The 57,671-nt window shown below is 66.7% G+C and carries 47 protein-coding genes, 2 tRNA genes, 1 other RNA gene, 1 pseudogene and 1 riboswitch (2 of these 52 only partly in view); of the genes and pseudogenes, 23 read left to right on the forward strand and 28 right to left on the reverse strand.

Translation table 11 applies throughout. The annotated features are described in order from the left end of the window. Window positions 1–685 carry the 3' portion of an HD domain-containing phosphohydrolase gene (locus tag P7F68_RS00890; protein WP_002942966.1) on the forward strand. It extends 395 nt beyond the left edge of the window, so the window shows 685 of its 1,080 coding nt (coding positions 396–1,080); the start codon falls outside the window, past its left edge; the stop codon is at window positions 683–685. 31 nt (window positions 686–716) lie between these two features. Here the strand turns inward: P7F68_RS00890 and gloA are convergent, their stop codons facing one another. From gloA to ffh, 5 genes are read right to left on the reverse strand one after another with little or no spacing between them, the layout of a single operon-like run. Then, a complete protein-coding gene (gene gloA / locus P7F68_RS00895) occupies window positions 717–1,103 on the reverse strand; it encodes a lactoylglutathione lyase (RefSeq protein WP_002924655.1) in 387 nt (128 codons plus the stop codon). Window positions 1,104–1,132: 29 nt separating this feature from the next. Then, the gene (locus tag P7F68_RS00900; RefSeq protein WP_002942968.1) at window positions 1,133–1,912 is read right to left on the reverse strand and encodes a M48 family metallopeptidase; all 780 of its coding nucleotides are present in this window, start codon (window positions 1,910–1,912) and stop codon (window positions 1,133–1,135) included. Between the two features lie 8 nt (window positions 1,913–1,920). Continuing rightward, on the reverse strand, window positions 1,921–2,670 hold the full coding sequence (locus tag P7F68_RS00905; RefSeq protein ID WP_002924659.1) for a competence/damage-inducible protein A: 750 nt from the start codon (window positions 2,668–2,670) through the stop codon (window positions 1,921–1,923). Further along, entirely contained in the window at window positions 2,667–3,452 is a 786-nt protein-coding gene (locus P7F68_RS00910) for an EI24 domain-containing protein (RefSeq protein ID WP_277829901.1), read from the reverse strand. Before P7F68_RS00910 ends, P7F68_RS00905 begins: the two co-directional genes overlap by 4 nt. 11 nt (window positions 3,453–3,463) lie before the next feature. Beyond that, window positions 3,464–4,834 carry a signal recognition particle protein gene (ffh, locus tag P7F68_RS00915; RefSeq protein ID WP_277829903.1) on the reverse strand — a complete coding sequence of 457 codons (1,371 nt, stop codon included), beginning with the start codon at window positions 4,832–4,834 and terminating at the stop codon, window positions 3,464–3,466. Between the two features lie 48 nt (window positions 4,835–4,882). Between ffh and P7F68_RS00920 the strand changes: the two genes are divergently transcribed. From P7F68_RS00920 to P7F68_RS00970, 11 genes are all read left to right on the forward strand, one after another. Next, a complete protein-coding gene (locus P7F68_RS00920) occupies window positions 4,883–5,716 on the forward strand; it encodes a cytochrome C assembly family protein (protein ID WP_002924665.1) in 834 nt (277 codons plus the stop codon). Window positions 5,717–5,793: 77 nt separating this feature from the next. Beyond that, window positions 5,794–7,086, forward strand: coding sequence for an HlyC/CorC family transporter (locus P7F68_RS00925; RefSeq protein WP_277829906.1), 1,293 nt, complete (start codon window positions 5,794–5,796; stop codon window positions 7,084–7,086). 76 nt (window positions 7,087–7,162) lie between these two features. Continuing rightward, complete coding sequence (gene pilB / locus P7F68_RS00930; protein ID WP_277829908.1) at window positions 7,163–8,881, forward strand: type IV-A pilus assembly ATPase PilB; 1,719 nt, start codon at window positions 7,163–7,165, stop codon at window positions 8,879–8,881. Between the two features lie 19 nt (window positions 8,882–8,900). Continuing rightward, on the forward strand, window positions 8,901–10,133 hold the full coding sequence (locus P7F68_RS00935) for a type II secretion system F family protein (RefSeq protein ID WP_002942986.1): 1,233 nt from the start codon (window positions 8,901–8,903) through the stop codon (window positions 10,131–10,133). Further along, window positions 10,134–10,985, forward strand: coding sequence for a prepilin peptidase (locus P7F68_RS00940; protein WP_002942988.1), 852 nt, complete (start codon window positions 10,134–10,136; stop codon window positions 10,983–10,985). Between the two features lie 129 nt (window positions 10,986–11,114). Continuing rightward, window positions 11,115–11,378 (forward strand): FmdB family zinc ribbon protein, encoded by a 264-nt coding sequence (locus P7F68_RS00945; protein ID WP_002942990.1) that lies wholly within the window; start codon window positions 11,115–11,117, stop codon window positions 11,376–11,378. Between the two features lie 40 nt (window positions 11,379–11,418). Then, on the forward strand, window positions 11,419–12,045 hold the full coding sequence (locus tag P7F68_RS00950) for a DUF502 domain-containing protein (RefSeq protein ID WP_002924678.1): 627 nt from the start codon (window positions 11,419–11,421) through the stop codon (window positions 12,043–12,045). A gap of 94 nt (window positions 12,046–12,139) precedes the next feature. Continuing rightward, on the forward strand, window positions 12,140–13,939 hold the full coding sequence (aspS, locus tag P7F68_RS00955; RefSeq protein ID WP_002942993.1) for an aspartate--tRNA ligase: 1,800 nt from the start codon (window positions 12,140–12,142) through the stop codon (window positions 13,937–13,939). A gap of 150 nt (window positions 13,940–14,089) precedes the next feature. Next, window positions 14,090–15,736, forward strand: coding sequence for a tetratricopeptide repeat-containing response regulator (locus tag P7F68_RS00960; RefSeq protein ID WP_277829914.1), 1,647 nt, complete (start codon window positions 14,090–14,092; stop codon window positions 15,734–15,736). A gap of 43 nt (window positions 15,737–15,779) precedes the next feature. Beyond that, window positions 15,780–16,142 (forward strand): guanyl-specific ribonuclease, encoded by a 363-nt coding sequence (locus P7F68_RS00965; RefSeq protein WP_002924683.1) that lies wholly within the window; start codon window positions 15,780–15,782, stop codon window positions 16,140–16,142. Next, window positions 16,139–16,525, forward strand: a complete 387-nt coding sequence (locus tag P7F68_RS00970; RefSeq protein WP_277829917.1) for a barstar family protein — start codon at window positions 16,139–16,141, stop codon at window positions 16,523–16,525. The genes P7F68_RS00965 and P7F68_RS00970 overlap by 4 nt, the downstream gene beginning before the upstream one ends. On the opposite strand, the gene P7F68_RS00975 is transcribed toward P7F68_RS00970, so the two are convergent. After that, window positions 16,464–16,817 carry a cysteine-rich CWC family protein gene (locus P7F68_RS00975; RefSeq protein ID WP_332306969.1) on the reverse strand — a complete coding sequence of 118 codons (354 nt, stop codon included), beginning with the start codon at window positions 16,815–16,817 and terminating at the stop codon, window positions 16,464–16,466. The two genes, P7F68_RS00970 and P7F68_RS00975, sit on opposite strands and share 62 nt — an antisense overlap. 20 nt (window positions 16,818–16,837) lie before the next feature. Here P7F68_RS00975 and P7F68_RS00980 point away from each other — a divergent pair, with 20 nt between their 5' ends. Then, the gene (locus P7F68_RS00980) at window positions 16,838–17,275 is read left to right on the forward strand and encodes an Hsp20/alpha crystallin family protein (RefSeq protein WP_277829920.1); all 438 of its coding nucleotides are present in this window, start codon (window positions 16,838–16,840) and stop codon (window positions 17,273–17,275) included. 72 nt (window positions 17,276–17,347) lie between these two features. On the opposite strand, the gene argB is transcribed toward P7F68_RS00980, so the two are convergent. Beyond that, complete coding sequence (argB, locus tag P7F68_RS00985) at window positions 17,348–18,250, reverse strand: acetylglutamate kinase (RefSeq protein ID WP_002924686.1); 903 nt, start codon at window positions 18,248–18,250, stop codon at window positions 17,348–17,350. A 212-nt stretch (window positions 18,251–18,462) separates the two neighbouring features. On the opposite strand from argB, the gene P7F68_RS00990 reads away from it, so the two are divergent. After that, the gene (locus P7F68_RS00990) at window positions 18,463–19,365 is read left to right on the forward strand and encodes a ZIP family metal transporter (protein WP_277829924.1); all 903 of its coding nucleotides are present in this window, start codon (window positions 18,463–18,465) and stop codon (window positions 19,363–19,365) included. A gap of 60 nt (window positions 19,366–19,425) precedes the next feature. Here P7F68_RS00990 and ffs read toward each other — a convergent pair. Both ffs and P7F68_RS01000 read right to left on the reverse strand, forming a co-directional pair. Continuing rightward, an RNA gene (ffs, locus tag P7F68_RS00995) (signal recognition particle sRNA small type) lies at window positions 19,426–19,524 on the reverse strand. A gap of 207 nt (window positions 19,525–19,731) precedes the next feature. Beyond that, window positions 19,732–21,423 (reverse strand): AMP-binding protein, encoded by a 1,692-nt coding sequence (locus P7F68_RS01000; RefSeq protein WP_002943002.1) that lies wholly within the window; start codon window positions 21,421–21,423, stop codon window positions 19,732–19,734. 280 nt (window positions 21,424–21,703) lie between these two features. On the opposite strand from P7F68_RS01000, the gene P7F68_RS01005 reads away from it, so the two are divergent. From P7F68_RS01005 to cls, 5 genes are all read left to right on the forward strand, one after another. After that, window positions 21,704–22,546 (forward strand): nitroreductase family protein, encoded by an 843-nt coding sequence (locus P7F68_RS01005; protein ID WP_277829928.1) that lies wholly within the window; start codon window positions 21,704–21,706, stop codon window positions 22,544–22,546. A 29-nt stretch (window positions 22,547–22,575) separates the two neighbouring features. Continuing rightward, entirely contained in the window at window positions 22,576–23,991 is a 1,416-nt protein-coding gene (locus tag P7F68_RS01010) for a TonB-dependent receptor (protein WP_277829930.1), read from the forward strand. Between the two features lie 123 nt (window positions 23,992–24,114). Then, window positions 24,115–26,823 carry a cation-translocating P-type ATPase gene (locus P7F68_RS01015; RefSeq protein ID WP_277829931.1) on the forward strand — a complete coding sequence of 903 codons (2,709 nt, stop codon included), beginning with the start codon at window positions 24,115–24,117 and terminating at the stop codon, window positions 26,821–26,823. Window positions 26,824–26,874: 51 nt separating this feature from the next. Beyond that, the gene (locus tag P7F68_RS01020; RefSeq protein WP_277829932.1) at window positions 26,875–28,770 is read left to right on the forward strand and encodes an SLC13 family permease; all 1,896 of its coding nucleotides are present in this window, start codon (window positions 26,875–26,877) and stop codon (window positions 28,768–28,770) included. Between the two features lie 214 nt (window positions 28,771–28,984). Continuing rightward, on the forward strand, window positions 28,985–30,418 hold the full coding sequence (cls, locus tag P7F68_RS01025) for a cardiolipin synthase (protein WP_277829933.1): 1,434 nt from the start codon (window positions 28,985–28,987) through the stop codon (window positions 30,416–30,418). Here cls and P7F68_RS01030 read toward each other — a convergent pair. The 15 genes and pseudogenes from P7F68_RS01030 to bluB all read right to left on the reverse strand — a co-directional run bounded on the left by P7F68_RS01030 (window position 30,399) and on the right by bluB (window position 47,876). Next, window positions 30,399–33,110 carry a nitrate reductase gene (locus P7F68_RS01030; protein WP_277829934.1) on the reverse strand — a complete coding sequence of 904 codons (2,712 nt, stop codon included), beginning with the start codon at window positions 33,108–33,110 and terminating at the stop codon, window positions 30,399–30,401. The two genes, cls and P7F68_RS01030, sit on opposite strands and share 20 nt — an antisense overlap. Before the next feature lie 70 nt (window positions 33,111–33,180). After that, window positions 33,181–34,929: a bifunctional protein-serine/threonine kinase/phosphatase gene (locus tag P7F68_RS01035; protein ID WP_277829935.1), complete on the reverse strand. Its 1,749-nt coding sequence runs from the start codon at window positions 34,927–34,929 to the stop codon at window positions 33,181–33,183. 36 nt (window positions 34,930–34,965) lie between these two features. Then, a complete protein-coding gene (locus P7F68_RS01040; protein WP_277829937.1) occupies window positions 34,966–36,180 on the reverse strand; it encodes a nitrate/nitrite transporter in 1,215 nt (404 codons plus the stop codon). A 276-nt stretch (window positions 36,181–36,456) separates the two neighbouring features. Further along, window positions 36,457–37,686, reverse strand: a pseudogene (locus tag P7F68_RS01045) (NAD(P)/FAD-dependent oxidoreductase); the annotation flags it as partial. Window positions 37,687–37,699: 13 nt separating this feature from the next. Then, entirely contained in the window at window positions 37,700–38,560 is an 861-nt protein-coding gene (locus P7F68_RS01050) for an ABC transporter ATP-binding protein (RefSeq protein ID WP_002943013.1), read from the reverse strand. Between the two features lie 7 nt (window positions 38,561–38,567). Beyond that, window positions 38,568–39,428 carry a nitrate ABC transporter permease gene (ntrB, locus tag P7F68_RS01055; RefSeq protein WP_277829940.1) on the reverse strand — a complete coding sequence of 287 codons (861 nt, stop codon included), beginning with the start codon at window positions 39,426–39,428 and terminating at the stop codon, window positions 38,568–38,570. Between the two features lie 51 nt (window positions 39,429–39,479). Then, the gene (locus P7F68_RS01060) at window positions 39,480–40,787 is read right to left on the reverse strand and encodes a CmpA/NrtA family ABC transporter substrate-binding protein (protein ID WP_277829943.1); all 1,308 of its coding nucleotides are present in this window, start codon (window positions 40,785–40,787) and stop codon (window positions 39,480–39,482) included. A 349-nt stretch (window positions 40,788–41,136) separates the two neighbouring features. Continuing rightward, a complete protein-coding gene (locus tag P7F68_RS01065) occupies window positions 41,137–42,408 on the reverse strand; it encodes a nitrate regulatory protein (protein WP_277829945.1) in 1,272 nt (423 codons plus the stop codon). 116 nt (window positions 42,409–42,524) lie between these two features. Further along, window positions 42,525–43,475 (reverse strand): dihydroorotate dehydrogenase, encoded by a 951-nt coding sequence (locus P7F68_RS01070; protein WP_277829947.1) that lies wholly within the window; start codon window positions 43,473–43,475, stop codon window positions 42,525–42,527. Window positions 43,476–43,486: 11 nt separating this feature from the next. Next, window positions 43,487–44,716, reverse strand: a complete 1,230-nt coding sequence (gene serC, locus P7F68_RS01075) for a 3-phosphoserine/phosphohydroxythreonine transaminase (protein WP_277829949.1) — start codon at window positions 44,714–44,716, stop codon at window positions 43,487–43,489. Beyond that, the gene (locus tag P7F68_RS01080) at window positions 44,694–45,203 is read right to left on the reverse strand and encodes a hypothetical protein (protein ID WP_277829951.1); all 510 of its coding nucleotides are present in this window, start codon (window positions 45,201–45,203) and stop codon (window positions 44,694–44,696) included. Before P7F68_RS01080 ends, serC begins: the two co-directional genes overlap by 23 nt. 101 nt (window positions 45,204–45,304) lie before the next feature. Further along, the gene (gene pqqE, locus P7F68_RS01085; RefSeq protein ID WP_277829953.1) at window positions 45,305–46,522 is read right to left on the reverse strand and encodes a pyrroloquinoline quinone biosynthesis protein PqqE; all 1,218 of its coding nucleotides are present in this window, start codon (window positions 46,520–46,522) and stop codon (window positions 45,305–45,307) included. Further along, complete coding sequence (gene pqqD, locus P7F68_RS01090; protein ID WP_277829956.1) at window positions 46,491–46,790, reverse strand: pyrroloquinoline quinone biosynthesis peptide chaperone PqqD; 300 nt, start codon at window positions 46,788–46,790, stop codon at window positions 46,491–46,493. The genes pqqE and pqqD overlap by 32 nt, the downstream gene beginning before the upstream one ends. A gap of 63 nt (window positions 46,791–46,853) precedes the next feature. Beyond that, complete coding sequence (pqqA, locus tag P7F68_RS19925) at window positions 46,854–46,991, reverse strand: pyrroloquinoline quinone precursor peptide PqqA (RefSeq protein WP_198291826.1); 138 nt, start codon at window positions 46,989–46,991, stop codon at window positions 46,854–46,856. Window positions 46,992–47,108: 117 nt separating this feature from the next. Further along, window positions 47,109–47,876, reverse strand: a complete 768-nt coding sequence (gene bluB, locus P7F68_RS01095; RefSeq protein WP_002943020.1) for a 5,6-dimethylbenzimidazole synthase — start codon at window positions 47,874–47,876, stop codon at window positions 47,109–47,111. A 49-nt stretch (window positions 47,877–47,925) separates the two neighbouring features. Next, window positions 47,926–48,118, reverse strand: a riboswitch (cobalamin riboswitch). Between the two features lie 436 nt (window positions 48,119–48,554). On the opposite strand from bluB, the gene nirB reads away from it, so the two are divergent. Both nirB and nirD read left to right on the forward strand, forming a co-directional pair. Beyond that, window positions 48,555–51,086 (forward strand): nitrite reductase large subunit NirB, encoded by a 2,532-nt coding sequence (nirB, locus tag P7F68_RS01100; protein WP_277829962.1) that lies wholly within the window; start codon window positions 48,555–48,557, stop codon window positions 51,084–51,086. Window positions 51,087–51,106: 20 nt separating this feature from the next. Beyond that, entirely contained in the window at window positions 51,107–51,445 is a 339-nt protein-coding gene (gene nirD, locus P7F68_RS01105; protein ID WP_002943022.1) for a nitrite reductase small subunit NirD, read from the forward strand. Window positions 51,446–51,452: 7 nt separating this feature from the next. On the opposite strand, the gene rlmB is transcribed toward nirD, so the two are convergent. Next, a complete protein-coding gene (gene rlmB / locus P7F68_RS01110; protein WP_277829964.1) occupies window positions 51,453–52,205 on the reverse strand; it encodes a 23S rRNA (guanosine(2251)-2'-O)-methyltransferase RlmB in 753 nt (250 codons plus the stop codon). Further along, complete coding sequence (gene rnr / locus P7F68_RS01115) at window positions 52,198–55,203, reverse strand: ribonuclease R (RefSeq protein WP_277829966.1); 3,006 nt, start codon at window positions 55,201–55,203, stop codon at window positions 52,198–52,200. Before rnr ends, rlmB begins: the two co-directional genes overlap by 8 nt. Window positions 55,204–55,305: 102 nt before the next feature. Here rnr and P7F68_RS01120 point away from each other — a divergent pair. Together P7F68_RS01120 and P7F68_RS01125 are read left to right on the forward strand one after the other, a co-directional pair. Further along, window positions 55,306–55,390 (forward strand) — tRNA-Leu (locus tag P7F68_RS01120). A 180-nt stretch (window positions 55,391–55,570) separates the two neighbouring features. Then, a tRNA-Leu gene (locus P7F68_RS01125) sits at window positions 55,571–55,655 on the forward strand. A 155-nt stretch (window positions 55,656–55,810) separates the two neighbouring features. Here P7F68_RS01125 and P7F68_RS01130 read toward each other — a convergent pair. Next, window positions 55,811–57,121 carry an adenylosuccinate synthase gene (locus P7F68_RS01130; RefSeq protein ID WP_002944224.1) on the reverse strand — a complete coding sequence of 437 codons (1,311 nt, stop codon included), beginning with the start codon at window positions 57,119–57,121 and terminating at the stop codon, window positions 55,811–55,813. 4 nt (window positions 57,122–57,125) lie between these two features. After that, window positions 57,126–57,671 carry the final stretch of an ATP phosphoribosyltransferase regulatory subunit gene (locus P7F68_RS01135; RefSeq protein WP_277829971.1) on the reverse strand. Its footprint extends 612 nt past the window's final position, so 546 of the gene's 1,158 nt are visible here — the last part of the coding sequence; the start codon falls outside the window, past its right edge; it ends in the stop codon at window positions 57,126–57,128.

Raw genomic sequence — 57,671 nt, forward strand, 5'->3', positions numbered from 1 at the left:
GCATCTTGCCACCCGCCAGCGCGCCGAGACCCTGGCAGAGGAGGTGCGCAAAGCCACTGCCGAAATCGTAGACCGCGAACGCGAGACGATCACCCGCCTGTCACGCGCCGCAGAGTTCCGCGACCCCGAAACCGGCGCCCACATCCAGCGCATGTCGCACTACTCAGCGCTCATTGCCGAGCGCCTTGGGCACGGCCACGCATTTGCCCAGGACCTGCTGATGGCAGCACCGATGCACGACGTCGGCAAACTGGGGATCCCCGACACGATCCTGCTCAAGCCGGGGCGGCTGACTACCGATGAATTCGAAGTCATGAAACGCCACCCGCAGATCGGCTACGACATTCTCAAGGAGTCGTCCTCCAGCATCTTGCGCCTGGGCGCCACCATCGCGCTCACTCACCACGAGAAGTTCGACGGCAGCGGCTACCCGCGAGGCCTTGCAGGCGACAGCATCCCCCTCGAAGGGCGCATCGTCGCGGTGGCCGACGTGTTCGACGCACTCACCTCGGAACGCCCCTACAAGCCCGCATGGCCGCTCGCACGAGCGATCGGCCTGTTGCGCGAGGGTCGCGGCAGCCATTTCGATCCCAATTGCGTCGACGTCTTCCTGCAGTCATGGGACGAAGTCCAGCTCATCCGCCAGCGCTTCCAGGACGAGCACGAAAGCGCAGCGGTTGCCTGACCCCCAGCGGGCCCGCAAGAGTCACTCACTCTCAGCTGCGGCGCTCGATCAGCTCGACCTTGTAGCCGTCCGGATCCTCGACGAAGGCGATGACCGTCGTGCCATGCTTCATCGGCCCTGCCTCGCGAACCACCTTGCCGCCGCGCGCACGAATGTCCTCACAGGCCTTGCGCGCATCTTCGACCTCGAGCGCGATGTGGCCATAGGCGTTGCCGAGCTCGTAGCGGTCTACGCCCCAGTTGTGCGTCAGCTCGAGCACCGCGCCGTCCATTTCGTCCTGATAGCCGACGAAGGCGAGCGTGAACTTTCCGTCCGGGTAGTCCTGTCGGCGCAGCAGGCGCATGCCGAGCACTTCGGTGTAGAAGGCAAGGGAGCGATCGAGATCGCCGACGCGCAGCATGGTGTGAAGGATTCGCATGGTTTGTTGTCCTTGTGCTTGGGTTGGGTTCAGTCTTCCTGCATGAGCGGCACCCCCACCGCCGGCGCCTCAGGACCGATGACGGGCAAGGTCGCCGCGGCCCGCCGCAATGCGGCACGCGCCTCGCGCCAGTCCGGATACAGCCGTTCGACGACCGCCCAGAAGCGCGGCGAATGGTTCATCTCGGCCAGGTGGGCCACCTCGTGGGCGACCACATAGTCGATCAGCTCGGGGACGAGGTGTATCAGTCGCCAATGCAGGCGGATGCCGGAGCGCTGGCTACAGCTCCCCCAGCGCGTGCGCGCATTGGACAGTCGCACCGCAGGCACGGCGTGGCCGAGCCTCAGGCAGTACTCCTCGACACGGGCACGATACCAGCCCAGCGCCCGTGCCTGAAGGGCTCGCAGAAGTGCCTTCTGGGTACTGCTGCAGGCGGCCGGCAGCAAAAGCTCCTCGCCACCGCCCTCGCCCACACGCCAGCGCACGCCCCGCCCCGCCACGAGCCGCAAGGTCAGCGGCTTGCCGAGGACGGGAAGTTGCACCCCGTCTGCGATCTCGATGCGCACTTGGGCTGGTGCACCGGCATGCGCCCGCAGCCGGTCGAGCAACCAGCGGCCATGGCCGCGCACGAAGCGCTCGACCTCGCCCAGGGGCATCTGCAATGGCACGGCAACACGCGCACCACGGTGGTCGACCTGCAGCGCCATCGAACGTCGCGCGGAACGTCGCAGCACGAGGGCCACCGGTGTGCCATCGATGACCAGGTGGTAGGCCTGGTGCTGCGACGAAGGCGCCGCGACCGCCGCCAATGCCCCGCTCAAGCCTTGTCTTCCCACTCCACGCCACGCGCATCGAGATCGGCCCTGATGCAGGCCATCGCCTCGGCCACGCGTGCCGCCGTGCCCTTCATGCCGAGCTCGATCGATCGCCGCTGACCCTCGGAGGCGATCGTCGGCAGGCTGAACAGCGTCGCATCGGGGAAGTCCGCGGTGATCCTGCGCATCAGGCCGATGAGCTGGCCCTCATAGGCATCCCACACGGTGACGGCCGCCTCGACATAGTCCTCGGCGTGATGCAGGTGGCCATAGTGCGTGTCCAGCACCCACTCGACCATCGGCCAGGCCATCACCGGAAAGCCCGGAGCGAAGTAATGGCGGCGGATCGAGAACCCGGGAATACGGTTGAAGCTGTTGGGGATGATGTCGCTTCCCACGGGGTACACACCCATCTGCAGACGCTCGGCGGTGATCTCGTCACCGAAGCGGGCGCGAATCTCGCGCTCTGCCTCGGGATGGAGGGCGAGATCCAGCCCGAGCGCCGCAGCGGCGGCCTCCCGCGTGCGGTCGTCCGGCGTGGCGCCGATGCCGCCGAAGCTGAAAACCACATCGCCGGTGGCGAAGGTCTGGCGCAGGGTGTCGACAAGGCGATCGAGGTCATCTCCCGCGTAACGTGCCCACGACAGCTTGAGCCCGCGCGCGCCGAGCAGTTCGATGAGCTTGGCGAGGTGCTTGTCGCTGCGGCGCCCCGACAGGATCTCGTCACCGATGATGAGTGCGCCAAAGTTCATGACAGCTCCCGCGAACCGGATCCCCGAGCAACTGGCTCGGCATCGAGCACGGTCACGCCGTGCTGCAGCCGATGCTTACGCAGGGTTTCCAGCATGTAATGGACAAAGGCAAGGCCGGCAAAGGCCGGCGCCACCAGGTTGATCACCGGCACATAGGCCAGCAGCGCACTGCCGCCGCCCACCAGCAGCATCTGCGGCCGCCAGTCGGTGCGCAGGCGCTGCATCTCGTCACGGTCGGCATGCAGCATGAGAGCGTCGTAGCCAAACGCACGCTGGTTGAGCCAGCCGGTCAGCACCACCGAGGCGAGCAGGCCGACACCGGGGATCAGCCAGAACGGCAAGGAGACGATCAAGGCCACGAGAAAGAGCACCCCGGCGACGATCGAGTTCCAGGCGCTGCCAAGGTTCGAGCCGCCACGACGCTGCTCGATGTCCGCATAGTCGCTGCGGCCGATGCGCTCGAGCATCAGCGGCAGCGCAATCGTGGCCACCAGCAGCGCCGCTGTCACGTAAATCAGGGGTACGAGGAGCAGCGCAACCGCAAACTTGATCAGGACCAGCATCACCGCCGCCGCTGCCTCGGATGCCGACAGCCAGCTACCGACGAAGGCCCAGCCGCTGACCCAGCCGAACACGCCCTCGGTAACCGGCGTCCACAGCAGCACCGCAAGTACGGACCACAGCACCGTCGCCAGCACGCCCGGCCATACCAGGTGCCAGAAGATGTCCCGCCTCAGCAGGCTGCGGCCAGCGCGGCCGAAGGCAAGCACGATGTCCTTCATGGCGCCTCCACTCAGCGCGGCAGCCCCGGGAAGCCGCCGGGCATCATGCCCTTCATGGCTCGCATCATCTTGCCCATGCCGCCCTTGGAGAACTGCTTCATCACCTTCTGCGTCTGTTCGAACTGGTTGAGCAGGCGGTTGACCTCCTGCACCGTCACACCCGCACCCGCGGCGATGCGACGCTTGCGGCTGGCCTTGAGCAGTTCGGGCTTGCTGCGTTCGAGCGGCGTCATCGAGTTGATGATGCCTTCGATGCGGCTGATCGCCTTTTCCTCTGCACCGCCCTGAAGCTTGTCGGCGGCCGCCGCAAACTGCGCGGGCAGCTTGTCCATCATCGAAGCCAGGCCACCCATCTTGCGCATCTGGGCGATCTGTTCCTTGAAGTCGTTGAGGTCGAAGCCCTTCCCGGTCTTGAGCTTTTGCGCGAAAGCACGGGCCTTTTCCTCGTCGACCCCGCGCCGGGCTTCCTCGACCAGCCCGAGAATGTCGCCCATGCCGAGGATACGGCTGGCCATACGGTCGGGGTGGAAGGGCTCGAGCCCGGAAAGCTTCTCGCCGACACCAGCGAACTTGAGCGGCTTGCCGGTGACGTGGCGCACCGACAGGGCTGCACCGCCGCGCGAATCGCCATCGAGCTTGGTGAGCACGACGCCGGTAAGGGGCAAGGCCTCGTTGAAGGCACGCGCGGTATTGACGGCATCCTGGCCCAGCATGGCGTCGACCACGAACAAGGTCTCGATCGGCGTCACCGCCGCATGCAAGGCCTTGATCTCGGCCATCATCGCCTCATCGACCGCCAGCCGGCCCGCGGTGTCGACGAGGAGGACGTCCATGTGGTGCTTCCGCGCGTGATCGAGCGCGGCAAGCGCAATATCCACCGGCTTCTGCTCGACCGAAGACGGGAAGAAGCCCACGCCGGCCTGCGCGGCCACGGTCTTCAGCTGCTCGATGGCCGCCGGTCGATAGACGTCCGCCGACACCACCAGCACCTTCTTCTTGTGCTCTTCGTGCAACAGCTTGGCAAGCTTGCCGGTGGTTGTGGTCTTGCCTGCGCCCTGCAGGCCGGCCATCAGCACCACGGCTGGCGGCTGGGTCGACAGGTTCAGGCCCTCGTGGGCCCCGCCCATCAGCGCCTTCAGTTCGTCGTGGACCACGCCCACCAGCGCCTGGCCGGGCGTCAGCGAACCGACGACCTCCTGGCCGACGGCCTTTTCCTTGACGCGGGCGACGAAATCCTTGACCACGGGAAGTGCGACGTCGGCCTCGAGCAGGGCCATGCGCACCTCGCGCATCGCGTCCTGGATGTTGTCTTCGGTCAGGCGGGCCTGGCCGCGCAGCGTCTTGACGACTTTGGACAGGCGTTGAGTGAGATTGTCGAGCATTCTGGGGCAGGCCTTGGGCGCGTGACTTGGAGTAAACTGCAGCTACGTATGCGCACAATTCTACTTCATCTGCTTCCCGCCTCGCTTTATGCCGGCATCGGCGTCCTGTTCTGGCGCCAGTGCATGCTCGGCAAAGCCACCCCCGGCACCCGTCGCGAATGCATGAGCGGCCGAGAACGCGGCCTGCTGCTGCTCGCGCTGCTCGCACACGGCTTCGCCCTGCATGTCGGGATCTTCCCGGGCAACGAGATGCGTTTCGGTTTCGGTGTCGCACTATCGCTGATGGTGTGGCTGGCCGTCTGCTTCTACTGGGTCGAGACCTTGTACACGCGACTCGACGGGCTCCACGCCGTGGTCATGCCGGCGGGCGCGGTGGCCAGCCTGGTGCCGCTAGTCTTCCCCGGCGAGCACGTGCTCACCAACGCGGCATCGCCAGCATTCCGCGCACACTTCGTCGTCGCCATGCTGGCCTACAGCCTGTTTACCCTTGCAGCCTTGCACGCGATGCTGATGGCGGTCGCCGGCCGCCAGTTGCACAACGCACGCTTCAGCCGCCTGCTGTCGGGCTTGCCGCCGCTGCTCACGATGGAGGCCCTGCTGTTCAGGCTCATCAGCATCGCTTTCGTGCTGCTGACGCTGACGCTGGCGAGCGGCGTATTGTTCTCCGAGTCCCTGTTCGGCCAGGCCCTGCGCGTGGATCACAAGACCATCTTCGCGTTCATCTCCTGGCTGCTGTTCGGCAGCCTGCTGGTCGGCCGCCGGCTGTGGGGCTGGCGTGGCCGGATCGCGCTGCGGTGGACGCTCGCCGGCTTCGTGGCCCTCATGCTGGCCTACGTCGGCAGCCGCTTCGTGATCGAGGTCGTACTCAAGAGCCCGTACTGAGCGTCAAGGTCGGCCCCAGGTTGACAGCGTCCTAGCCGGCACCAATACTCGGACGCTTTCCACTCCCTTACCGCTCCGTGTCGGATCTCACCCTGACGTTGCAGGCCGCAGCCCTGGTCGTGCTGCTCGTTCTCTCCGGCTGCTTCTCGATGTCCGAGACGGTCATGATGGCAGCCAACCGCTACCGGCTGCGCTCCCTGGCCAGCCAGGGCAACACCGGCGCCACGCTGGCGCTTGACCTGCTGGCGAAAACGGACCGCCTGCTAGGCGTCATCCTGCTGTTCAACAACCTGGTGAACACCGCCGCCGCAACACTGGTGAGCGTGATCACGCTCGAGTTGTTCGGCAACGAGCGCTGGGCGCTCGGCGTCGCCACCCTGCTCGTCACCTTCGCCATCCTCGTCTTCGCGGAGATCACGCCCAAGGTCATTGGTGCAACCTACGCCGATCGCCTCGCACCCATCGTGGCCTACCCGCTCGCCGGCCTGCTGCGCGCGTTCTATTTCGTGGTGTGGTTCGTCAACCTGTTCTCCCGCGGTCTGCTATGGACGATCCGCCTGCAGCCCAAGGAAGGCGACAACGGTGCGTTATCAATCGATGAACTGCGCGCCATGGTCATCGACTCCGGCCAGTACATACCGCACAAGCACCGCAGCATGCTGGTTAACCTGTTCGACCTCGAGAACATCACGGTCGAGGACGTGATGACGCCGCGCGGCGCCATCGAGGCGATCGACCTCACCGACCCGGAGGAACAGCTCCGCCGCCAGATTGCCACCAGCTTCCACACCCGCCTCGCGGTGTACGACGGTGACAGCGAGCACGTGATCGGCGTACTCCACCAGCGCCGGTTGCTCAGCGACACACTCCAGGACACCTTCTCGGTGGAGCGCATCCGCGAGCTGCTCACCCGCCCCTACTTCGTTCCCGCCGACACCCCACTCTATTCACAGATCCAGTTCTTCCAGGAAAACCAGCAGCGCCTGGCCTTCGTTGTCGATGAGTATGGCGAGATCCTCGGCCTGATCACCCTGGAGGACATCATCGAGGAACTCATCGGCAAATTCACCACCAGCATCCCTGATGCCGGCAACCGCATGGCCTGGAGCGAGGAAGGCAACGTGCTGGTGGACGGCTCGGCGAACCTGCGCGAGCTCAACCGCCGCCTCGACCTGGCGCTGCCCACTGACGGTCCCAAGACACTCAACGGGCTGATCATCGAGTACCTTCAGGACATCCCGGAAGCCGGCGTATCGATGAAGATTGCCGACACGCCGATCGAGGTCGTGCAGACCCAGGACCGCATGATCCGCACGGCGCGACTGTTCCGCCCCCTCGCTCCGACACAGGCAGAAAGGAGCGGACCATGACGCTCGACACCTCGCAAACCTTTACAAGGGCGGGTGCGCGGTGCAACATCCGCCGCACTCCGGACAAGAGCATGGCATGGCGGCAGCGACAAAACCGACCCTGAGCGGGTTCGCCAGGGCACTGATACAGCACGGACATCTGCAGGAAGCAGATGCGCAGACCTGTTCCTCCCATGCCAACGAGGGCAGCAACGCGTTCATCCTCGAGGTCGCCAGCCGCGGCCTGATGAAGTGCGCCGACATGGCGCGTTTTGCGGCCGAGACCTTCGGTTACCCCCTGCTCGACATCGCAGCGGTCGACGCCTCCTCATACGCACGTGACGCAGTCGATCGCAAGCTGATACAGAAGCACCAGATCGCACCTCTGGCCAAACGCCAGAATCGCCTCACGCTGGCTACCGCCGATCCGTCGAACATGCGGGCGCTTGACGAGATCCGCTTCCAGACCGGAATGCAGCTCGACCTCGTGATCGCCGAGGCCGACAAGCTCAAGCGCGTCATCGATGCGCTGGTCGAATCCGCGGCGGACACGCTGCGCGACCTCACGGGTGAAGCCTTCGACATGGACCTGCTGCAGCAGGACACGCCCGCGCAGCAGCAGCGCGACGAGGACGAGGCCTCAGAGGTCGATGACGCCCCCGTCGTCAAGTTCATCCAGAAGGTCCTGATCGACGCAATCAACGAGGGTGCCTCCGACATCCACTTCGAGCCCTACGAGAAGTTCTATCGCATCCGCGTACGCACCGATGGCATCCTGCGCGACATCGCCCAGCCGCCATTGGTACTCAAGGAGAAGATCGCTGCCCGCATCAAGGTGATCTCGCGCCTCGACATCTCCGAGCGACGCGTCCCCCAGGACGGCCGCATGAAGCTGGTTTTGTCAAAGAACAAGGCCATCGACTTTCGCGTATCGACCCTGCCGACACTGCATGGCGAGAAGATCGTCATGCGCATCCTCGACCCGAGCTCGGCGATGCTCGGCATCGATGCGCTCGGCTACGAGCCCGACCAGCGCAAGGCGCTGCTCGCAGCGGTCGAACGCCCCTACGGCATGATCCTCGTCACCGGCCCGACGGGCTCGGGCAAGACCGTGTCGCTCTACACCTGCCTCAACCTGCTCAACAAGCCGGGCGTGAATATCTCCACGGCAGAGGACCCGGCCGAAATCAACCTGCCCGGCATCAACCAGGTCAACGTCAACGAGAAGGCGGGGCTCACCTTTTCGGTCGCACTCAGGGCCTTCCTGCGCCAGGATCCCGATATCATCATGGTCGGTGAAATTCGCGACCTCGAGACCGCGGAGATCTCGATCAAGGCGGCGCAGACCGGCCACCTGGTGATGTCGACCCTGCACACGAACGACGCCCCCACCACGCTCGAGCGACTCAAGAACATGGGCGTGGCGCCGTTCAACATTGCATCGTCGGTGATCCTCATCACGGCACAGCGCCTCGCGCGCCGGCTATGCTCGTGCAAGAAGGCCGCGGACATTCCCTTCGAGGCGCTCATCGAGGCGGGATTCAGCGCCGAGGAACTGGACGGCAGCTGGCAACCCATGGGGCCGGTCGGCTGCGACCGCTGCAAGGGCAGCGGCTACAAGGGGCGCCTGGGCATCTACCAGGTCATGCCGATCAGCGAGGAGATCGCCCACATCATCATGACCGGCGGCAACTCGATGGACATCGCGGCGCAGGCGGAACGCGAAGGCGTGCGCGACCTGCGCAAGTCCGGGCTTCTCAAGGTCAAGCAAGGTATAACCTCGCTCGAAGAAGTCCTGGCGACGACCAACGAATAGAACAAGGACATCCGATCTCATGGCCACAGCAAGCCGGGCACCACGTGCCAAGGGTCCCAAGGAAGACCTGTACACCTGGGAAGGCAAGGACAAGACTGGCAAGGTCGTTCGCGGCGAGATCCGTGCCAACGGCGACGCCATGGTCCAGGCGATGCTGCGCCGCCAGGGCATCCAGGTCAGCAAGGTCAAGAAGCAGAAGATGTCTCGTGGTGGCCGCATCAGCGACAAGGACATCGCGCTCTTCACCCGCCAGCTCGCCACCATGATGAAGTCCGGCGTACCGCTGCTGCAGGCCTTCGATATCGGCATGAAGGGTTCGGCCAACCCGGCGCTTTCGCGCCTGCTCAACGATATCCGCAACGACGTCGAGACCGGCTCCAACCTGTCGCAGGCTTTTGCCAAGCACCCTCAGCATTTCGACAAGCTGTTCTGCAATCTCGTCGCCGCCGGCGAACAGGCGGGCATCCTCGACTCCCTGCTCGACCGCATCGCGACCTACAAGGAAAAGATTCTCGCCATCAAGAGCAAGATCAAGTCGGCGCTGTTCTACCCCGCTGCGGTGGTCGTGGTTGCCGGCCTGGTGATCTCGATCATGATGCTGTTCGTCATTCCCGAGTTCAAGAACGTGTTCGCCGGTTTCGGTGCAGACCTGCCGGCGCCAACGGAGATGGTGATCGCGATCTCGGATGCCTTCGTTGCCTACTGGTATCTCATCTTTGGCGGCCTGTTCGCAGCCATTGCGGCGATCGCCTGGAGCTACAAACGCTCGACGGCCATGCAGATCGCACTGGACAAGGCCATTTTGCGCTTCCCGGTGATCGGCCCCATCATCCGCAAGGCAACGGTCGCACGCTGGACGCGCACGCTGTCGACCATGTTCGCCGCGGGGGTGCCGCTTGTCGAGGCGCTCGATTCGGTGGGCGGCGCCTCGGGCAACCATGTGTATCTGGTTGCGACGCGCGAGATCCAAGCCGAGGTCAGCAGCGGCACCAGCCTGACCATTGCCATGCAGAACGCCGAGGTCTTCCCAACGATGGTGGTCCAGATGGTGTCGATCGGCGAAGAGTCAGGCCAGCTCGATTCGATGCTGAGCAAGGTCGCCGACTTTTTCGAACAGGAGGTGGACGACGCCGTCGCTGGCCTGTCGCAACTGCTCGAACCGTTGATCATGGTATTCCTGGGCACGGTGATCGGCGGCCTGGTCGTCGCGATGTACCTGCCCATCTTCAAGATCGGCGCGGTGGTCGGCTAGATGGAGGCCCTGCTGCAAGACCCGCTCGTATTCGCAGGCCTCGCTGCACTGCTGGGCCTGTTCGTGGGCAGCTTCCTCAACGTCGTCATCCACCGCCTGCCAAAGATGATGGAGCGCGACTGGCATGCCCAGGCGGCGGAATTACGCGGGGAGGCGGCCACTGAAGGCGAGCGCTTCAACCTCGCGACGCCGCGCTCGCGCTGCCCTCATTGCGGCCACCAGATCAGCGCACTCGAGAACATCCCCGTGGTCAGCTACGTCCTGCTGCGTGGCCGCTGCCGACACTGCGGCGCCGGCATCAGCAAGCGCTACCCCATCGTGGAGGCCTGTACGGCGCTGCTGTCGGGCTATGCGGCATGGCACTTCGGATTCGGACTCGCCGCGCTGGGCGCCCTGCTCTTCGTCTGGGCAATGGTCGCGCTCACCTTCATCGACCTCGACACCCAGCTTCTTCCCGACGACATCACACTGCCCCTGCTCTGGCTCGGCCTGGCCTTCAACCTCGCCGGCACCTACACCGAGCTTGCCGATGCCGTGGTGGGCGCCATGGCGGGCTACCTGGTGCTATGGTCGGTGTTCTGGCTGTTCAAGCTCGCCACGGGCAAGGAGGGCATGGGCTATGGCGACTTCAAGCTGCTCGGCGCGATCGGTGCCTGGCTCGGCTGGCAGGTACTGCCTCTGACCATCCTGCTGTCCTCCCTGGTCGGTGCGGCGGTAGGTATCGTGCTCATCCTGTTCGCCCGCCACGGCCGCAACGTCCCCATCCCTTTCGGCCCCTACCTGGCAGCCGCAGGGCTGATCGCCCTGTTCTGGGGCGAACGGCTCACCAGCCACTACCTGGGTCTGCTCTGAGGCGCCCGCGGCGCGCTTGAAAGACACCGCGGGCACCCCCATATCACCAGCGCGCTGCGGCTTACCCGGCGCGCTTTTTCCTTATGCTGCATTGCGTTAGACTTGCGCACTTGTTTTCGGGAGCTCGTCATGCCCATCTACGAATACCGTTGTCCGAGCTGTGGTTTCCAGAAGGAACACCTGCAGAAAATGAGCGATCAACCGCTGAGCACCTGCCCGTCCTGCGGCAGCCAGGGCTATGCCAAACTGCTCTCCGCAGCCGGCTTCCAGCTCAAGGGTTCGGGCTGGTACGCCACCGACTTCAAGGGCGGCAGCACCGCCCCGGCAGCGACATCCGCGACCGAAACCCCCGCCGCACCGGCCTGTGCCGGCGGTGGCTGCGCCTGCCACTGAGCGCACGCGCTCAAGACAGCGGGATCGATACGGTCACGACGTGAAAAAATACTTCATCACCGGGCTGCTGATCTGGATCCCGCTAGCAATCACCTTCATGGTGCTGGCCTGGATCGTCAGCACCCTCGACGCAATCCTGCTCTGGCTGCCCAACGGCTTCCAGCCGCGCGACTACATGGGCTTCGACGTCCCCGGCGTCGGCGTGGTCGCAAGCCTGCTGATCGTGTTCCTCACCGGACTGGTGGCTGCCAACGTGCTCGGCCAGAAGCTGGTCAAGCTGTGGGAGGCGCTGCTCGCCCGCATCCCGGTGGTGAAGTCGATCTACTACAGCGTCAAACAAGTCTCCGATACCCTGTTTTCCAGCAGCGGCCAGGCCTTCCGCAAGGCCTTGCTGGTGCAGTACCCGCGCCAGGGCGCATGGACGATCGCCTTCCTGACCGGCCAGCCCGGCGGCGATGCGGCCAGGCACCTGGTCGGAGACTACGTCAGCGTCTATGTTCCAACCACGCCCAACCCGACTTCGGGCTTCTTCCTGATGATGCCGCGCGCCGACGTCATCGAGCTCGACATGAGCGTGGATGAAGCGCTCAAGTACATCATCTCCATGGGGGTGGTCGCACCGCCGCCGCGCAGGCCGCAGGCGCGTGCCGCCCTGCTCAACGAATGATGAGCGCGGGATAGGCCCGGAACCCCCCGAAGCGAACACAAGCCATTGAATCGAAGCGGCGCCCTGCGCCGCACAACCTGCCCGGAATCTTCACATGCGAACTCACTACTGCGGCAAAGTCACCGCTGCCGAACTCGACCAGATCGTCACCATCTGCGGTTGGGTGCATCGCCGCCGCGACCACGGCGGCGTGATCTTCATCGACCTGCGCGACCGCGAGGGCCTGGTTCAGGTCGTGTGCGACCCCGACCGCGCCGACATGTTCAAGACTGCCGAATCGGTGCGCAGCGAGTTCGTCCTCAAGATGAGCGGCAAGGTGCGTCGCCGCCCGGCCGGCACCGAGAACGCCAACCTCACTTCGGGCGAGATCGAGGTGCTGTGCCACGACATCGAGGTGCTCAACGCCGCGGCCACGCCGCCCTTCCAGGTCGATGACGACAACCTGTCCGAAACGGTGCGCCTGACCAACCGCGTCATCGACCTGCGCCGCCCGCAGATGCAGAAGAACCTGATGCTGCGCTACAAGACCACGATGGCCTTCCGCCGCTTCCTCGACGCAGCCGGCTTCATCGACGTCGAGACGCCGATGCTCACCAAGAGCACGCCGGAAGGCGCACGCGACTACCTGGTACCGTCGCGGGTGCACCCGGGCCAGTTCTTCGCCCTGCCGCAGTCGCCGCAGCTCTTCAAGCAGTTGCTGATGGTGGCCGGTTACGACCGCTACTACCAGATCGTCAAGTGCTTCCGCGACGAGGACCTGCGCGCCGACCGCCAGCCCGAGTTCACCCAGGTCGACCTCGAGACGTCCTTCATGGACGAGCACGAGATCACCGCCCTGGTAGAAGAGATGATCCGCTTCGTGTTCAAGGAAGCGATGGCGGTCGAGCTGCCCGCGCCCTTCCCGCGCATGACCTATGCCGAGGCGATGCGCCGTTACGGCTCCGACAAGCCCGACCTGCGCGTGACGCTGGAACTCACCGACGTCACCGACGCGGTGCAGGACGTCGCCTTCAAGGTCTTCAGCGGCCCCGCCACCTCGGGCGGCCGCGTCGCGGCCATGCGTGTTCCCGGCGGCAACAGCCTCACCCGCGGCGAAATCGACGAGTACACCAAGTTCGTCGGCATCTACGGCGCCCGCGGCCTGGCCTACATCAAGGTCAACGACGTCACCCAGCCCAACGAGCAGGGCCTGCAGTCGCCGATCGTCAAGAACCTGCACGAGACCGCGCTGCGTACCATCCTCGAGCGCACCGGTGCGCAGTCGGGCGACCTCATCTTCTTTGGCGCCGACAAGACCAAGGTGGTCAACGACGCCATGGGTGCGCTGCGCATCAAGCTCGGCCACGAGAAGGCTTATGTGACGGGCGAAGCCTGGTGCCCGCTGTGGGTGGTCGACTTCCCGATGTTCGAGTACGACGAGGACGACAAGCGCTGGACCGCCTGCCACCACCCCTTCACCAGCCCGAAGGACGAGCACATCGACCTGCTCGAGTCCAACCCTGGAGAGTGCCTGGCCAAGGCCTACGACCTCGCGTTGAACGGCTGGGAAATCGGCGGTGGCTCGGTGCGTATCCACCGCGCCGACGTGCAGGCGCGCGTGTTCGAGGCGCTCAACATCGGCGCCGAGGAGCAGCAGGCCAAATTCGGCTTTCTGCTCGACGCGCTCAAGTACGGCGCGCCCCCGCACGGCGGGCTGGCCTTCGGCCTCGACCGCATCGTTACCATGATGACCGGCGCCGAATCCATCCGTGACGTGATCGCCTTCCCCAAGACCCAGCGCGCCCAGTGCCTGCTCACCGACGCGCCGAGCGGCGTGGACGAGAAGCAGCTGCGCGAACTGCACATCCGCCTGCGCCAGAAGGTGCAGACCGATGTCGAGATCGGCCGCGACTGAGACGACAGGCCGCAACAGCACCACCGCAAGCCCCTGCGGCGAGGAAGTCCCCGATTTCCCGCCGCAGGGGCTTCAGCCTTTGCGTCGGCTGCCGTAATCTATGGTCATTGCACGCTCAATCGTGCCTTTGACCGCGAGACCGAGCACCCCATGCTGCTGCCCCACGAGATCGATGTTCTCGTTGTCGAGAGCCAGGCGACGATGCGCACGCAGCTGCGCACGATGCTGAACTCCATTGGCGTCGAATCACCGCAGTTCGCCGTGTCGGCGACGATGGCGATGCGCAAGCTGCGCGAGCAGCGCTTCGACCTCATCCTGTGCGAGTACAACCTGGGCGATGGCCAGGATGGTCAGCACCTGCTCGAAGACCTGCGCCAGCACGAGATCATCCCGCTCGACACCTTGTTCGTGATGATCACCGGCGAGCGCAACTACGAGCGCGTCACAAGCGCCTGCGAGCTGCTACCCAACGACTACATCCTCAAGCCGCTGACCGCGGAGACGCTTCGCGTGCGGCTGCTGCGCGCACTCGAAAAACGCGATGCCTTCCTGCCCGCGTGGCAACTGATGCGTATCGGCGACCCGGTGGGCGCAATCGAATACTGCCGCATCGCGCGCGACGAACATCCGACGCTTCTGGTGGATTTCATGCGGCTGGAGGCAGAACTGCACGCCAGCATCGGCCAGGTCGCGGAGGCCGAATCGCGCTACCGCGAGATCCTGTCCGCACGCAGCATCCCCTGGGCGGTGCTCGGCCTCGCCCGCATGCTGCTGCTCAGGAAGGCCTACATCGAGGCCGAGCACGTGCTCGACGAGGTTCTCGCCCGTCACGAGCGCTTCATCGAGGCCTACGAACTGCTCGCGCGCCTCTACGAGGAAACCGGCCGTCCGGAACAAGCCTGCACGACCCTCGAGAAGGCGACCAGCCTGTCGCCCTACCGCAGCCGCCGCCTGCGCCAGTTGGGTACCCTTGCACTATCGACCGGTGATGCGGCAAGCGCGGAGCGCAACCTGGCCGAGGTCGTTCAGCGCGGCAAGTACTCTGAGTTCCGCGACCCCGAGGATCACATCCGCCTGCTCCAGGCCCAGCTCGCACAGCAGAAGGTGGATGCTGCTCGCAGCACGCTGAGCGACCTCGAACGCAACATGGGCAGGCAGGCCAAGGGCGAGCTGTGCGCCGCCGTTGGCAACGCCCTGCTGCACGCGCATCAGCAGGACAAGGCCGCCGCCCGCCAGGCGATGGTCAGCGCCCTGCGCCACGGCGACCGTATTCGCGAGCTGTCGGTCGGATTGCGCCAGGACCTGATCAGTTCCTGCCTCGACCAGCAGCTCGACGACCAGGGCAGCGCCCTGCTCGCCGACCTGATGCGCACCTCGGCCGACGATCGCACGCTCGAGACGACGCGCGCAGCCTTGAAGGCACGTGGCCTCGACCAGCTCTCCCGTGAAATCGAGGCTCAGATCCAGGCCGAGGTGAAGTCGCTTGTCACCACGGGCGCAGAAAAAGCCCACGCGGGTGATTACGAAGGCGCGGTGAGCGAGATGATGAACGCCGCCCGCAAGATGCCGGGCAATCCGCATGTGCTGTTCAATGCCGCCCTCGCGCTACTGCGCCACATCGAGCACCGCGGCTGGAATGATGCATTCGCCGTCCAGGCCCGCAACCTCATTCAGCGTGCCCAGCGCCTGTCCCCCGCGAATCCGCGCCTGGCGGCCATCACCGCCTTCATGCACGAACTGATCAAGCGCTACGGCATCCGCCCCGAGCGCGTGATGCAGAAGACGCGCACCGCCTGACCCCCTTTTCTTACCCCTTTTGCTGCCCCATCAGGTAACCCGGATGCTGATTCGTCGCTTGCTCCTGCTGCTTGGCCTGCTCGGCCTGCTCACCGCCTGCTCACCCGCCGACTCTCGCAGCACCCTGCCCTCGCACGCAGGACTGCCAGCGGAGGCAATCGAGACGCTTGCCCTGATTCAGCGCGGCGGCCCCTTCCCGTATCGCAAGGATGGCACCACCTTCCAGAATCGCGAGCGCCTGCTGCCCATCAAGCCACGCGGCTACTATCGCGAATACACGGTCCCCACGCCCGGCGCACGCGATCGCGGCGCACGCCGCATCGTCACCGGCGGCGATCCACCCGAAGTGTTCTACTACACCGCCGACCACTACCGCAGTTTCCGCCAGATCGAAGCACTGCCATGACAGCCGACGCCCCACGCTTCAACGCCGCCGATGCGGCCCTCGAATGCCGCATCGACCTCAGCGACTGCAGGGACAAGGCAACGCTGCTCGCACGCCTCGCCAGCGCGCTGCAGTTCCCGGACTGGTTCGGTCACAACTGGGATGCACTGGCAGATTGCCTGACCGACCTTTCATGGTTGCCGGCACCCGGCTATCGAATCATCCTCACCCACGCCGAGGCACTGCGTGCGGCCGACCCCGAAACGCTGGCGACCGCGGTGGAGGTCCTCGACACCGCCGCCGCGTGGTGGGCCGAAGAAGGCATCACCTTCGAAGTGGTGTTCAGCGATCTTGCGCCGGAGTCGCCGCCGCCCCACCCTGCAGCGCCCGCTTCTGATCGATGAGCTCAGCGAGGCAACGCGGGCAGTAGCACCCCAAGGCCGGATCAACGGAGCCCACAGAAGGCACCGCGAATGCCGACGGAAAGGCTGCGCACCAGCATGCAGCCTCGCCCGCCTGCATGCCGCAGGTGAACGTCGCAGCGCAGCGCGGACAGCGGTTGGTCGAAAGTGCAGGCTTTGAATTCATGCTCGAAGCGCCTTTGGATAGTGGCTTGCAACTGGGGGACTCGCCGGTCTTGAAATGCGATCGCGAGCACCTATATTCGTGTTGAGGCCGGGATCGACCGGCAAACATCGAACACAGGAGATCGCGCCATGAGCAACAACCTCACCCGCCGTCCCGACCCGCTGGAGGACTTCTTCCGTGGCTTCTTCGTTCGCCCGGTCGACTTCGGCGGCAGCAACGTCGCCAACGTGAGTGCCGACGCCCCGCAGATGCGGGTCGACGTCCGGGAGAACACCGACGCCTACGAGGTCCATGCCGAACTGCCGGGAATGAAGAAGGAAGACATCCACGTTCATATCGACGGCCCTGTGGTGTCGATCAGTGCCGAGCGCAAGCAGGAGAAGGAAGTCAAGGACGGCGAGAAGGTGCTGCGCACCGAACGCTACTTCGGCAAGGTCTCGCGCAGCTTCCAGCTTGGCCAGGAGATCGACGAAGCCAAGGCTTCGGCCCGGCTCAACGATGGTGTGCTCGAACTCAAGCTGCCGAAGAAGGCCGAGGCTCAGGCCAAGCGGCTGACCATCGACTGAGTATCGCGGCGTCTCGCGTAAGGTAACGGCGGCCAAGGCCGCCGTTTTTCTTGCTGACCTGGAAGCGAGCGCTTACTTGCTCTTGATCATCGTGCCGACGCCGTGGTCGGTCAGGATCTCGAGCAACAGGCAATGCTCCACGCGGCCGTCGATGATGTGCACCGACTTCACGCCGTTGCGCGCCGCATCCAGCGCCGAACCGATCTTTGGCAACATGCCGCCCGACAGCGTGCCGTCGGCCACCAGATCGTCGATCTGGCGCGGCGTCAGCCCGGTGAGCAAGTTGCCCGCCTTGTCGAGCACGCCGGGGGTGTTGGTGAGCAGCACCAGCTTCTCCGCCTTGAGGATCTCGGCCAGCTTGCCCGCGACCACGTCAGCGTTGATGTTGTAGGTCTCGCCCTCCTCACCGACACCGATCGGCGCGATGACGGGGATGAAGTCGCCCTGGTCCAGGAAGGCGATGAGGCTGGGATCGATGCCGGTGATCTCACCCACCTGGCCTACATCGATCAGGTCTCCCTCGGGCGCATCCTTCTTCTGCATCAGCAGCTTCTTGGCACGGATGAAGCCGGCGTCCTTGCCAGTCAGGCCCACAGCCTTGCCACCGTGCTTGTTGATCAGGTTCACGATCTCCTTGTTGACCTGACCGCCCAACACCATCTCCACCACTTCCATGGTCTCGGCATCGGTCACGCGCATGCCCTGGATGAACTCGCCCTTCTTGCCGACACGGGCAAGCAGGTTCTCGATCTGCGGGCCGCCCCCGTGCACCACGACCGGGTTCAGACCGACCAGCTTGAGCAACACGACGTCGCGCGCGAAGCAGTCCTTGAGGTGAGGGTCGGTCATCGCGTTGCCACCGTACTTGATGACGATGGTCTTGTCGAAGAAGCGCTTGATGTAGGGCAGGGCCTCGGCCAGGATCTCGGCCTTGCGGGCGGGGGTTACGTCTTGCTGGAGGGCGGTCTGGGTCATCGGGAAACTCCTTGAGCGAACAGCCGGATTCTAGTGGCCCGCCGTGCGAACCGAAAGCAGCACGTAACCGCAGTGCACAAATCGAGTCGCCACGCCCCTCCGCATACTCTGAAGTAATCGACAAATTGAAATCATTTAATTGGAGCTATTAACGCAGCAATTCCATACTGATTCTGTGTGGGGCGTTCACCGCCTCGTGAAGGAGCCCGATCATGGTCGACAAAGTTGCCCGCCTGCATTTCCAGCCTGCCAGCCCGGCCGGCGCGTTGCGCGCGCTCAGTGGCTGGCTCATCGCCCTCACCGGCCTTGCCCTGATCGTCGCGCAGTTCGTGCGCAGCATCGAAGGGTTCGAACTCCCGGTGTCCGGTGCCGTCTCCGGTGGCGCGATGGCCGCAGCCGCCACTGCGCTCGGCGCCGCACCGCTGCTGGTGGTGCGGCGCATCGGCGCCAGCGTGCAGGGCATGCTGCTTGGCTTCGGGGCTGGTGTGATGCTTGCGGCCAGTATCTTCTCGTTGCTGCTGCCTGCCTTCGAGGCTGCCCAGGCGCAAACCGGGTCGGCGCTCAGCGCCATCACCCTGGTCGCGTTCGGCGTGCTGCTCGGCGCTGGCGGGCTGCTGGCGATGGACCGCGCCCTGCCCCACACCCATGCCCCCGAAGGCCGCCGCAGCGCCGGCGCGGTGTGGCTGTTCGTGTTCGCGATCGCGGTGCACAACGTCCCCGAGGGCTTGGCCATCGGCGTGGCCGCAGGCCTCAATGGCAGTGGAGTCGGTTCGGGCGACGCAGTGGCCGCAGGGATCTCGTTGCAGAACGTCCCCGAAGGTCTGATCGTGGCAATCGCCCTGGTCTCGGCCGGCTACAGCCGCTGGCTGGCTTTCGGCGTCGCCGCGATGTCCGGGCTGATCGAGCCGATTGCTGCCATCGCCGGCTCGATGATGGTGTCGGTGTCGGCGATGATCCTGCCTTGGGGGCTGGCAGGCGCAGCAGGTGCGATGCTGTTCGTGGTCAGCCACGAGATCATCCCGGAGTCGCACCGCCGTGGCCATGAGACACTCGCCACGGCCGGGCTGATGGTGGGCTTCGTGCTGATGATGGTGATGGACACGCTGCTCGGCTGAGCACGGGCACGAAAAAACGAAGGGCGCCGCAATGGGCGCCCTTCGTCGTTCAGGAATGAGGGTGGCGAGCCTGACCCCCGGCACTTGCAGGAAACGGCTGTGGCTGCTGCCTTCCGGCCCTGACCAGGTTCACCGCGCTGCAATGCGGGGAGACCCGCCACGACCGGCATTGTAGCAGCACAACGCCGCGCCGGGCGACCTCCGATGCGCGGCAGCGAGACTCTCCCCGGCTGAACAGCTCGCGGCTCGCGCCGCTCCTACAGCACCTCGCCTCGCGCTTACCCCGGTGGGAGCGGCGCGAGCCGCGAGGGTCTGAAGGCGGCACGCGCCGCGGGGGGCGCTAGGGGAAGCTCGCCACAGGCATCGTCAGCCCTTGAGCTCGGGGAAGTCCTCTTCGAAGAACTCCAGCTCGCCGCGAGCCGCCTCGCCACGCGCCTCTTCGGCCTTGCGCAACTCCACACGGCGGATCTTGCCCGAGATGGTCTTGGGCAGGTCGGCGAAGGACAGGCGGCGGATGCGCTTGTACGGGGCCAGGCGTTCGCGGGTGAAGGCGAAGATGTCCTTGGCGAGCTCCTTGCTGGGCTCCTGGCCGGCGACCAGGATCACGAAGGCCTTGGGCACAGCCAGGCGCACCGGATCCGGGCTCGGCACCACTGCGGCTTCGGCCACCGCCGGGTGCTCGATGAGCACGCTCTCGAGTTCAAAGGGGCTGATGCGGTAATCAGAGGCCTTGAACACATCGTCTGCGCGACCGACGTAGGTGATGTAGCCTTCCTCGTCGATGCTGGCAACGTCGCCGGTGCGGTAGTGGCCGTCTCGCATGACCTCGGCGGTCTTGGCCGGATCACCCGAGTAGCCGACCATCAGGCCGACCGGACGATGCTCGCCCATCACCAGCGAGACCTCGCCCTCGACCGAAGGCTTGCTGTCGGCGTCGAGCAGGGCAATCCTGTAGCCGGGCAGCGGGCGGCCCATGGAGCCAGGCTTGAGCGGCTGGTCGGGCGTGTTGCCGATCTGCGCGGTGGTCTCGGTCTGGCCGAAGCCGTCGCGGATGGTGATGCCCCAGGCCTTCTTCACCTGCTCGATCACTTCGGGGTTGAGCGGCTCGCCGGCGCCGATGAGTTCGCGCAGCTTGGTCTTCACCGCGGCCAGATCCTGCTGGATCAGCATGCGCCATACGGTCGGGGGCGCACACATGGTGGTGACTTCGTACTTCACCAGCACGTCGAGCAGGGCCTTGGCGTTGAAGCGGTTGTAGTTGTACAGGAACACGCAGGCACCAGCGTTCCAGGGCGCGAAGAAGCAGCTCCAGGCGTGCTTGGCCCAGCCCGGCGAGGAGATGTTCATGTGACGGTCGTTGGGCTTCAGGCCGATCCAGTACATCGTCGACAGGTGGCCGACCGGGTAGGACTGGTGGGTATGCAGCACCAGCTTGGGCTTGGAGGTGGTACCCGAGGTGAAGTAAAGCAGCAGCGGGTCGTCGACGCGGGTCACGCCGTCCGGGGTGAACTGGTCGGATTCGGCCGCGGCCTCTTCGAAGGCCTTCCAGCCAGCGGGCGCGCCGCCCACTGCGATGCGGCCAAAGGCGCCAGGGAGATTCTCGAACTTGTCGGTGTGCGCCTTGCCGATCACCACATGCTTGACCTGGCCGCGCTCGACGCGGTCCACCAGGTCATCCGGGGTCAGCAGCGTGGTCGCCGGGATCACCACTGCCCCGAGCTTGATCGCGGCGAGCATGGTTTCCCACAGCGGCACTTCGTTGCCGAGCATGATGAGGATGCGCTCGCCGCGCTTGACGCCCTGCTTGCGCAGCCAGTTGGCGACGCGGTTCGAGCGCGCCGACATCTCGGCAAACGACAGCCTGGCCTCGCTGCCGTCCTCTTCGATGATCCACAGTGCCGGGCTGTCGTTACCCTTGGCCATGGTGTCGAAGTAGTCCAGCGCCCAGTTGAACTCCTTGAGTTGCGGCCACTTGAAGCCGGCATAGGCGGTGGCGTAGTCGCTGCGATGCTGCAGCAGGAAGTCGCGTGCAGCCAGGAACTCGGTAACAGCGCTCATGTGCTCTCCTCTCCAGGACGTCATTGAAATCGATATTGCGTGACCGGGGCGGCGTCACCCCCTGCGCCAGGGGCATCCACTGTCGTCACGCCGGCCTCCAGGGCCGGAATTTTACGTTGACGTTAACGTAATGCAACGACCGAGATCAAATCGCGCCCGGATTTCTGCCCTCCACCGCAAGCGGCCGTATCCACGGCACGCGCACGAGAGCCGAGTTATCTTCGGCTGCCGCAGCAGAGTCGCTATACTCGCATGGTTTGCCCACTCGAGCGGAGCGCCCATGTCCGTCACACCTGGCCCCCATCGCGCACCTCATCCAGGCCTGGAGGCGCGCTATGGCAGCACAGCATGCCCTGCCGCCGACGCGCTGAACCCATTCATCGAGCAGCTCCTGTCGCATCGGTCGGTGCGCGCCTATCTGCCCGACCCGGTCAGCGAGGCGGAACTTGCCGCCATCATCGCCGCGGCGCAATCGGCCGCGAGTTCGTCCAACCTCAACCTGTGGTCGGTGGTGGCGGTGCGTGACGCCGACACCCGCGCGCAGCTGGCGCACTGTGCCGGCGACCAGGTTCATGTCCGCGAGGCCCCACTGCAACTGGTGTGGCTGGCGGACCTCGCCCGCCTGAGACACGTTGCCGCCCAGCTCGGACGCCCCTCGGCAGGACTCGACTACACCGAGCTGTTCCTGACCGCGGTGATCGACGCCGCGCTGGCCGCGCAAAACGCGGCGGCTGCTGCCGAGTCGCTCGGTCTGGGCACCGTCTATATCGGCGGCATGCGCAACCAGCCCGAGCAGGTTGCAACGCTGCTCGGGCTACCGAGCGAAGCGTTCGCAGTGTTCGGCATGTGCGTCGGCAGGCCCGACCCCACCAAGCCTGCAGCGGTCAAGCCCCGCCCCGCGCAGTCGGTGGTGCTGCATCACGAACGCTATTGCCAGGACCCGCTGGACGCCGGGGTCGAAGCCTACAACCAGGCGATGGCGCGGTTCTACGAAGCACAACAGATGAAGGTGCATGGCACCTGGGACGTCCATTCCGCCAAGCGCATCGCCGGACCAGAGAGCCTCTCCGGGCGCGACCGCCTGGTCGAGGCCCTGCACGCACTCGGCTTCAAGCTCAAGTAATCCCCCGCCCGCATTCGCCGGAGACCGCCATGCGCAGCCGCAACACTTCCCTGACCACCGACCAGAAGGCCCTCGCAGTCAACCTCGACAAGTACAAGTACGGCTCGATCGTCGAGATCGGCGCCGGCCAGGAGGTGGCGCGCCGCTTCTTCCAGGTCGGCGCGGCTGCGGGCACCATCGCCAAGACCATGTCGGCCTACGACATGGCGGTGAGCGACGACATCTACGGCCATGTCGACCGCTACGTGAGCCGCGCTCGCCTGCTGCAGATGCTGGACAAGGAGTTCACCCAGGTCGTCGCCCGCCTCGCCCACGTGCGCGCCAAGAACACCACCTTCTTCGCTTATGCGGCCACCGTCACCGCGCGCAGCTTCAAGCAGAAGAACGAATGCCACGGCTGGGTCGGCATCCGCCTTCAGCTGCACCCGGGCGCCGAGCCGAGCGACGTGATCATGCACGTGCGCATGCTCGACAACGACAACGCGCTGCAGTCGGAAGCGCTCGGCATCCTTGGCGTCAATCTCATCCACGGCGCCTTCTTCCACCACCAGAATCCAGAGTGGATCGTCGAGGGTCTGGCCGACGGGCTCGGCTCCGAGCGCATCGAGGTCGACCTCATCCACTTCTCCGGCCCCTACTTCGAGGAGGTCGAGAACCGCCTGATGAACCTGCACCTGATCCGCAGCTGGCTCACGCGGGCGGTGGTGTTCAACCCGCAGGGCGAGGTGGTGGTGCCGGGCGAGCTCTTCTACCGCAAGCCCGTGATGGTGATGCGCGGCAGCTTCAAGCCGGTGACCTACGTCAACGTGGACATGATGAGCGCCGGCCTGCGCCAGTTCAGCCAGCTCGCCGCGGTGGACGAGAACGAGATCCTGTCGCTGGCGGAAGTGACGATGAACTCGCTGATCAGCGGCGACAACGTTGACGGTGCCGACTTCCTCGCCCGTATCGACCTGCTCGCCTCGCAGGGCTACACGGTGATGATCTCCGACTACGTGCGCTTCTTCCGCCTGCGCGCCTACCTGCGACGCTACACGCAGAAGCCGATCGGCATCGTGCTGTCGGTGCGCGACTTCCAGTTCCTGTTCGATGAGAAGTACTACGAAGGTCTCGAGGGCGGCATCCTGGAGGCCTTCGGCAAGCTCTTCCCTGACAACACCCACGTGTACGTTTACCCCTCGCGTCCGCGCGGCACCGACGCCTCGGCCATGGTCACGCTCGACAACGTGCAGGTGCCGGCCAACCTGCACCACCTGCTCGCCCACCTCAAGGACAACGACAAGCTAGTGGCGGTGCAGCCGCAGGACGACAGCCATCTGCACATCGACGTCGCCGAGGTACTCGCCGGCCTGCGCCGCGGCCGCGGCGAGTGGGAGGCCGACGTACCCGAGGGCGTTGCAAAACGCATCATCGAATCGCGACTGCTGGGCTACGACACCGAATAGCCCGGCGGCCGCGCGCACGCCAACCGCGCTGCGCGCTTGCGGAACTTTCGCGACAACGGCATGCTCTTTATTGCGCCGCAACATCAACACCGCGCCCCAACGGGCTAACTCGCGAGCAAGCGCATGAGCCTCAATCACCCCGTCCAACTGCAGATCGACCGCCCCCACGCCCTCGAAGCCGATGCCGTCCTCGACCAGCTCGGCGCCAGAGGCAAGGGCCTGAGCAACGCGGAGGCGGCCCGCCGCCTCGCCGAGGTCGGTCCCAACCGCCTGCCCCAGCCACCCAAGGACGGGCTGCTCAAGCGCTTCTTCAAGCACTTCCACGACATCCTCATCTACATCCTGATCGCCGCAGCCGGCATCACCGCGCTGCTCGGGCACTGGATCGACACCGGCGTCATCCTCGGCGTGGTGGTCATCAACGCCATCATCGGCTTCATCCAGGAAGGCAAGGCCGAGGAAGCCCTCGAAGGCATCCGCAAGATGCTGTCGGTGCATGCCCACGCGCGGCGTGACGACCAATGGTCCGAGGTCGAGGCCGACGGCCTGGTGCCGGGCGACATCGTGCGCCTGCGCTCGGGCGACCGCGTACCCGCCGACCTGCGCCTGATCGAGGCCACCAATCTGCGTATCGAGGAGTCCGCCCTCACCGGCGAGTCCGTGCCAGCAGACAAGAATACCGCGCCGGTGGCCGCCGATGCCGGCGTCGGCGACCGTTTCGGCATGGCTTACTCAGGCACCCTGGTGGCCGCCGGACGCGGTATCGGCGTGGTCACCGCCACCGGCCCCAACACCGAACTCGGCCGCATCAACCGCATGATTGCCGAAGTGCAGACCCTGCAGACGCCACTCACCCGGCAGATGGCGCAGTTCAGCAAGGTCCTGTCCGTGGTCATCGTCGCCCTTGCGTTGCTGATGCTGGTGATCGGGGTCAGCCTGCACGACTTCCCGCTGGCCGAGGTCTTCCTGGCCGCGATCGGCTTCGCGGTGGCGGCCATTCCCGAGGGCCTGCCCGCCATCCTCACCATCACGCTCGCCCTCGGCGTGCAGCGCATGGCACAGCGCAACGCCATCACGCGCAAACTCACCGCGGTCGAGACCCTGGGCTCGGTCACCGTGATCTGCTCGGACAAGACCGGCACGCTGACCAAGAACGAGATGACCGCCCGCCACGTCGTCACCCGCGGCGGCTTCTACGACGTCAGCGGCACCGGCTACCGCCCCGAGGGCGAGATCACCCTCGAGGGCCGCGCCGCCAGTATCGACAGCCACGGTCACCTGCACGCCGTGATCGAGGTCGTCGCAGTGGCCAACGACACCCACGTCGCCGAGGAAGACGGCCAGTGGCGGGTTACCGGCGAACCGACCGAAGGCGCGCTGCGCACGCTTTCGCACAAGGCCGGCTTCGACGCCGACACCCACGAGCGCCACGCCAGCATCCCCTTCGAGTCGGCCAACAAGTTCATGGCCACGCTCAACACCACCCCCGCTGGCCAGCGCCGAATCCTGCTCAAGGGCGCACCCGACCGCCTGCTCGAGCGCTGCCACCACGAACTGGGCGCCAGCGGAGAGCTCGAACCGCTCGACCGCAGCTTCTGGGAGGCACAGATCGATGCGCTCAGCGCCGAAGGCCTGCGCGTGCTGGCCGCTGCCGCGCGCGACATTCCCGACAGCAAGCTCGCGCTGGAGATCGAGGACCTGGAGGAGGACATGGTCTTCCTCGGCCTCATCGGCATCATCGACCCGCCGCGCCCGGAGGCGATCACCGCCATCAAGTCCTGCCACGAGGCCGGCATCCGCGTAAAGATGATCACCGGCGACCATGCCGGCACCGCACGCGCGATCGGCATCGAAATGGGCCTGGGCACGGCCGACAGCCTCAAGGTGATCACCGGCGCCGAGATCGAGGCTGCCAGCGACGAAGCGCTCAAGGCCATCGCCCATGACTGCGACATCTTTGCCCGCACCAGCCCGGAGCACAAGCTGCGCCTGGTCAAGGCCCTGCAGGCGCGCGGCGAGGTGGTGGCGATGACCGGCGACGGCGTCAACGACGCGCCCGCACTCAAGCGTGCCGACGTCGGCGTGGCGATGGGCATCAAGGGCACCGAGGCCACCAAGGAGGCCGCCGAGATCGTGCTCGCCGACGACAACTTCTCCACCATCGAGCGCGCAGTCGAGGAAGGCCGCACCATCTACGACAACCTGCGCAAGGCCATCCTCTTCATCCTGCCCACCAACGGCGCCCAGGGCCTGGTCATGCTCGCCGCGGTGGTGCTTGGCCTCACGCTGCCGCTCACTCCGGTGCAGATCCTGTGGGTGAACATGGTGGTGGCGGTCACCCTGGCGCTCGCGCTCGCCTTCGAGCCGGCCGAGCCCGGCGTCATGCAGCGCCCGCCGCGCAAGCCGGGAGCACCGATCATGGGCCGGGTGATGCTGTGGCGGGTGGCGATCGTGTCGATTCTGATCGGCGGCGCCACCATCGCCATGTTCGAGGTCGAGCTGATGCTCGACATGGAGCTCGGCGTGGCGCGCACCATGGCGGTCAACACCCTGGTCATCGCGCAGGCCTTCTACCTCTTCAACAGCCGTTTCCTGGTCGCCTCGAGCCTGCGCGCCGAGTTGCTATTCACCAACCGCGCCGCGCTCATCGCGGTGGGCGTGCTGGTGCTGCTGCAACTGGGCTTCGTGTACCTGCCGTTCATGAACACCTGGTTCGGCACCGCGCCGCTCGAACTGCGCCACTGGCTGGTGCCGCTGGGCATCGGTCTGGTGGTGTTCCTGCTCATCGAGGCGGAGAAGGCCTGGGTCAGGCGGCTCAACGCCCAGGGTTAAGCCGCCTTCGGAGGGCGAACCGGCCTGCGTAGTGCCTCTTCCGAAAACGCGATGACCCACGACCAGTCCCTGATCCTGCTCATCCTCGCCGCCACCGTTGGCATGTTCCTGTGGGGGCGCTGGCGCCACGACATGGTCGCGGCGGGTGCCCTGCTCGCCTGCGTACTCGCCGGGCTGGTCGCACCCGCCGAGGCCTTCTCCGGCTTCGGCCACCCGGCGGTGGTCACCGTGGCCTGCGTGCTGGTGCTCAGCCGGGGGCTGCAGAGTTCGGGCGCAGTCGATGTGCTCGCCGCCCGCGTGCTGCCCGCCAAGGCGGGCATGGCCGCGAGCCTGGCCGCGCTCGTCGGCCTAGGGGCGCTGCTTTCGGGCTTCATGAACAACGTGGGGGCGATGGCCCTGCTGATGCCGGTGGCGATGCAACTCGCCGGGCGCCTGTCGCTGCCGCCCGGGCGGGTGCTGATGCCGCTGGCCTTCGGCACCATTCTCGGCGGCATGACCACGATGATCGGCACCCCGCCCAACCTGATCGTGTCCGGCTTCCGTGCCCAGCAGGGCACGGGCGGCTTCGCCATGTTCGACTTCACCCCGATCGGCCTGGCCGTCGCCCTCGGCGGCATCCTGTTCATCGTGCTGCTCGGCTGGCGCCTCGTGCCCGCGCGCGAGAAGGCGAGCACCGAAGGCTTCGAGACCGGCGCCTACGTCACCGAGGTGCGCGTGCTGCCCGACAGCAAGGCGGCGGGCCTGCTCCTGCGCGAGATCGAGCGCACGCTGGACGGGGCCGACGCGCAGGTCATCGGCCTGGTGCGCAACGAGGTTCGCATGAACGCCCCCCAGTCCGGGCGCAAGGTGCTCGCGGGCGACATCCTCGTCATCGAGGCCGAGGCGGACGCCCTGCCCGAGGTCCTGTCCACGCTGGGGCTGAAACTGGAGGAGGCCGGCTCGTCGAGCGCGGAGGACGAGACCGGGCAGGAGGACAAGGGCGAAAAGAACCACGGTCAGGACAAAGGCGGCGAGAAGGCCGGACACAAGGCCGGGAGCGAGGGCGAGGACGCCGAAGCCGAAGCGGACAGATCACCCCAGGACGACGAGATCACCCTGATGGAGCTCGTCGTCCGCCCCGAGGCCGGCCTCATCGGCCGCTCGGCCAAGGACCTGCTGCTGCGCACCCGCTACGGCCTCAACCTGCTTGCCGTGTCGCGCGAGGGCGCGCGCTCCAAGGCCCGGCTGAGGACCCTGAAGATCCAGGCTGGCGACCTGCTGCTGATGCAGGGCCCGCTTGAAGCCTTGAGCGAGTTCGCCGCCGACTCGGGCTGCGTGCCACTGGCGCGGCGCGATTTGCGCATCCCCGACCGCGGCAAGGCCTGGGTCGCCGGGCTCGTCATGGCCTTCGCGGTCGGCGGCGCCGCCCTCGGCCTGTTGCCGGCGGCAATCTCCTTCGCGCTCGGCGTGCTTGCCTCGATGGCCCTGCGCACCGTGCCGCTGCGCGCGGTGTACGAAAGCATCGACTGGTCGGTGATCGTGCTCCTGGGCGCGCTGATCCCGGTCGCGGGGGCGATGGAGTCGACCGGCAGCGCCAACCTCATCGCGCGCGCCTTGCTCGAGGGTGTGGCGCGCGGCGACGCGATCGTCGGCCTCACTCTCGTGATGGTGGTCACCATGTTCCTGTCCGACCTCATGAACAACGCCGCGACCGCGGCGGTGATGTGCCCGATTGCGATCGGCACCGCAGCCGCGCTGGGGGTAAGCGCCGACCCTTTCCTGATGGCAGTCGCGATCGGCGCCTCTTGCGCCTTCCTAACCCCCATAGGGCACCAGAACAACACGCTGATCCTTGGCCCAGGCGGCTTTCGCTTCGGGGACTACTGGCGCCTCGGGCTACCCCTCGAGCTTCTCGTCGTGGCGATCGCCATCCCCCTGCTCATGCTCTTCTGGCCACTGCACGGCTGACCCTCGGCAGCCGGACACAGGTCACGGCTACATGGTGGTAGAAACTCAACCGGTCCGATCGAGTTTGTGAAAAGAGTCCAGGCCAATTCGTGAACCTCAGGTGCAGTGTCATCCATCGTTCCTGAGGGAGGGGAGGAGGTCGGGTCCGGCGACCTTTGCATGCCGGCCCACGCGCTAGTAGAGTCCAAGCGCGCCCACCCTTGCAGAGCACATCATGCCGATCACCCGCAAGCGCGCCGTGTTTGCGGCGGTCTTCGTCGCCCACACGCTCGGCGTCTTGTCCTCCATCGACGCACTGATGTCCACCCGTACCGCACCCGGCGCTGTGGCCTGGATCGTGTCGCTGAGCACCTTCCCTTACGTCACCGTGCCGGCCTACTGGGTTTTCGGGCGGAACCGTTTCAACGGCTACGTGATCGGCCGTCGCGAGGACGACAGCCTGCTCTACCGTGAGCTCGCGCAGAAGATGTCACACGTGGGACAGTACGCAATCACGCCGCCCGACGCCCAGCAGCAACTGCAGGCCATGGAGCGTCTGGCCAAGCTGCCACTGCTCGGCGGCAACGAAGCCGAGTTGCTGATCGACGGAGAGGCCGCGTTCGCCAGCATGTTCGCCGGCATCGATGCAGCCGAGCGTTATCTGCTGGTGCAGTTCTACATCGTGCGCGACGACGCCCTCGGCCGCGAACTCAAGCGCTGCCTCGAAGCCCGAGCGCGTGCGGGAGTGAAGGTGCATTTCCTGTATGACGAGATCGGCAGCTACCGGCTGCCGCGGCGCTATGTGCAGGAGTTGCGGGCCGCGGGTGTCGAGGTGCGCCCCTTCCACTCCACCCAGGGCTCAGGCAATCGCTTTCAGCTCAACTTCCGCAACCACCTCAAGATCATCGTCGCCGACGGCCGCGTGGGCTGGGTAGGCGGCTTCAACGTCGGTGACGAGTACTTGGGTCGCGACCGCCGCATCGGTCCCTGGCGCGACACCCACATGAAGCTCATCGGCCCGGCCGTGTTCAGCCTGCAGCTGTCCTTCCTCGAGGACTGGCACTGGGCGAGCGGCGAAATCCTGGACTTCGACTGGCAACCAGCCACGGCGGCAAACGGTGGCATGCCGGTCCTGATGCTGCCGAGCGGCCCCGCCGACCGCTTCGAGACCGCCAGCCTGATGGTGCAGCATGCGCTCGCATCGGCGCGCCACCGCGCCTGGATCGCCAGCCCCTACTTCGTACCTGACGAATCGGTGCTCAACGCGCTCAAGCTCGCCGCGCTGCGCGGGGTGGACGTTCGCATCCTCATCCCTGAGCGTCCGGATAACATCCTCACCTGGCTCGCGGCCTACGCTTTCGTCGGGCCGCTGCTCGAGGCCGGCGTGCACATCCATCGCTACCAGGCGGGCTTCCTGCATGGCAAGACCATGCTCATCGACGACGGCGCCGCGGCAGTGGGCACGGTCAACCTCGACAACCGCTCCTTCCGCCTCAACTTCGAGATCACCGCCTGGGTGCTGGACGAGGGCTTCGGCCGCGACGTGGCGGCCATGTTCGAGGCGGACTTCGCGCGCTCGCGCGAGATGACGCTGGCCGAGGTGCTCGACCAGCCGTGGTGGTTCCGCGCCGCCTCGCGCGCTGCCCATCTCACCGCACCGGTGCTGTGAGCATGCGCCTGATCTCAGGCACACAGGACCCACAAGACGTGCCGCAGCCCAACTTCGCCTGCAAGGCATCGAGATCGGCGCCGGCGCCGATGGCGGCGGCGATCTCGTTCTCGGACACGTTCAGGCAGTTGCACACGATCCGGCCCCGTCCCGCCGCCGCCGCGGGCGGCACCGACAGCGGCGCCAGCAGCCAGCGCCGCAGCTCGGCGGTGGACTGCGCCTCCACCATCAGTTCGCGCAGCCAGGCGCCCGCCACCGTGTCTCCAGCCAGGCGCACGCCGACCAGGCATTCGTTCTCGATCCGCGCGCGCTTGCTGATGCCCCGCCGCCGATCCTCGAAGCTCAGCACGCAGTCGTCGTCCAACCCGAGCAGGGCATCGAGCTCAGCCAGCCAGGCCGGCGGGATCGGCTGGTCATGCGCGACCCGCATCACGACTGCAGCGGTATCGCGACCGGCAAGCGCGAGCGAGGCATAGGCGAAACGTTCGAGCCACGGCACCAGGGACTCGGCTTGCTCGATGGCTGCGCATTCGTCACGCTCGACACGCATCAACAGCATCTGCCAGGGCAGCTCGGCGCGCTCGATGGCAATCGCGCTGTGCTTGAGCTCGGGTTGTCTGGAGAATGGGTCCACGTCGCCACCAACCAGTACGTTGATCCCGCCCGAGTCGAGTACGTTGCGCCCCCAGTGCATGGCCACGAAGGCCTGGCCGCGCCCGACCTCCTCCGACGCATGCGCACGCAGCACCAGTTCGCCGCGCCGGCTCGACACCCGCAGCAGTTCCCCACTGTGCACGCCATACGCCTGCAGGTCGGCGGGGTTGAGATCGATGCGGGCCTCGTCCACATGGCTGTACAGGCGTGCGACCTTGCCCGTGCGGCTCATGCCGTGCCACTGATCGCGCAGGCGGCCGGTGGTGAGGTGCAGCGGATAGCGGGCATCGACCTGCTCCGCCGTGCTCGCCTGCACAGGCACCACGAAACGTGCACGGCCGCTCGCGGTCGGGAAATGCCCGTCGGCATACAGACGCCCCCTGCCCACCTCCCCTGCCGCGCGCATCGCGGCCGTGAGCGGCCATTGCTGCGGCCCCGCGCTGTCGAGCAGGGCATAGTCGAGGCCGGTGATGTCGAGATCACGTCCGGCGGTGCTCGCCACGTGCTCGGCAAAGATCGCCTCCACGCCGTCATAGGCGAACATGTGCGCCGCGTGCGGCTTGCCGATCAACGGTCCGAGCGCACGTGCGAAGTCGCAAACGATGCGCCAGTCGGGCCGCGCCTCGGCGGGCGGCGGCAGCGCACGGCGCACATGGCTTACACGGCGTTCGGAATTGGTCACCGTACCCTCCTTCTCGCCCCAGGTCGCCGCCGGCAGCATGAGATCGGCAAAGGCTGCGGTCTCGGTGCTGCGAAACGCCTCCTGCAGCACGACGAAGTCGCAGCACTGCAAGGCCTCGCGCACCCGCTCGAGTTCGGGCATCGACTGCGCCGGATTTGTGCAGGCGATCCACAGCGCCTTGATGCGGCCCTCGCGCACGGCCTGGAACAGCTCCACCGCGGTCAACCCCGGCGTGGCGGGCACGCTGTCGACGCCCCACAGGCGGGCGACCTCCTCGCGATGGGCCGGGTTGGCCAGGTCGCGATGGGCGGACAGCAGGTTGGCCAGCCCGCCCACCTCGCGCCCGCCCATCGCGTTGGGCTGGCCGGTGAGCGAGAACGGTCCGCAGCCCGGCTTGCCGATCTTGCCGGTGGCGAGCGACAGCGCGATCAGCGCCGCGCCGTTGTGGGTACCGTGGGTGGACTGGTTGAGGCCCTGGCACCACAGCGACAGCGCCGCCGGCGACTGCCCCCACCAGCGCGCAGCGGTGACGATGTCGGCCTCGGCGACGCCGCACGCGCCGGCCGCCACAGCCGGCGTGATCGTGTCCACATGCGTGCGCAGCGCATCGAAGCCCTCGGTATGGGCGGCGATGAAAGCGGCGTCGACCAGGCCCTCGCGCAGCAGCACATGCAGCATTGCGTTGTACAGCCAGATGTCGGTGCCAGGCAGGATGGCGAGGTGAAGGTCGGCACTGGCGGCGGTGTCGGTGCGGCGCGGATCGACCACGATCAGCTTCATGTGCGGGCGCGCCTTCCTCGCATCCTCGATGCGACGGAAGGCGACCGGATGGGCGTAGGCCGGATTGGCGCCGGCGATCAGGATGCAGTCGGCGTGGTCGAAGTCCTCGTAGGCGCAGGGCGGGGCATCCGCGCCCAGGGTCTGCTTGTAGGCAGCGACCGCACTCGACATGCACAGCCGCGAGTTGGTATCGACGTTGTTGCTGCCGATCAGGCCCTTCATCGCCTTGTTGAAGACGTAGTAGTCCTCGGTCAGCAACTGGCCGGAGATGTAGAAGGCCACTGCGTCCGGGCCATGGGTGTTGATGACCTCGGCGAAACGGTTCGCCGCGGTGGCGATGGCCTCATCCCAGCCCACGCGCTGGCGTGGCTCGCCGCGCGTGCGCCGCAGCTCCGGGTACAGCAGCCGTGTCTGCGGCCGTGCAGTGAGGTGCAGGGTCGAACCCTTGGTGCACAGGCGGCCGAAGTTGGCCGGATGCGCGGGGTCCCCGCGCACACCGGTGATGCGTTCGCCGTCGTGCTCGATCAGCACACCGCAGCCGACGCCACAATAGGGACAGGTCGCGCGGGTCTGCATCGGAGATGGGGATGGCGACGGGGCTGTGGTGTTCGCTGGCAGATCGGAAGTCATGATGGAGCCTTGTGTTCTAGTGGCGGCTGAGCAGGTACAGCAGCACGACGTTGAGTGCGAGCGATAGCGCGGCGACGATCTTCAGCGCCAGGCGCGGGTTGCGCTCGAGCAAGGGCACGCGGCGGCGGGTGGCAAGCGGACGGCTCGCACCGCGTTCGAGTGCGAGCAGAAACTCCTCGGCGGTCTCGAAGCGATCCTGCGCCTCGCGCGCGCAGGCCTTCAGCAAGACGCTCTCGAGCCACTCGGGTGTGTCGGGGCGGTAACGCGTCGGCGGCACCGGGGCAGCAAAGCGCGGGTGCTGGAAAGGCTCCACCTCACCGTAGGGGTACTTTCGCGTCAGCAGCTCGTAGAGCGTGACACCGCAGGCGTAGAGATCGGAAGACTCGCTTGCCTGAGCGCCGGCAAACAGTTCGGGCGCCATGTAGGACGGAGTGCCCGGGTTGTTGATCTCGGCCAGGTCCTCGGCGTCGGTCGCGGCCACACCGAGGTCGAGCAGGCGCAACTCGCCACTGCGGTCGATATGGACATTGTCGGGTTTGATATCGCGGTGCACGATGCCGAGCCGGTGCAGCACCGCCAACCTGCGCAGCAAGGCACGGCCGATGCCGACCAGTTCATGCGCCTCATAGCGGTGCCCACGGGCAAGGCTGGCCTTCAGCGTTTCGCCCTCATGCCAGCTCATCAGGTAGTACAGGTGCGCACGCGCATGGTCGCACACGCGCGGAAAGCCCTTGCCCGGGACACGGCGGGCCAGCCACTCCTCGCGCACCAGCGCGCTCACCGCCTCGTCGTCGTCCGCCTCCGGGCGCAGCGTCTTCAGTACCAGGGCCTCACCGCTGCTCAAGCGCGTGACCCGGTAGAGCAGCGTCACGCGCGATTCGTGCAGCACCTCTTCCACACGCAGGCCGTCGATCGCCTGCCCTGGCTTGAGCCGCGGCGGCAAGGGCAGGCGGTGACTGTCGGCGAGGCGGTCGCGCAGGTTGTCGGCAGGCAGCGCGTCGACATTGGCCACCAGCGCAGTGGCGTTGTCGGTGGCACCGCGGCGCAGCGCACCCTGGGCAAGCGCATCGGCAGCCCGTTGGGCATCCGGCTGCGCCTGCAGTACGGCGGCGATGCCGGCATCGCCGAGCGTGGTCCATACGCCATCTGTCGCCAGCACGAAGCGGTCGCCGGCAGCCAGCTCGCCATCGTCGTGGTCGACCAGCAGGCGTGCCTCCAGACCGATCGCACGGCGCAGCACGTTGTCGAACTCGGGGTGCGCCCAGGTGTGGTCCTCGGTCAGGCGCAGCAGTTCGCCCGCCCGCCAGCGGTAGGCGCGCGAATCGCCCACGTGGGCGACGTGATAACGCCGACCGCGCAGCACCACCGCCGTCAGCGTGGTTGCCATGCCGGCATACTCGCGCGCCTTCGCCGACTGACCGAGCAGCCAGCGATTGACCGCACCGAGCACGGTATCGACCGACTTGTCGACGCTCCAGGTCTGCGGCGTCGAAAAGTAGTCGGCGAGCAGGCTGCGCACCGTCTGCTCGGCGGCCTCGCGGCCGTGGGCATGACCGCCCACGCCGTCGGCCACGGCCAGCAGCATGCCCTTGGCCTCGAGCTCCTCGCCTTCGGGCGTGGCAGCGCCGACGAAATCCTCGTTGCGCGGGCGCGGCCCCTGCGCGCTGGCGTGGCCCAGGCTGACCCGCAGGGCGGACGCAGCACGTGCCGGCGGCGACACGCTGCCCGCCACGGCGGGTTGTGTGATTGCATTGAGCGTGTGCACGATGCCTCCGTTACGGATCTGGCGGACGGGCCGGGCTCAGATCTTTGCCGAGGTCAGGTGCGCTGCACCCCAGGTGGTGCGCCAGCGCGTCTTCACTGCAGTCAGGCCGATCAGTGCGAACACGGCAAGCGCGGCGAACACCAGGAAACCGATCTGGTAGCTGCCGGTGACCTGCTTCGAGTAGCCGAGGGATGACGCCAGGTAGAAGCCGCCGACACCGCCCGCCATTCCGACCAGGCCGGTCATGACGCCGATCTCGCGCCGGAAGCGCTGCGGCACGAGCTGGAACACCGCACCGTTGCCCATGCCCAGCGCCAGCATCGCACACACGAACACCACCAGCGCCATCCATGCCTCGGGCAGGCCGATGCTGACGATGGCAAGGAAGACCGCCGCAAACACGTACATCACGCTGAGCGACTTGACCCCGCCGATGCGATCCGCCACGTTGCCGCCAATCGGTCGCACCAGCGAACCGGCAAACACGCAGCCTGCGGTGAAGAAGCCCGCCATCTTCGGGTCCAGCCCATACTGGGTATTGAAGTAGATCACCAGCGAGGACGCGAGGCCGACAAAACCACCGAAAGTGACGGCATAGAAGAACATGAACCACCACGCATCCTTGTCCTTGAGCACCTTCAGGTACTCGGCGAAGGTCTTGGGCGGCGGCGCGTCCGGCGCGTCCTTGGCCATGAAGCAGAAGGCGACGAGCACGATCACAAGCGGGATCAGCGCAATGCCGAAGACGTTGTGCCAGCCGAAGGCCATCGCCAGGCCGGGGGCGAACAGCGCAGCAAAGGCGGTGCCGGAGTTGCCCGCCCCGGCGATGCCCATCGCCGTGCCCTGGTGCTCGGGCGGATACCAGCGCGAAGCCAGCGGCAGCGCGGCAGCAAACGATGCTCCGGCGACGCCGAGGAAGATGCCCAGCACCAGCACCTCGGCAAAGGAATGAACGCCTGCGACCCAGGCATAGGCAAGCGCGGCGATGACGATGATCTGGCCGATGATCGCCGCCTTCTTCGGCGACAGGCGATCAACCGCCACGCCCATGACGATGCGCAGCAGCGCCCCGGCCAGCACCGGCGTCGCCACCATCAGGCCCTTCTCGGAGTGGGACAAACCAAGGTCAGCCGAGATGCCCACCGCCAGCGGGCCAAGCAACACCCACACCATGAAGGCGAGGTCGAAGTACAGGAATGCGGCAATGAGGGTCGGCGTATGGCCGGCCTGCAGGAAGGACTTCTTATCCATTTCGGGCTCCAGAGTTCTTGATCACGCGCCGCTTTGGCGCAATAAACCCCAGCGCATGACTCCGTTGCCCGAAGGCCCGCCCTCGATGGCGGGCCAGACGCTGTTTCAAACACATAAAGCAAGCATCGTGCCAAATATAAAACAGATGCTTTTCAATAGCTTGACGGTTTCATTGACCACGGCTTGCGCACGACTTCGGGGCATCGCCAAGCGTCATCGCGCACAACAACGGTGCATTCGCCGCGGTCCGGGCTACGCCATAGCAGCGGCAACAGGACGTCCGAACAGCAGATGATCGCGGAACGCACTGACGTCCTCACCATCCTTCATGAGCTGGAAGTGCCAGGCGCCATCCGCCGTATCGCCATACAGCACCGAACCGACAATACGGTCGTTGCGAAGCACGACTCGCTTGTAGACACCCCCCTGGCGATCGCGCAGCACGATCTCCTCGGTCCCTTCGCCGCCGCTGAAGTCGCCCGCGGAGAACACATCGATACCGGTCACCTTGAGCTTGGTGGAGGTCACCGAGCCGGTGTAACGGCCGACACCCACATTGGCGAGGTGGCTGGCACACACCCGAGCCTGCTCGAACAGCGGTGCAACCAGGCCATAGGCCACGCCACGATGGGCGACACACTCGCCCACCGCGTAGATGCGCGGGTCGGTGACGGTCTGCAAGGTGTCCGACACGTGGATACCACGCACCGGACCGCTGCCGCAGTACAGGCCGGCAGCTTCGGCGAGCGCGACATTGGGGCGGATGCCGGCTGCGATCACGACCAGGTCGGCTGGGATCTCCGCCCCGTCGGCAAGGCGTAGCGCGCCGACACGCCCCCGCTCGCCGCCATCCTGGGCGGCAGGCAACAGCGCCTCGGTCTGGCATGCGAGCAGGAACTTCATGCCGCGGGCCTCGAGCTCGGCCTGGAGCATGTCGGCAGCGGCCTTGTCGAGTTGGCGCTCCATGATCCAGTCGCCCTTGTGCACGACGGTCACCGCCATGCCGCGCCGCATCAGGCCGTTGGCGGCCTCGAGGCCAAGCACGCCGGCACCGATCACCACCGCATGGCGGTAGCGGCCGGCCGCCGCGATCATCGCCTCGGTATCGGCGATGTCGCGGTAGCCGAGCACCCCCGGCAGCGCGCTGCCCGGAATCGGCGGAATGAAGGGCGTCGAGCCGGTGGCCAGCAGCAGGCGGTCGTAGCGCGCCTCGGTGCCGTCCTCGGCGACCACCTTGCGCCCGACGCGGTCGATCTTCACCACCCGCTTGCCCGCATGCAGCGTCACGCCCCGGTCGCGGTACCAGTCGAGGTCGTTGAGCATGATCTCGGGCAGGTCCATCTCACCTGCAAGCACCGGTGACAACAGGATGCGGTTGTAATTGCCCTGCGGCTCGGCGCCAAACACCGTGATGTCATAGAGCTCGGGGGCGAGCTTGAGCAACTCCTCGAGCGTGCGCACCCCGGCCATGCCGTTCCCAACCAGGACAAGCTTGATCTTCTCCATGGCCTTGCTCCGCTCAGGCCCGCAGGGCCGCCGCCTCGCGGGTGCCCGCCGCCCCGCGCGCACGGGCGTTGGCAATGGGCTCGACCTTGCGCTGCTTCTCGTAGAGGAAGCTCAGCACCTCGTGGCGGTAGTGGGTGTAGCGTGGATCATCGGCAAGCGCCAGGCGGTCGCGCGGGCGCGGCAGGTCGATGTCGAGCACCTGCCCGATGGTGGCCGAGGGGCCGTTGGTCATCATCACGATACGGTCGGACAGCAGCACCGCCTCGTCCACATCGTGGGTGATCATCATCACCGTGTTCTGCAGCTCGGACTGAATGCGCATGACTTCGTCCTGGAGGTGGGCACGGGTGAGGGCATCAAGCGCGCCGAAAGGTTCGTCCAGCAGCAGCACCTTGGGCTCCATCGCCAGCGCACGGGCAATGCCCACGCGCTGCTTCATGCCGCCGGAGATCTCCGCGGGCAGGCGGTCGAGCGCGTGGCTCATGCTCACCATGTCGAGGTTGTGCAGGATCCAGTCGCGCTGCTCGGCCGCGCTGCGCTTGCCCTTGAAGATCTTCTGCACCGCGATCTCGACGTTCTGATACACCGTCAGCCAGGGCAGCAGCGAGTGGTTCTGGAACACCAGGGCGCGGTCCGGCCCCGGCGAGTTGACCTCGCGGCCATCGACGATGACGCCGCCCGAGGTGGCGCGCAGCAGGCCGGCGACGATGTTGAGCACGGTCGACTTGCCGCAGCCGGAATGGCCGATCAGCGAAATGTATTCGCCGCGCTGGACGTCGAGATTGACGTCCCGGAGGACAGGGTTGGTGACGCCGCCACGGCTGAAGTCCATGTCGACGCGGGAGATGCTGAGATAGGGCTGGCTCATGATCATAGGCTCCTTAAGCGGGACTGGTGCCACGGGTGACGCGCTTGCCGACCCAGGCGACCATGCGGTCGAGCAGGAAGCCGACGATGCCGACATAGACGAGGGCGAGGATGATGTCGCTGACCAGCGACGAGTTCCACGCATCCCAGATGAAGAAGCCGATGCCCACGCCGCCGATCAGCATCTCGGCGGCGATGATCGCCAGCCAGGACAGGCCGACCCCGATGCGCAGCCCGGAAAAGATGTAGGGCGCGGCCGCCGGCAGCATGATCTTCCAGAAGTACTCGACGCCATTGAGGCGGATGACGCGGGCGACGTTGCGGTAGTCCTCGGGGATGTTCCTGATGCCCACCGAGGTGTTGATGATGATCGGCCAGATCGCGGTGATGAAGATCACGAAGATGGCCGACGGGTTGCTGTCCTGGAAGCCGGCCAGCGAGATCGGCAGCCAGGCCAGCGGCGGCACCGTGCGCAGCACCTGGAACAGCGGATCGAGCCCGCGCAGCGCCCAGGTCGATTGCCCCACCAGCACGCCAAGACTCACCCCGGCCACCACCGCCAGCAGGTAGCCATAGGCCACGCGCTCGAGGCTGGCGAGGATCTGCCAGGCCAGGCCGACATCATTGCCGCCGTTGTCGAAAAAGGGCTGGGTGATGAGTTCCCAGGTCTCGTTGACCACCTGGCTGGGTGCAGGCAGCGCCGCGCCGGGACGCGAGCACAGCAGCTCCCACACCGCGCACAGCAGGCCGATGACGACCAGCGGTGGCAGGACGTGGTTCATGAAGTGGCTGTAGGCCGCACCGGCGCGCACGCGCAGCATGGAGGGCGGCGCGCTGGCCTGCGCCGGGGCGGCGATGGAATGGGTGTTGTCCATGACGGGCTCCTGTGGATGTCAGGCCTGTGTCCAGGCCCGGTCGGTTCGGTCTCAGCTGCGCACGGTCTTGATGGCGAGGCTGTCGAGGTAGGCCATCGGGTTCTCGGGGTCGAACACCTTGCCGTCGAAGAAGGTTTCCAGCCCGCGCGAGGTCGATGCCGGAATGTCGCTCGCCGCCACGCCCAGCTCCTGCGCGGCCTGGCGCCACAGGTCCTCGCGGTTCACCTTGCCCACCCAGGCCTTCATGTCGAAGTCGCGCGGCAGGTAGCCCCAGCGGATGTTCTCGGTGAGGAACCACAGGTCGTGGCTCTGGAAGGGGTAGGAGGCCTGGTCCTTCCAGTAACGCATCTGCTGCGGGCTGTTCTCGACCACGCGACCGGTGCCGTAATCGAAGTCGCCGCGCATGCGGTCGACGATGTCCTCGAAGGGGGCGTTGATCCAGCGCCGCTTGGCACAGATGCGCGCCACTTCCTCACGGTTGGCCGGGTCTTCGCAGAACATCTGCGCCTCCATCACCGCCTTGATCAGCGCCTTGGTCGAGTTCGGATGTGCGTCGACATAATCGGCGCGCATGGCGAAGGCCTTCTCGGGGTGGTTGTGCCACAACTCGCCGGTGGTGTTGGCGGTGTAGCCGATGCCCTGGTTGATGAGCTGGCGGTTCCACGGCTCGCACACGCAGAAGGTGTCCATGCTGCCGACCTTCATGTTGGCCACCATCTGCGCCGGCGGCACGACGATGGTCGAGATGTCGCGCGTGGGGTCGATGCCGCCGGCGGCCAGCCAGTAGCGGATCCACATGTCGTGGGTGCCGCCGGGGAAGGTCATCGCCGCATTGACCGCCTTGCCGCTGGCGCGCTTGGCGGCGAGCGCGTCCTTGAACACGGTGGTGTCGGTGCCGACCTTGAGATCCTTGTACTCGTTGCCCACCGAGATGCACTGCCCGGCCAGGTTCAGGCGGGCAAGGATGTACATCGGCACCTGCACGTTGTTGGCCGTCATCGCCCCGCTGCTGATCAGGTAGGGCATGGGGGTGAGGATGTGGGCGCCGTCGATGCCGTTGCGCTGCGAGCCCAGCACCAGGTTGTCGCGCGTGGTGCCCCAGGACGACTGCTTGAGCACCTCGACCTCGGTCATGCCGTGCTTGGCGAAGAAGCCCTTCTCGTCGGCGACGAAGAGCGGCGCGGCGTCGGTGAGCGCGATGAAGCCGAGCTTGGCCTTCTTTGTCTCGAGCGCGCCCCCCGCAGCCCGCGCCGTACCTGTCCACAGTCCGCCCATCATCGCTGCGCCGCCGAGCGCCATGGCACCGCGGATGAAGTGACGACGACTGACCGCTGCCTGCTTGATTGTCTTGCTGCCCATGATCGACTCCTGACTATGAACCACTGAAAGCAACAAGGCGCCCATCCCTGCCCAATTGGTATTGGCAATGGATGGACGCCTTTGTCCGGGATGCGACAGCCGCCGGGCTGCGCCTTGAGTCTCGAACCGCCTTTGGTTTCGCCTCGATCAAGCTATTGCAGGACTCGTGCCAGCTCTGGAATAAGGCCCCTATCTTTTTTAAATCATGGACTTGAAGCAAGACTAATGGAGTGCCGAGTCATACATCCACGCACTGCTGCAGTGCAACAGATGGACATGGCGCACAGCCGCAGTGCGTTGCGCACCACGAGTACCCCCGCAGGCCGGACGCCTTACGCAACACGCAGGTTCAGCTACGCGGCGGAAGCAGGTCGGACATCGCCAGCACGGCCTGGGCCACATCCACCAGACGCCGCCCCTGGTTCATCGCGGTCCGGCGCAGCAGGCGATAGGCCTCATCCTCGGCCAGGCCCTGGTGCCGCATCAGCTCCCCCTTGGCGCGCTCGATGAGCTTGCGCTCGTCGAGCGCAGTGCGTACCGCAGCCAGCTCGTCGTTCATCGCTTGCAGACGCTGCGCCTGCGCATGCAAGGCATCTACAATCGAACGCCGCAGGCGCGGCCCGAGGGCCTCCACCCCATCCTCCGTGGGCAGCACACCGCTCGGCGACACCGGCTCGGGCTGTGCTGCGAGTGCGCGCAACAGGCTTTGCGGATCGTCCGGATCGGCCTGCAAGGCGGCGATGCGCTGCAGGCAGGCGGCGCGCAAGCCCTGCGCAAGCGCCGCCTCGGTGTCACGAATCAGCTCCAGGCGCTGCGAGCAGCAGGCGAACCAGGCCTGTGCCTGCGCGGGATCGAGCATCGCGCCCTGGGCGGCAGCCAGCAACCTGCGCCGCATGCGTTCGAGTTCGCCCATCGGCATCGCGGCCTTGGCCTGAGCCCAGGTGCCGAGCAGTTCAGTCGGACAGAAGGCCTCGAAGCGCTCGAGGCAGGCCTCCTGGGCATCGATCAGGTGGAGCAGGTCCTGGCCGCCAGCGGCCGCCGTGCTCGCAGCCGCCGCACCCGCCGCGAACGCCGCGGCGCCGGCCGCACGCTCCTGACCTGCATGCTCCTTGCCTTGCATGAGGTTGAACAGCGCCACCAGCAAGCGTGACACTGCCGGATCGGCCGCGACATCGGCCGCCTCGAACACGAGCGCCAGCAAGGCTGCAACCATGCGGTTGAAACGCAGCGTGGCATCTGCGGCCTTGCAGCGCCGGGCAGCGACCTCTGCACGCAGTTCGGCCAAGCCGTCGAGCGCATGCAGCGCCACCGCAATCCGCGTGAACAGCCTTGCACCACCGGGCACTGCCACGATGGGCGCATCCTGTCCGCCCTCGACCTGAGCGAGCCAGCTGCGCAGTGCGGCCTCTGCTTGGGCGCTGAGGGCAACGCAGGCTTCGCGCTGGGAGACGAACACCTCGCCACCGGAAGCCAGGAACAGGTTGGAAGCGCCACGCTCGCCCTGCAGCCGATGCACGAGTTCGCTCACGGCCTGGACGAGGTCGCAACTGCGGGCAAGGTGTTCGAGGTCGTGGATCTCGCACTGTCGGGCAGCGGCGAGGAAGGCAAGCGTCGAGTTCATGAGCGGTTCCAGCAAAGGGCTGTTGGCAGGCCAGAAGGCGGAGAGACTACAAGCAACAACCGTGCAATGCACGCGTCACGCCCGGCCATACCCGCACGCGACAGCCGCCGCCGACCTCAGCCTTGCGCGCAAGACCCCGTACAGGCGCCCTGCCAACGCCCCCGCCGCACACCCAGCCCGGCGATGCCCAGGCTCAGGGACAGCGCACGTCGCGGCGCAGCGATCAGGGCGCGATGCACCTGCACCAGGTCGGCTCCCGCAGCCAGACGCGCAGCCGCCTCGCGCACAGAGCCGATACCCCCCACGCTGATCAGGGCCGTGCGCTCGCCCACTTCCGCAGCGACCCTGGCGATGCGAAGCGCCGCTGGCATCGAATCCCCTTCAGCCGACAGCAGAAGGCCATCCGCACCCGCGTCGATCAATTGGTGTGCCCAGCGCACGCCCCCCGCAGCAGCCAGCCAGGGCGCAGGCAGCTTGGCCACGAGGGCGAGGCGGATGGGACGCGCCAGGCGGTCGCGCACCTCGGCCAGTGCAGCCAGCAACTCGACGCACTGGGCTGGGGTGGCGCCACTGCGCCCCGGGTTCAGCACGACATAGTCGGCCGTGGCATGGCAGGCTGCAAAAAGGGCTTGCAGCCGTTCCAGCGCGCACCCTCCGCGCCTGGTGTCGCCCCTCCCTTCAAGACGCGGTACGAGCAGACTCAGACCATGCAGGCAGACACCCATCCGGCCGCCGCCTGCTGCCACATGCCGGCGCGCCGCAGCCACCCGCACACGGGGCGACGGACAGGCTGACGATGTCCGCAGGCTCCCCGTTTCGACGGCGCCCAGACCGAGTCGCGACGCATTCTCCAGCAGCACGCCATGGCGGTCGAAGCCGGCCGCGAGCAGCAGCGGCGAACCGAACCGCAACCCCATCACCTCGACCACGGACGCAGTCATGCCTCGGCCATGCACGACGCCGTCGGCGCGCGCAACCAACTCGGCCGACTCAACCCCATGACGCGCCAGCCGCAGTAGCGACCAGCGTGTGCGCAAAGCGCGTGGACTCAGGGCCGGAAGCGTCATCCACGCGTCACTCAAGGTGCCTGGTGGCACCGGCCAGCCTCGCTGCAGGCGAAGCCGCTCAGCAGGCCTGCGAGCGCCGCCACCGCGTCGTCGGCGAGTCCGTTATAGAGGCTCAGGCGTACACCGCCGCGTTCGGGATGGCCACCCAGGTCGTGCAAATCCGTCGCGTCCGCAGCCGCGAAGAAGCGCCGGGCGGTCTCCTCGTCGGGCAGCTGGAAGCAGGGATTGACCTGCGAGCGCCAGGCGCTGGGCGCGCTCCAGCGATAGAGACCGACATCCTCACCGGCGGCCATGGCCGCGGTCACCAAGGCATGGCGGTGCGCGAGCCGGACCGCCATGGCCGCCACGCCGCCGGCCGCCTCGATCCAGTGCAACATGCGGTGGGCGACGAAGACCGGCAGCACCGGCGGCGTACACAGGCGGGACTCCGCCTCGGCCTGGGCGCCGTAGTCCATGACCCGCGGCGTACCTGCTCGGGCATGTCCGAGCAGGGAACGGCGGATGATCACCAGGGTGAGCCCCGGTGTGCCGATCGTCTTCTGCGTTCCTGCATAGCCGACGTCGAGCCGCTGCCAGTCGATCGCGCGGGTGAGCAGTTCGGACGTGAGATCGGCCACCAGCGGCGCCTGCGTAACCGGGAGCCGGGCGAACTGCAGGCCGTCGGCAGTCTCGTTGGGCGTGACATGGACGTAGGCGGGGCGGTAGCCAACCGCGTCCTCCAGAACGGACATGCCGACACGCGCCTGCGCAGCTGCAGTCTCAGGCACGCCACCGCACCCCCACGCCGCCGTCAGCGCCGCCAACGCGCACACATGCACCGGGCAGTGGCGCCGCGCCTCGGCAATGGCCCGCCGCGACCAGTGCCCACTGTCGATATAGACTGCCCGCGCTCCAGTGTCTGCGCCGTACAGGTTCATGGGCACCAGGGCGAACTGCGTGCTCGCACCGCCCGCCATGAACAGGACCACGAACTCATCCGGGATCGCCAGCAGCCGGCGCAGGCATGCTTCGGTCTCGGCCTGCAGGCTGCGATAGGCCGATGTGGTGAAGGGCAGGCTCAGGATCGATCCCGGCCCCGGCCGGCAGGCCTCGGCCACCTCGTCCGCAACCGCCGTGGGCAGCGATCCCGCCGCCGCGGAAAAGCTGAACCCGGGCCGCGTACGCCAGGCCGCAAGGCCGGTGGGGACGCGCCCGGACGCTGATGTCGACAGCTGCGGGTCAGGAGAAGAGCGCGATCCCATGCGTTCCAGCCCCCATCAGGAAGACCACCGGGATCGACAGCATGGTGTTGACCCGTGCCGACAGGAAGGTGACGCGGGAGCAGCGCAAGCGCTCGTCCAGCGGCGCGGGGACGAAGCCGAGTACGCGCTTCTGGTGCGGCCACAAGACGAACCACAGGTTGCACACCATGATCACCCCCAGCCAGACGCCCAGCCCGAGCGGCGCCAGGCTGCCCTGCAGGCTGAGTGCATCGAACAACCAGCCGCGCTCCCACAGGATCGCCAGGCCGGTTCCCAGCACCACCAGCGAGCCATGGCGGAAGGTGCCGTGCTCGCGCTGCATGAGCGCACGCTGGCGCGGGCTGTCCGGGTCGGACAGGTCGGCGGCGGTGAGCGGGACGTAGCGCGCGCGCGTGACCGCGGTGGCGTAGTTGTGTCCGACCCACACCAGTGCGCCAAGCACATGCAGCCAGCGCGCCACCGTCTCGAACAGGATCTCCATCGTCATCCGCCTAGCCCGACACGCGCAGCAGTAGCGTCAGCACTGCAGTGAGCACGACGCCATACGCCACCGTCACCACCGAGGAGTCAAACACACGCAGCAGCAGGTCAGACATCGGACGGCTCCACGACGGCAACGGCAAGGTCCGCGCGCCCGGCAGCGCCACAACCTCCGCCCGTGCCGCCGCCTTCGCCGAGCAGGCGCGAGTTGCGATCGTTGCGCAGCACGAGCGGCTGGATCCTGCGCCCGGGTGCGTGCGCCTTGGCGATCGCCTCGGCAATCAGGTGGTGGTGCGGCGAGCGCGAACAGGCGGGGTCGGTGTTTGCTGCGTCGCCGGTGAGCAGGAAGGCCTGGCAGCGGCAGCCGCCGAAGTCCTTCTCCTTCTCGTCGCAGCTGCGGCAGGTCGTGCTCATCCACTCGTCGCCGCGAAATTTCCGGAAGGTCGGCGACTCGTTCCACAGCCACGCCAGGCTCTTGTCGCGGATGCTGGGAAATTCCAGCCCCTCGATGACGCGCGCCTCCTGGCAGGGCATGGCAACACCGTCGGGCGCAATGGTGAGGTGGATCGAGCCCCAGCCGTTCATGCACGCCTTGGGGCGGCCCTCGTAATAGTCGGGGATGACGAAGTAGATCGTCATGCGGTCGCCAAGACGTTCGCGCGCGGCCTGGACCGCACGTTCGGCGGCCTGCAGTTGCTCGCGCGTCGGCAGCAGTTCGTCGCGATTGACCATCGCCCAGTTGTAGTACTGGATGTTGGCAAACTCGAGGTAATCGACGCCGATTTCCTCGGCCAGGCGCAGGATGTCCTCAACCTGGCCGATGTTCTGGCGGAACACCGGCACATTGAGCACCATCGGGAAGCCATGCGCCTTGATCATGTGCGCGACCTTCACCTTGAGGTCGTGCGCCCGCGCACCAACCAGGGTGTCGGTGAGTTCGCGCTCGCTCGACTGCAGCGAAAGCTGGATCTGGTTGAGGCCGGCGGCCTTGAGCGCGCTGAGGCGCGCCTCGCTCAGGCCGACACCCGAGGTGATCAGGTTGGTGTAGTAGCCCAGTGCGCGCGCATCGGCGACCAGTTCCTCGAGGTCGTCGCGCAGCAGGGGCTCGCCACCGGTAAAACCGAGCTGCAGCGCGCCCAGTTCGCGGCCTTCGCGCAGCACGCGCTTCCACTCGGCGGTGGACAGCTCTGCGGTCTCGTCGCGGGCGTAATCGACCGGATTGCTGCACCACGGACACTTCAGCGGACAGCGGTAGGTGAGCTCGAGCACCAGCCACAGGGGCTTGCCCTGCCCATCAAGCCTGACGACGGATCCATCCTTTGGCACGGAACACCTCCAGGAATTTGTAGACGCCCTCGGCCACGCGTTCCTCGTCGCCCGGGTAGCGCTGCTGCAGCTCGGCGACGACTTCGGCGACGGTGTGTTTGCCGTCGCAGCGCTCGATGATGTCGCCGGCGGTCTGGTTGAGCTTGACGATGCCTTCCGGGTAGAGCAGGACATGGGCGTCCTGAGTGGGCTCCCAGCGGAAGAGATACATCGGGTTGAGCGCGTAGCGCTCGCCCGCGGCAGGCGGGCTGACGGCTGAGTCGTTCATGCGGGCATCCGCTCCGGGCAGGCGCCGGCCGGCCGCCCGCAGGCAGGCCGGGCGGCCGGACTTTCAGCGTACGTAGACGTAGGCGGTGACTTCGAAGCCGAGACGGATGTCGCAATAAGCGGGGTCGGTCCACTGCATGATGTGTCTCCTCTTGAATGATGGTGGCTGAACCGGCTTGTTTGCCGGCTCAGGGGCCATCATCCCGGTGACAGCAGCCGGCGGGATCCGCAGGATCGCGACCCCGCCATCGACGCGATCACCAGCGCGAACTGGCGAATATCATGATTCTTCCGCCACTGGCGCCGGTTTTGATGCAGATCAACGCAGAATCGGCACGACCTGGTCAATCGCCTCGACCAAGCGCTCACCCGCGGCATCTGCCCTGCCCTGCCAGCCATCGAAATGCAGCAGTTCGGGCAAGGGCACGCGCCTGAGCCAGCCGGCCGCCTCCAGTTCGGGGCGGGCATGGAAGTCGCGGACGTAGCCGATGCACAGGTAGGCGATGGGCACGATCTCGGGCGGAATGCCGAGTGCCTCACGCAGCGCCGGCGGGTGCAGGATGCTCACCCAGCCTACGCCGAGGTTCTCGGCCCGTGCCGCGAGCCACAGGTTCTGCACTGCACACACGGCGCTGTAGACGTCCATGGCGCCGATGTGGGTGCGGCCGATCACCACCGGGCCGTGACGGCTGCGATCGCAGGTGATGCAGATATTGACCGGCGACTCGAGGATGCCCTCGAGCTTGAGATTGCGGTAGGTGGCGCGCTTGCCCTCCTCGAACATCTGCTCGGCCTCGGCATGGGCGGCGAGGAAATCGGCATGGATCTTCGCGCGCACCGCGCGCGCGCGCACGACGATGAAATCCCACGGCTGCATGAAGCCCACCGAGGGCGCGTGATGGGCGGCCGTGAGCACGCGCGCCAGCACATCGTCCGGGATCGGGTCAGGGAGGAACTCGCCGCGTACGTCACGGCGGGTGTGGATGGCGCGATACACCGCGTCGCGCTCGGCGCTGCTGAACCGAGGGTTGGCCTGGAAACGGGTGTCCTGCGGCGGTGCGCAATGCACCTGGGTCTGGCTGCTCATGAAGTAGTCCCCTTGTCGACGAGCAGTGGGCAGCCGCCGACCAGACGGCTGCAGGAAACACTTCGAGGCCGGTCTTCCGGCTGCGGATCATCTCGTCCGGACGCCTTCCCGATCCTGACGACCAGTGGCTGGGCGAACCTTGCCCGGACAATCCCCTTCACGGCGCTGGGCGCGCGGCGGATTGGCACCGCCTTCCCGATTCTCCCGCGCAAAGCGCGGGCACCTCGAAGTCGAGAGGGCCAGATTCTAGCCACATGCCCGCCATCTCGCGACACCTGTGCGCTGGCTCGTGCCGCGGTATTGAGCCTGCCCCTTCACTCCACCCTTCACTCCCCCCTTCGCCGCCCGGCACGGTGCACCAGCTTGGTGACAGGCGCACCAACACAGTGCGCCCGGCGCATCTGCCATCGCGGCAGATCCAGTCAATCCGGGGCTTTCAAGGCGTTGAAGTGCATGGCACGGTCCGTGCTTAATGCAAACCAGCCCAGCACGCAAGGATGCGAACAGGGCTTGCCTCCGCCAACGCAGGTGGGGGCCGGCGGATACGAATACGTATGTCGTCGGCCATTTCCATCCGATGTCGAACCGCGTCCCGCGGAGGCCGTCATGCTTGAGCCGGACTCACCCCGTGCCCAGGTATCGCCAGGCCCAACGCGGGGCCGAATGAGTGATACCAGCATGAAGATCGTTCTCGTTGGCCATGGCATGGTCGGCCACAAGTTCCTCGAGGAACTCCGGCAACTGCAGATCCCCGGTGCGGAAGTCACCGTACTGTGCGAGGAGCCGCGGGTCGCCTACGACCGTGTGCACCTCTCCGAATTCTTCGCCGGCAAGACGGCGGAAGACCTCTCGCTGGTCGCCCCCGGCTTCTTCGCCGAGGCAGGCTTCACGCTTCGGCTGGGCAGCCGCGCGGCGGCGATCGACCGCCGCGCACGCACGGTGACGACGCAGGACGGCGTCACCCTGCCCTACGACAAGCTGGTGCTGGCCACGGGGTCCTATCCCTTCGTGCCACCGGTCAAGGGCAGCGAGCGCGACCAGTGCTTCGTCTATCGCACCATCGAGGACCTCGAGGCGATGAAGGCGGCTGGCGCGATCTCGCGCAAGGGCGTCGTGGTGGGCGGCGGCCTGCTCGGCCTGGAGTGCGCCAAGGCGCTGCGCGACCTCGGCCTCGAGACCCACGTCGTCGAATTCGCGCCCCGCCTGATGGCGGTGCAGGTGGACGACGAAGGCGGCCGCATCCTGCGCAACAAGATCGAGGCCCTGGGCGTGCAGGTGCACACCGAGCGCAACACGGTCGAGATCACCGACGGCCGCAGCGCCCGCCACCGCATGGTGTTTGCCGACGGTACCCACCTGGAGACCGACATGATCGTGTTCTCCGCCGGCATCCGTCCGCGCGACGAGCTCGCGCGCCAGAACGCACTGGCCGTCGGCGCCCGTGGCGGCATCGCGATCGACGACCACTGCCGCACCAGCGATGCGGCGATCCTCGCCATCGGCGAGTGCGCGGCCTGGCGCGACCAGACCTTCGGCCTGGTGGCCCCGGGCTACGAGATGGCGCGCATCGCCGCCCGCCAGCTGGCAGGTGACGCCCAGGCCGCCTTCGGCGGTGCGGACATGAGCACCAAGCTCAAGCTGATGGGCGTGGATGTGGCCAGCATCGGCGACGCCCACGGCAGGACGCCGGGCTGCCGCAGCTTCCGTTACGCCGACGAATGCAAGCAGGTCTACAAGAAGATCGTCGTCAGCGCCGACGGCAAGCACCTGCTCGGCGCAGTGCTGGTCGGCAACGCCGACGAGTACGGCACCTTGCTGCAGATGGCACTGAACAGCATCGCGCTGCCGGCCGACCCCGAGTTTCTGATCCTGCCCGCCAGCGACGGCAAGGCCAAACCCGGTCTCGGCGCCGACGCCCTGCCCGACAGCGCGCAGATCTGCTCCTGCAACAACGTGAGCAAGGGCCAGATCTGCGCGGCGGTCGGCGAAGGCGCAACCACCATCGGCGAGATCAAGGCCTGCACCAAGGCCGGCGCCACCTGTGGTGGCTGCGTGCCACTGGTCACCCAGGTCATGAAGGCCGAGATGGCCCGCCTCGGCCTGTCGGTGAACAACCACCTGTGCGAGCACTTCCCCTACTCGCGCCAGGAGCTCTACCACCTGATCCGCGTCGGCGAAATCAGGAGTTTCGAGGACCTGCTCGCGCGCCACGGCCAGGGCCTGGGCTGCGACATCTGCAAACCGACGGCGGCGTCGATCTTCGCCTCGTGCTGGAACGACTTCGTGCTCAAGGGCGAGCTTGCCAGCCTGCAGGACAGCAACGACTACTTCCTCGGCAACATCCAGAAGGACGGTACCTATTCGGTGGTGCCGCGCATGCCCGGTGGCGAGGTCACGCCGGAGGGGCTGATCGCAGTCGGCCAGGTGGCGAAGAAGTACGGCCTGTACACCAAGATCACCGGCGGCCAGCGGGTGGATCTGTTCGGCGCCCGCGTCGAGCAGCTGCCGGCGATCTGGGAAGAACTGATCGCCGCCGGCTTCGAGTCCGGCCATGCCTACGGCAAGTCGCTGCGCACGGTGAAAAGCTGCGTCGGCAGCACCTGGTGCCGCTACGGCGTGGATGACTCCGTGGGGCTGGCGATCGAACTGGAGAACCGCTACAAGGGACTGCGCGCACCGCACAAGATCAAGTTCGGCGTCTCGGGCTGCACGCGCGAATGCGCCGAGGCCCAGGGCAAGGACGTCGGCATCATCGCCACCGAGCGCGGCTGGAACCTCTACGTGTGCGGCAACGGCGGCATGAAGCCGCGCCATGCCGAGCTGATCGCCTCCGACCTCGACAAGGCCGCCCTGGTGCGCCTGATCGACCGCTTCCTGATGTTCTACGTGCGCACGGCCGACCGCCTGCAGCGCACCAGTACCTGGCGCGACAACCTGGAGGGTGGCCTCGACTACCTGAAGGCCGTACTGATCGACGACTCGCTGGGCATCGGCGACGAGCTCGAGCGCCAGATGCAGCACGTGGTCGACACCTACCAGTGCGAATGGAAGACGGCGATCACCGACCCGGCTGTTCGCAAGCGCTTCCGCACCTTCGTCAACGATCCGCGTGCCGATCAGCGCATCGTCTTCGTCGAGGAGCGCGGACAGATCCGCCCGGCGCGCGCCGAGGAACGCCCCGCAATCGAGAACGCCGAGGTGGAAGCATGAGCCCCGCGAGGACAGCCCCCATGAGCAGCGAAGAACTGAACTGGACCGCCGTGTGCAAGCTCGGCGACATCCTGCCCGGCACCGGCGTGTGCGCGCTCGTCGATGAGCGCCACGTCGCCGTTTTCCGCATCGGCGACAGCGGCGTCCATGCCATCGACAACATCGACCCACGCTCGGGCGCGAGCGTGCTGTCGCGCGGCCTGGTCGGCAACCTCGGCGAGCACATCGTCGTCGCCTCGCCGCTGTACAAGAACCACTTCGACCTGCGCACCGGCGAATGCCTGGAGGCCCCCGAGCACTCGGTGCGCGCGCACCACGTCAGGGTGCGCGGCGACGAGGTGTGGGTCGCGCTCGCCTGACGCGGCCTCAGCCGCGCTGGCGGCGGGCCTCGAACAGACAGATGCCGCTCGCCACCGAGACGTTCAGGCTCTCGACGCTGCCATGCATCGGGATGCGCGCGAGCTCGTCGCAGGTGTCGCGGGTGAGCCGGCGCAGGCCGTCGCCTTCGGCGCCGAGCACCCAGGCGACCGGCACCTTCTGGTCGATGTCGTAGAGCGTCTTGTCGGCCTCGCCGGCGGCACCGACCACCCACACGCCGGCCTCCTGCATCTCGCGCAGGGCACGCGCGAGGTTGGTGACGGTGATGTAGGGAACGGTGTCGGCCGCACCGCTGGCGACCTTGACCGCGGTGGCGTTCAGCCCCACCGCGCGATCCTTGGGCGCCACCACCGCATGCGCCCCGGCAGCATCGGCCACGCGCAGGCAGGCGCCGAGGTTATGCGGGTCCTGCACACCGTCGAGCACCAGGATGAGCGCGTTCTCCTCCAGGCTGTCGAGCACGTCGGCGAGCTTGATGTCGCGCCGGGTGGCGTCCACCTTGGCCACCACGCCCTGGTGGCGGCGGGTGCCGACCAGGCCGTCGAGCTTGTCGCCCTCGGCCTGGCTGATGCGCACGCCGGCGGCCTCGGCCTGGGCAAGGAACTTACGCACACGCGCATCCTTGCGGTCGGCCGACAGATAGACCTCGAGCACCGCATCGGGCGCGTGGCGCAGCTTGGCGGAGACGGCGTGGAAGCCGTAGATCAGCTTGGTGGGGGTGTTCTCAGGTGCTTTAGCCACGGTCGGTGCCCTTGGTGGTGGTCTTGCGGGCGGCACGTCGCGCCGGGGCCGCAGTCGGGGGCGCGGATTCTAACGCTTCGGCTGCAGGCGCGGCAGCGGGTTCGGCGACCGCCTTCTTCGCGCGCGTCTTGCGCGGCTTCGGTGCGACGGGCTCCGGACTTGCAGGCGCGGCCACGGGGGCGGCGGCCGGCTCGGCGGCGGCCTTACTTGCCCGTGACTTGCGGGGCGCGGGCGCGACGACCGCCGCCACGGTGACAGGCGCTTCGACAATCGGAGTGACGGCCGTCTTCTTCGCACGCGCGCTGCGGGGCTTGGGTTCGCCGGCCGGAGGCACGGCTGCGGCCTCGGGCACCTGCTCGGGCTCCGGGCGGGGAGCCACCTTCTTTGCGCGCGTGGTACGCGACTTTGGCGCAGCCGGATCGGTCACCGCAGGTTGCGCTTCACCGACCTGCACGGGCGCAGCCTCGACAACTGGTTCGGTGGCGGGTTTCTTGGCACGCTTGCTGCGGACCTTGGGTTCGACGGTCTCCGCAGCCACGACCGACATCTCGATGGCAGGCGCAGACGCCGCCTCGCCCTTCTTCGCGCGCGGCTTGCGCACCCTCTTTCCTGCCTCACCGCCGACCGCGACGGGCACGACATCGGCGGGCGTGACAGGCGTCTTCACCTCGACCGGCAGCGGGCCTTCGATGAGGCGGAAGTCGATCTTGTTGGTCGCCATGTCGACCCGCACGAGCTGCACCTTGACCCGGTCCGAGAGGCGGAACTGCTTGCCGGAGCGCTCACCCATCAGGGCGTGGCGCATCTCGTCGTAGTGGAAGTAGTCGCTGCCCAGGTCGGAGATGTGCAGCAGGCCCTCGATGAAGATGTCGTCGAGGGCGACGAAGAGGCCAAAGGGCACGACTGCCGACACGCTGCCGGTGAACTCTTCGCCGACGCGATCCTGCATGAAGTAGCACTTGAGGAAGGCGACGACATCGCGGGTGGCATCGTCGGCGCGACGCTCGGTCATCGAGCAGTGCAGGCCGATCTGTTCCCAGTCTCCGGGGCGGTATTGCTCGCCCGCCAGCGCGGCCTTGATGCCGCGGTGGATCAGCAGGTCGGGATAACGCCGGATCGGCGAGGTGAAGTGGGTGTAGGACTCATAGGCGAGACCGAAGTGGCCGACGTTGTCGGGGCTGTACATCGCCTGCTTGAGCGAGCGCAGCATCACGGTCTGCAACAACTGGGCGTCGGGTCGGTCCTTGACCTGCTCAAGCAGCTTGGCGAAGTCGCTCGCGCGCGGCTCTTCGCCGCCGCCCAGGCCGAGGCCGAACTCCTTCAGGAACTCGCGCAGCTTGGCAAGCTTGTCCTCGGAGGGCGAGTCGTGCACCCGGTACAGCGCCGGGTGCTCACGGCTGGCGAGGAAGTCGGACGCACACACGTTGGCAGCGAGCATGCACTCCTCGATCAGGCGGTGGGCATCGTTGCGCACCTCGGGCACGATCTGGGCGATCTTGCCGTTGTCGTCGAAGATCATCCGCGTCTCGGTGGTCTCGAAGTCGATCGCGCCGCGCTTGGCGCGCGCCTTGAGCAGCACACGGAAGAGCGTGTCGAGGTTCTCGAGATGGGGCAGCAGCGCGGCCAGCTCGGCGCGCACCGCCGGGTCCTTGTCGTACAGGGCGGCGGCGACCTTGTTGTAGGTCAGGCGCGCGTGCGACCAGATCACCGCGCGATAGAAGCGGTAGTTCTTGATTTCGCCAGTGGCCGAGATGTTCATGTCGGCCACCATGGCCAGGCGCTCGACCTGCGGGTTGAGCGAGCACAGGCCGTTGGAGAGCTTCTCCGGCAGCATCGGGATGACGCGACGCGGGAAGTACACCGAATTGCCGCGGTCGAAGGCGTCCTTGTCGAGTGCGCTGGCGGCATCGACGTAGTGCGAGACGTCGGCAATGGCGACGATCAGGCGATAGCCCTTGCCTTGGCGCTCGCAGTAAACCGCGTCGTCAAAGTCCTTGGCGGTCTCGCCGTCGATGGTGACCAGCGGCAGCTTGGTGAGGTCCTCGCGCCCGGCCCAGTCCTTCTTGCGCACCACATCAGGCAGCTTGCGCGTCTGCGCCTTGGCCTCGGACGAGAACTCGAAGGGCAGGTCGTGCTTGCGCAGCGCGATCTCGATCTCCATCCCCGGATCGGCGTAGTTGCCAAGGACCTCGACGATGCGGCCGATCGGCTGTGCGAACTTCGTGGGCTGCTCGACCAGTTCGACGGTGACGATCTGCCCGGCCTCGGGCTTCTTGCGCCCACCCGGCGCAACCAGGATGTCCTGCGCCAGGCGGCGGTTCTCGGGCACGACGATCATCACGCCATGCTCGTTGATGACACGGCCCACCACGCGCTTGTTGGCACGCTCGAGCACCTCGACCAGCTTGCCCTCGGGCCGGCCACGACGATCCTGGCCGGCAATGCGTACGATGACGCGGTCGCCGTGCAGCAGCTCGCGCATTTCCTTGGGACCGAGGAAGATGTCCGGCTCACCGTCGTCACGACGCAGGAAACCGAAGCCGTCGGGATGGCCCTCCACACGGCCCTTGATAAGGTCCACCTTGGATGGCAGCAGGTAGGCATCGCGGCGGTTGCGGATGATCTGGCCATCGCGCTCCATCGCACGCAGGCGACGGTCAAAGAAGTCGAGCTCGTGAGGCGCGACATCAAGTGCGGCGACGAGATCGGCAAAGGACAGTGGCACGCCTCGCTCGGCCAGTACCTGCAGCACGTACTCACGGCTGGGCAGCGGATGCTCGTATTGCGCCAGCTCTCGGGCGTAGAAGGGGTCGGCCTGCCTGACCGCACTTGCGTTCACGGCGGCGGCCTTGCGTGCCGCACGGCTGCGCCCCGGCCCCTTGACGGGGCTGCCCGCCCCAGCGGGGTCGTGGCGGGGCGCTGCAGCCGGTTCCGTACCCTGCCGGGGCGCTTTCGTCGCCACCTTCGTCTTGCTTGATGCAGCACTGGCTCTGGACATCCCGCTCTGCGGAACAGCCTTGGCTGTCTTCTTCTTTTCGGTCTTTTTCGTTTTACGAGTCATTGACAATCTTCTTTTCATGCTTATAATGCGCGTCTTCTTGCCCAGATGGCGGAATTGGTAGACGCACTAGTTTCAGGTACTAGCGCCGCGAGGCGTGGAGGTTCGAGTCCTCTTCTGGGCACCAGTTTCACAGGAAAGCCGCTCTTCGGAGCGGCTTTTTTGTTTTTGCCGTCCGCGCAGCTCGCGATGACACGGCGCAACGAAAGACAGAGGACACGCCCGAGAGCCCAACGCTTGCCGCAAGGAGACTGCAGGTGTTTTGCGTTTGCCTTGCCGCGAACTGTTTGCTATTATGCGCCTCCCTGCCCAGATGGCGGAATTGGTAGACGCACTAGTTTCAGGTACTAGCGCTGCGAGGCGTGGAGGTTCGAGTCCTCTTCTGGGCACCAGTTGCAGGGAAAAGCCGGCTGACAGCCGGCTTTTTTCGTTCACGGCACCAGCACCGCCTGCTCGGAACATCGCCCCGTCGCGCACCAGAACAGTACGTGCAGCCAGGATGCCGGCAGGACGGCGCAGCTCGCCCCCCTGCCGGGTAGCGCAGAAATCAGGCGCCAAACGGATGACGGCGCAAGATGGTTTCGTCGCGCTCGGGGCCGGTCGAGATCACATCGATCGGGATCTCGCAGATCTCCTCGATGCGGTGCAGATAGGCACGCGCCTCCTGCGGCAGCGCATCCCAGCTCTGCGCACCGAAGGTCGTTCCGCTCCACCCCTTCATGGTCTCGTAGATGGGCTCGCAGCGCGTCACCTCTTCCGAGCCCATCGGCAGCAGGTCGATGCGCTTGCCGTCGAGCATGTAGCCGGTGCACAGCTTGAGTTCCTCGAGGCCATCCAGGACGTCGAGCTTGGTGATGCACAAGCCAGTGACGCCATTGATGATGATCGAGCGCTTGAGTGCGGCAAGATCCAGCCAGCCACAACGGCGCTTGCGGCCCGTGACGGTACCGAACTCACGCCCCTTGGTCGACATCTGCTCGCCGGGCACGCCCTTGGTCTCGATGTCGAGCTCGGTCGGGAACGGGCCGCCGCCAACGCGGGTGCAGTAGGCCTTGGTGATGCCGAGCACGTAATGCAGGCGGCTGGGGCCCACACCCGAGCCTGCCGCAGCCTGGCCGGCCACGCAGTTGCTCGAGGTCACGAAGGGATAGGTGCCGTGGTCGATGTCGAGCAGCGTGCCTTGCGCGCCCTCGAACAGCAGCGAACCACCCGACTTGTTGATCGCGTAAAGCTCGGCCGACACATCGGCCACCATCGGCAACAGCTCCTCGGCATCCGCCATGGCCTGGTCGTACACCGGCTGGAAGTCCACCGCCTCTGCACCGAGGTGCTGGGTGAGGACGAAGTTGTGGTATTCGAGGTTGGCCTTGAGCTTGGCCGCGAAACGCTCACGGTCGAACAGGTCGTACACCCGCAGCGCGCGGCGAGCGACCTTGTCCTCGTAGGTCGGGCCGATACCCTTTCCGGTGGTCCCGATCTTGTCGCCGGCGGACTTGGCCGCCTCGCGCGCGCGATCGAGCGCGCTGTGGTAACCCAGGATCAGCGGGCAGCCCGGGCTGATGCGCAGGCGCTCACGAACCTTGATGCCACCCGCCTCGAGCGTACGGATCTCGGACAGCAGATGATGCGCGTCGAGCACCACGCCATTGCCGATGAAACAGGCAACGCCTTCCCGTACGATGCCCGAGGGCACCAGATTGAGCTTGTACTCGTTCTGACCGATCACCAGCGTGTGACCCGCATTGTGACCACCCTGGAAGCGGACCACGCCCTTGGCGTGATCGGTCAGCCAGTCAACGATCTTGCCCTTGCCTTCATCACCCCACTGGGTGCCGACGACGACGACGTTCTTTGCCATTTTCTTACTCTCCCTGTAACGGCACGACCGCCCAGCGATCGTCCCGCTTCACCAGTTGCCGGTCGCAGCCGGCCTCTTTCCATGTTCCTTCATGCCCAGGCAAGGCGCTCATGACGATCTCGCCACGCGCGCGCAAGTGCGCGATTGCCTCCGCCAGCCCGGCATCGCCTTCCAACGGCGCAAGCACACCGCCGGCCATCGCCGACGCAGCCGGCAGCCGCCACACCAGTTCGCGCAGGTCAAGACTGAAGCCGGTCGCTGGCCGCGCGCGACCAAAGGCCTCGCCCACGCGGTCGTAGCGCCCGCCGAGCGCGAGCGCCGCCGGCGAATCCGCACCGTATGCGGCAAAGACGACACCGCTGTGATAGTGATAGCCGCGCAGGTCGCCGAGATCGAAGCTGATCGGCAGGTCGGCAAGCGCGTCGGCCAGTTGCTGAAGTTCGCCGAGCAAGGCGCCGATACCCGCATCCTGCGGCAGGCGCGCACGCGCCTCGGCAAGCACCTCGGGGCCACCGTAAAGCGCTGGCAGGGCCAGCAGCGCCCCGCGCAC

The organism is Thauera mechernichensis (assembly GCF_029588855.1).
GTDB lineage: Bacteria > Pseudomonadota > Gammaproteobacteria > Burkholderiales > Rhodocyclaceae > Thauera > Thauera mechernichensis.

Coding starts and splice junctions, on each gene's coding strand:
- gloA (WP_002924655.1), bottom strand. CDS start 1,103: ATGCGAATCCTTCACACCATGCTGCGCGTCGGCGATCTCGATCGCTCC.
- P7F68_RS00905 (WP_002924659.1), bottom strand. CDS start 2,670: ATGAACTTTGGCGCACTCATCATCGGTGACGAGATCCTGTCGGGGCGC.
- P7F68_RS00910 (WP_277829901.1), bottom strand. CDS start 3,452: ATGAAGGACATCGTGCTTGCCTTCGGCCGCGCTGGCCGCAGCCTGCTG.
- ffh (WP_277829903.1), bottom strand. CDS start 4,834: ATGCTCGACAATCTCACTCAACGCCTGTCCAAAGTCGTCAAGACGCTG.
- P7F68_RS00920 (WP_002924665.1), top strand. CDS start 4,883: ATGCGCACAATTCTACTTCATCTGCTTCCCGCCTCGCTTTATGCCGGC.
- pilB (WP_277829908.1), top strand. CDS start 7,163: ATGGCGGCAGCGACAAAACCGACCCTGAGCGGGTTCGCCAGGGCACTG.
- P7F68_RS00935 (WP_002942986.1), top strand. CDS start 8,901: ATGGCCACAGCAAGCCGGGCACCACGTGCCAAGGGTCCCAAGGAAGAC.
- P7F68_RS00940 (WP_002942988.1), top strand. CDS start 10,134: ATGGAGGCCCTGCTGCAAGACCCGCTCGTATTCGCAGGCCTCGCTGCA.
- P7F68_RS00945 (WP_002942990.1), top strand. CDS start 11,115: ATGCCCATCTACGAATACCGTTGTCCGAGCTGTGGTTTCCAGAAGGAA.
- aspS (WP_002942993.1), top strand. CDS start 12,140: ATGCGAACTCACTACTGCGGCAAAGTCACCGCTGCCGAACTCGACCAG.
- P7F68_RS00960 (WP_277829914.1), top strand. CDS start 14,090: ATGCTGCTGCCCCACGAGATCGATGTTCTCGTTGTCGAGAGCCAGGCG.
- P7F68_RS00965 (WP_002924683.1), top strand. CDS start 15,780: ATGCTGATTCGTCGCTTGCTCCTGCTGCTTGGCCTGCTCGGCCTGCTC.
- P7F68_RS00970 (WP_277829917.1), top strand. CDS start 16,139: ATGACAGCCGACGCCCCACGCTTCAACGCCGCCGATGCGGCCCTCGAA.
- P7F68_RS00975 (WP_332306969.1), bottom strand. CDS start 16,817: ATGTTTGCCGGTCGATCCCGGCCTCAACACGAATATAGGTGCTCGCGA.
- P7F68_RS00980 (WP_277829920.1), top strand. CDS start 16,838: ATGAGCAACAACCTCACCCGCCGTCCCGACCCGCTGGAGGACTTCTTC.
- argB (WP_002924686.1), bottom strand. CDS start 18,250: ATGACCCAGACCGCCCTCCAGCAAGACGTAACCCCCGCCCGCAAGGCC.
- P7F68_RS00990 (WP_277829924.1), top strand. CDS start 18,463: ATGGTCGACAAAGTTGCCCGCCTGCATTTCCAGCCTGCCAGCCCGGCC.
- P7F68_RS01000 (WP_002943002.1), bottom strand. CDS start 21,423: ATGAGCGCTGTTACCGAGTTCCTGGCTGCACGCGACTTCCTGCTGCAG.
- P7F68_RS01005 (WP_277829928.1), top strand. CDS start 21,704: ATGTCCGTCACACCTGGCCCCCATCGCGCACCTCATCCAGGCCTGGAG.
- P7F68_RS01010 (WP_277829930.1), top strand. CDS start 22,576: ATGCGCAGCCGCAACACTTCCCTGACCACCGACCAGAAGGCCCTCGCA.
- P7F68_RS01015 (WP_277829931.1), top strand. CDS start 24,115: ATGAGCCTCAATCACCCCGTCCAACTGCAGATCGACCGCCCCCACGCC.
- P7F68_RS01020 (WP_277829932.1), top strand. CDS start 26,875: ATGACCCACGACCAGTCCCTGATCCTGCTCATCCTCGCCGCCACCGTT.
- cls (WP_277829933.1), top strand. CDS start 28,985: ATGCCGATCACCCGCAAGCGCGCCGTGTTTGCGGCGGTCTTCGTCGCC.
- P7F68_RS01030 (WP_277829934.1), bottom strand. CDS start 33,110: ATGCAGACCCGCGCGACCTGTCCCTATTGTGGCGTCGGCTGCGGTGTG.
- P7F68_RS01040 (WP_277829937.1), bottom strand. CDS start 36,180: ATGGATAAGAAGTCCTTCCTGCAGGCCGGCCATACGCCGACCCTCATT.
- P7F68_RS01050 (WP_002943013.1), bottom strand. CDS start 38,560: ATGATCATGAGCCAGCCCTATCTCAGCATCTCCCGCGTCGACATGGAC.
- ntrB (WP_277829940.1), bottom strand. CDS start 39,428: ATGGACAACACCCATTCCATCGCCGCCCCGGCGCAGGCCAGCGCGCCG.
- P7F68_RS01060 (WP_277829943.1), bottom strand. CDS start 40,787: ATGGGCAGCAAGACAATCAAGCAGGCAGCGGTCAGTCGTCGTCACTTC.
- P7F68_RS01065 (WP_277829945.1), bottom strand. CDS start 42,408: ATGAACTCGACGCTTGCCTTCCTCGCCGCTGCCCGACAGTGCGAGATC.
- P7F68_RS01070 (WP_277829947.1), bottom strand. CDS start 43,475: ATGACGCTTCCGGCCCTGAGTCCACGCGCTTTGCGCACACGCTGGTCG.
- serC (WP_277829949.1), bottom strand. CDS start 44,716: ATGGGATCGCGCTCTTCTCCTGACCCGCAGCTGTCGACATCAGCGTCC.
- P7F68_RS01080 (WP_277829951.1), bottom strand. CDS start 45,203: ATGACGATGGAGATCCTGTTCGAGACGGTGGCGCGCTGGCTGCATGTG.
- pqqD (WP_277829956.1), bottom strand. CDS start 46,790: ATGAACGACTCAGCCGTCAGCCCGCCTGCCGCGGGCGAGCGCTACGCG.
- pqqA (WP_198291826.1), bottom strand. CDS start 46,991: ATGATGGCCCCTGAGCCGGCAAACAAGCCGGTTCAGCCACCATCATTC.
- bluB (WP_002943020.1), bottom strand. CDS start 47,876: ATGAGCAGCCAGACCCAGGTGCATTGCGCACCGCCGCAGGACACCCGT.
- nirB (WP_277829962.1), top strand. CDS start 48,555: ATGAAGATCGTTCTCGTTGGCCATGGCATGGTCGGCCACAAGTTCCTC.
- nirD (WP_002943022.1), top strand. CDS start 51,107: ATGAGCAGCGAAGAACTGAACTGGACCGCCGTGTGCAAGCTCGGCGAC.
- rnr (WP_277829966.1), bottom strand. CDS start 55,203: ATGTCCAGAGCCAGTGCTGCATCAAGCAAGACGAAGGTGGCGACGAAA.
- P7F68_RS01130 (WP_002944224.1), bottom strand. CDS start 57,121: ATGGCAAAGAACGTCGTCGTCGTCGGCACCCAGTGGGGTGATGAAGGC.